The organism is Myxococcus sp. CA051A (genome assembly GCF_013336705.1).
GTDB lineage: Bacteria > Myxococcota > Myxococcia > Myxococcales > Myxococcaceae > Myxococcus > Myxococcus llanfairpwllgwyngyllgogerychwyrndrobwllllantysiliogogogochensis.
Genome location: NZ_JABUMS010000012.1, coordinates 57,672 through 113,383 on the forward strand (window position 1 = coordinate 57,672; position 55,712 = coordinate 113,383).

General features: G+C 69.8%; 51 protein-coding genes (2 of these 51 cut by a window edge). 22 read left to right on the forward strand and 29 right to left on the reverse strand.

Annotated elements, in window-relative coordinates:
- Both HUA74_RS30350 and HUA74_RS30355 read right to left on the reverse strand, forming a co-directional pair.
- A protein-coding gene (locus HUA74_RS30350) for an alpha-2-macroglobulin family protein (RefSeq protein WP_174457336.1) crosses the window boundary here: on the reverse strand, positions 1–295 show its 5' portion. It extends 2,135 nt beyond the left edge of the window; 295 of the gene's 2,430 nt are visible here — the first part of the coding sequence; its start codon is at positions 293–295; its stop codon lies beyond the left edge, outside the window.
- Positions 292–3,369, reverse strand: coding sequence for an MG2 domain-containing protein (locus tag HUA74_RS30355; RefSeq protein ID WP_174457337.1), 3,078 nt, complete (start codon positions 3,367–3,369; stop codon positions 292–294). The genes HUA74_RS30350 and HUA74_RS30355 overlap by 4 nt, the downstream gene beginning before the upstream one ends.
- 99 nt (positions 3,370–3,468) lie before the next feature.
- Between HUA74_RS30355 and HUA74_RS30360 the strand changes: the two genes are divergently transcribed.
- A complete protein-coding gene (locus tag HUA74_RS30360) occupies positions 3,469–4,668 on the forward strand; it encodes a hypothetical protein (protein WP_174457338.1) in 1,200 nt (399 codons plus the stop codon).
- Between the two features lie 10 nt (positions 4,669–4,678).
- Here HUA74_RS30360 and HUA74_RS30365 read toward each other — a convergent pair whose 3' ends face one another.
- Both HUA74_RS30365 and HUA74_RS30370 read right to left on the reverse strand, forming a co-directional pair.
- Complete coding sequence (locus HUA74_RS30365; RefSeq protein WP_141643623.1) at positions 4,679–4,957, reverse strand: hypothetical protein; 279 nt, start codon at positions 4,955–4,957, stop codon at positions 4,679–4,681.
- 100 nt (positions 4,958–5,057) lie between these two features.
- A complete protein-coding gene (locus HUA74_RS30370; RefSeq protein ID WP_141643624.1) occupies positions 5,058–5,252 on the reverse strand; it encodes a hypothetical protein in 195 nt (64 codons plus the stop codon).
- Between the two features lie 241 nt (positions 5,253–5,493).
- On the opposite strand from HUA74_RS30370, the gene HUA74_RS30375 reads away from it, so the two are divergent.
- Positions 5,494–5,703, forward strand: a complete 210-nt coding sequence (locus tag HUA74_RS30375) for a hypothetical protein (RefSeq protein ID WP_141643625.1) — start codon at positions 5,494–5,496, stop codon at positions 5,701–5,703.
- Positions 5,704–5,757: 54 nt separating this feature from the next.
- Here the strand turns inward: HUA74_RS30375 and HUA74_RS30380 are convergent, their stop codons facing one another.
- The 5 genes from HUA74_RS30380 to HUA74_RS30400 all read right to left on the reverse strand — a co-directional run bounded on the left by HUA74_RS30380 (position 5,758) and on the right by HUA74_RS30400 (position 9,922).
- Positions 5,758–6,150 (reverse strand): hypothetical protein, encoded by a 393-nt coding sequence (locus tag HUA74_RS30380; RefSeq protein WP_141643626.1) that lies wholly within the window; start codon positions 6,148–6,150, stop codon positions 5,758–5,760.
- A 181-nt stretch (positions 6,151–6,331) separates the two neighbouring features.
- A complete protein-coding gene (locus tag HUA74_RS30385; RefSeq protein ID WP_174457339.1) occupies positions 6,332–7,003 on the reverse strand; it encodes a hypothetical protein in 672 nt (223 codons plus the stop codon).
- Positions 7,004–7,103: 100 nt separating this feature from the next.
- A complete protein-coding gene (locus HUA74_RS30390) occupies positions 7,104–7,904 on the reverse strand; it encodes a nucleotidyltransferase family protein (protein WP_246137254.1) in 801 nt (266 codons plus the stop codon).
- Between the two features lie 144 nt (positions 7,905–8,048).
- Positions 8,049–8,954: an AEC family transporter gene (locus HUA74_RS30395; protein ID WP_141643630.1), complete on the reverse strand. Its 906-nt coding sequence runs from the start codon at positions 8,952–8,954 to the stop codon at positions 8,049–8,051.
- The gene (locus HUA74_RS30400) at positions 8,951–9,922 is read right to left on the reverse strand and encodes a LysR family transcriptional regulator (RefSeq protein ID WP_174457340.1); all 972 of its coding nucleotides are present in this window, start codon (positions 9,920–9,922) and stop codon (positions 8,951–8,953) included. The genes HUA74_RS30395 and HUA74_RS30400 overlap by 4 nt, the downstream gene beginning before the upstream one ends.
- 131 nt (positions 9,923–10,053) lie before the next feature.
- On the opposite strand from HUA74_RS30400, the gene HUA74_RS30405 reads away from it, so the two are divergent.
- A complete protein-coding gene (locus HUA74_RS30405) occupies positions 10,054–10,641 on the forward strand; it encodes a hypothetical protein (RefSeq protein ID WP_174457341.1) in 588 nt (195 codons plus the stop codon).
- A 330-nt stretch (positions 10,642–10,971) separates the two neighbouring features.
- Positions 10,972–12,231, forward strand: a complete 1,260-nt coding sequence (locus HUA74_RS30410; protein WP_174457342.1) for an MFS transporter — start codon at positions 10,972–10,974, stop codon at positions 12,229–12,231.
- Positions 12,232–12,309: 78 nt separating this feature from the next.
- On the opposite strand, the gene HUA74_RS30415 is transcribed toward HUA74_RS30410, so the two are convergent.
- The gene (locus HUA74_RS30415; protein ID WP_174457343.1) at positions 12,310–13,773 is read right to left on the reverse strand and encodes a M57 family metalloprotease; all 1,464 of its coding nucleotides are present in this window, start codon (positions 13,771–13,773) and stop codon (positions 12,310–12,312) included.
- Positions 13,774–14,057: 284 nt separating this feature from the next.
- Complete coding sequence (gene traC, locus HUA74_RS30420) at positions 14,058–15,878, reverse strand: outer membrane exchange accessory lipoprotein TraC (RefSeq protein ID WP_141643024.1); 1,821 nt, start codon at positions 15,876–15,878, stop codon at positions 14,058–14,060.
- A 288-nt stretch (positions 15,879–16,166) separates the two neighbouring features.
- Here traC and HUA74_RS30425 point away from each other — a divergent pair, with 288 nt between their 5' ends.
- The 3 genes from HUA74_RS30425 (at position 16,167) to HUA74_RS30435 (ending at position 17,836) form a co-directional block, all read left to right on the forward strand.
- Positions 16,167–16,403, forward strand: coding sequence for a hypothetical protein (locus tag HUA74_RS30425; RefSeq protein WP_141643023.1), 237 nt, complete (start codon positions 16,167–16,169; stop codon positions 16,401–16,403).
- Positions 16,404–16,562: 159 nt separating this feature from the next.
- A complete protein-coding gene (locus HUA74_RS30430; RefSeq protein WP_256433617.1) occupies positions 16,563–16,973 on the forward strand; it encodes a response regulator in 411 nt (136 codons plus the stop codon).
- Between the two features lie 74 nt (positions 16,974–17,047).
- Positions 17,048–17,836, forward strand: coding sequence for an FRG domain-containing protein (locus HUA74_RS30435; RefSeq protein ID WP_141643021.1), 789 nt, complete (start codon positions 17,048–17,050; stop codon positions 17,834–17,836).
- A gap of 12 nt (positions 17,837–17,848) precedes the next feature.
- On the opposite strand, the gene HUA74_RS30440 is transcribed toward HUA74_RS30435, so the two are convergent.
- The 3 genes from HUA74_RS30440 to HUA74_RS30450 form a co-directional block, all read right to left on the reverse strand.
- On the reverse strand, positions 17,849–18,055 hold the full coding sequence (locus tag HUA74_RS30440) for a hypothetical protein (protein ID WP_141643020.1): 207 nt from the start codon (positions 18,053–18,055) through the stop codon (positions 17,849–17,851).
- A gap of 159 nt (positions 18,056–18,214) precedes the next feature.
- Entirely contained in the window at positions 18,215–19,360 is a 1,146-nt protein-coding gene (locus HUA74_RS30445) for a HAMP domain-containing sensor histidine kinase (protein ID WP_174457345.1), read from the reverse strand.
- Positions 19,357–22,500 (reverse strand): PAS domain-containing protein, encoded by a 3,144-nt coding sequence (locus tag HUA74_RS30450; protein WP_174457346.1) that lies wholly within the window; start codon positions 22,498–22,500, stop codon positions 19,357–19,359. The genes HUA74_RS30445 and HUA74_RS30450 overlap by 4 nt, the downstream gene beginning before the upstream one ends.
- Before the next feature lie 333 nt (positions 22,501–22,833).
- On the opposite strand from HUA74_RS30450, the gene HUA74_RS30455 reads away from it, so the two are divergent.
- Genes HUA74_RS30455 through HUA74_RS30475 form a run of 5 tightly spaced genes read left to right on the forward strand, consistent with a single transcriptional unit; the run spans position 22,834 to position 27,591 of the window.
- Positions 22,834–23,673: a TadE/TadG family type IV pilus assembly protein gene (locus HUA74_RS30455; protein ID WP_174457347.1), complete on the forward strand. Its 840-nt coding sequence runs from the start codon at positions 22,834–22,836 to the stop codon at positions 23,671–23,673.
- 26 nt (positions 23,674–23,699) lie between these two features.
- Complete coding sequence (locus HUA74_RS30460) at positions 23,700–25,328, forward strand: TadE/TadG family type IV pilus assembly protein (protein WP_174457348.1); 1,629 nt, start codon at positions 23,700–23,702, stop codon at positions 25,326–25,328.
- A gap of 10 nt (positions 25,329–25,338) precedes the next feature.
- Complete coding sequence (locus HUA74_RS30465) at positions 25,339–26,499, forward strand: TadE/TadG family type IV pilus assembly protein (RefSeq protein WP_174457349.1); 1,161 nt, start codon at positions 25,339–25,341, stop codon at positions 26,497–26,499.
- Between the two features lie 40 nt (positions 26,500–26,539).
- Positions 26,540–27,388 carry a hypothetical protein gene (locus HUA74_RS30470; RefSeq protein WP_174457350.1) on the forward strand — a complete coding sequence of 283 codons (849 nt, stop codon included), beginning with the start codon at positions 26,540–26,542 and terminating at the stop codon, positions 27,386–27,388.
- Between the two features lie 2 nt (positions 27,389–27,390).
- Complete coding sequence (locus tag HUA74_RS30475; RefSeq protein WP_174457351.1) at positions 27,391–27,591, forward strand: hypothetical protein; 201 nt, start codon at positions 27,391–27,393, stop codon at positions 27,589–27,591.
- Between the two features lie 11 nt (positions 27,592–27,602).
- On the opposite strand, the gene HUA74_RS30480 is transcribed toward HUA74_RS30475, so the two are convergent.
- Positions 27,603–28,376 (reverse strand): hypothetical protein, encoded by a 774-nt coding sequence (locus tag HUA74_RS30480; protein WP_174457352.1) that lies wholly within the window; start codon positions 28,374–28,376, stop codon positions 27,603–27,605.
- A gap of 101 nt (positions 28,377–28,477) precedes the next feature.
- Here HUA74_RS30480 and HUA74_RS30485 point away from each other — a divergent pair, with 101 nt between their 5' ends.
- Positions 28,478–29,089: a hypothetical protein gene (locus HUA74_RS30485; protein WP_174457353.1), complete on the forward strand. Its 612-nt coding sequence runs from the start codon at positions 28,478–28,480 to the stop codon at positions 29,087–29,089.
- Between the two features lie 3 nt (positions 29,090–29,092).
- Here HUA74_RS30485 and HUA74_RS30490 read toward each other — a convergent pair whose 3' ends face one another.
- Together HUA74_RS30490 and HUA74_RS30495 are read right to left on the reverse strand one after the other, a co-directional pair.
- On the reverse strand, positions 29,093–29,710 hold the full coding sequence (locus tag HUA74_RS30490; protein ID WP_174457354.1) for a hypothetical protein: 618 nt from the start codon (positions 29,708–29,710) through the stop codon (positions 29,093–29,095).
- A 53-nt stretch (positions 29,711–29,763) separates the two neighbouring features.
- Positions 29,764–30,525, reverse strand: a complete 762-nt coding sequence (locus tag HUA74_RS30495) for an AraC family transcriptional regulator (protein ID WP_254625313.1) — start codon at positions 30,523–30,525, stop codon at positions 29,764–29,766.
- A gap of 178 nt (positions 30,526–30,703) precedes the next feature.
- On the opposite strand from HUA74_RS30495, the gene HUA74_RS30500 reads away from it, so the two are divergent.
- Positions 30,704–32,944 (forward strand): M9 family metallopeptidase, encoded by a 2,241-nt coding sequence (locus HUA74_RS30500; protein ID WP_174457356.1) that lies wholly within the window; start codon positions 30,704–30,706, stop codon positions 32,942–32,944.
- A 42-nt stretch (positions 32,945–32,986) separates the two neighbouring features.
- Here the strand turns inward: HUA74_RS30500 and HUA74_RS30505 are convergent, their stop codons facing one another.
- The 6 genes from HUA74_RS30505 to HUA74_RS30530 all read right to left on the reverse strand — a co-directional run bounded on the left by HUA74_RS30505 (position 32,987) and on the right by HUA74_RS30530 (position 39,289).
- Entirely contained in the window at positions 32,987–34,561 is a 1,575-nt protein-coding gene (locus HUA74_RS30505; RefSeq protein WP_174457357.1) for an aldehyde dehydrogenase (NADP(+)), read from the reverse strand.
- Positions 34,562–34,637: 76 nt separating this feature from the next.
- Complete coding sequence (locus HUA74_RS30510) at positions 34,638–35,528, reverse strand: dihydrodipicolinate synthase family protein (RefSeq protein WP_174457358.1); 891 nt, start codon at positions 35,526–35,528, stop codon at positions 34,638–34,640.
- Positions 35,525–36,802, reverse strand: a complete 1,278-nt coding sequence (locus HUA74_RS30515) for an FAD/NAD(P)-binding oxidoreductase (RefSeq protein WP_174457359.1) — start codon at positions 36,800–36,802, stop codon at positions 35,525–35,527. The genes HUA74_RS30510 and HUA74_RS30515 overlap by 4 nt, the downstream gene beginning before the upstream one ends.
- A 156-nt stretch (positions 36,803–36,958) precedes the next feature.
- Entirely contained in the window at positions 36,959–37,228 is a 270-nt protein-coding gene (locus HUA74_RS30520) for a (2Fe-2S)-binding protein (RefSeq protein WP_174457360.1), read from the reverse strand.
- On the reverse strand, positions 37,221–38,357 hold the full coding sequence (locus tag HUA74_RS30525) for an FAD-binding oxidoreductase (protein WP_174457361.1): 1,137 nt from the start codon (positions 38,355–38,357) through the stop codon (positions 37,221–37,223). Before HUA74_RS30525 ends, HUA74_RS30520 begins: the two co-directional genes overlap by 8 nt.
- Entirely contained in the window at positions 38,354–39,289 is a 936-nt protein-coding gene (locus HUA74_RS30530; RefSeq protein ID WP_174457362.1) for a proline racemase family protein, read from the reverse strand. The genes HUA74_RS30525 and HUA74_RS30530 overlap by 4 nt, the downstream gene beginning before the upstream one ends.
- 275 nt (positions 39,290–39,564) lie before the next feature.
- Between HUA74_RS30530 and HUA74_RS30535 the strand changes: the two genes are divergently transcribed.
- Positions 39,565–39,861 carry a hypothetical protein gene (locus tag HUA74_RS30535; RefSeq protein WP_174457363.1) on the forward strand — a complete coding sequence of 99 codons (297 nt, stop codon included), beginning with the start codon at positions 39,565–39,567 and terminating at the stop codon, positions 39,859–39,861.
- 55 nt (positions 39,862–39,916) lie between these two features.
- On the forward strand, positions 39,917–40,210 hold the full coding sequence (locus tag HUA74_RS30540) for a hypothetical protein (protein ID WP_174457364.1): 294 nt from the start codon (positions 39,917–39,919) through the stop codon (positions 40,208–40,210).
- Between the two features lie 201 nt (positions 40,211–40,411).
- Here the strand turns inward: HUA74_RS30540 and HUA74_RS30545 are convergent, their stop codons facing one another.
- Entirely contained in the window at positions 40,412–42,460 is a 2,049-nt protein-coding gene (locus tag HUA74_RS30545) for a methyl-accepting chemotaxis protein (RefSeq protein ID WP_174457365.1), read from the reverse strand.
- Between the two features lie 553 nt (positions 42,461–43,013).
- Here HUA74_RS30545 and HUA74_RS30550 point away from each other — a divergent pair.
- Complete coding sequence (locus HUA74_RS30550) at positions 43,014–43,571, forward strand: ECF-type sigma factor (protein ID WP_174457366.1); 558 nt, start codon at positions 43,014–43,016, stop codon at positions 43,569–43,571.
- 16 nt (positions 43,572–43,587) lie between these two features.
- Here HUA74_RS30550 and HUA74_RS30555 read toward each other — a convergent pair whose 3' ends face one another.
- A complete protein-coding gene (locus HUA74_RS30555; protein WP_371817327.1) occupies positions 43,588–44,685 on the reverse strand; it encodes a serine hydrolase domain-containing protein in 1,098 nt (365 codons plus the stop codon).
- Positions 44,686–44,758: 73 nt separating this feature from the next.
- Positions 44,759–45,010, reverse strand: a complete 252-nt coding sequence (locus HUA74_RS30560; protein ID WP_174457368.1) for a hypothetical protein — start codon at positions 45,008–45,010, stop codon at positions 44,759–44,761.
- 352 nt (positions 45,011–45,362) lie between these two features.
- Between HUA74_RS30560 and HUA74_RS30565 the strand changes: the two genes are divergently transcribed.
- The 5 genes from HUA74_RS30565 (at position 45,363) to HUA74_RS30585 (ending at position 50,873) form a co-directional block, all read left to right on the forward strand.
- Entirely contained in the window at positions 45,363–45,524 is a 162-nt protein-coding gene (locus tag HUA74_RS30565) for a hypothetical protein (protein ID WP_174457369.1), read from the forward strand.
- A 22-nt stretch (positions 45,525–45,546) separates the two neighbouring features.
- Positions 45,547–47,352, forward strand: coding sequence for an acyl-CoA dehydrogenase (locus tag HUA74_RS30570; protein ID WP_174457370.1), 1,806 nt, complete (start codon positions 45,547–45,549; stop codon positions 47,350–47,352).
- A 201-nt stretch (positions 47,353–47,553) separates the two neighbouring features.
- Positions 47,554–48,363 carry a hypothetical protein gene (locus tag HUA74_RS30575; RefSeq protein ID WP_174457371.1) on the forward strand — a complete coding sequence of 270 codons (810 nt, stop codon included), beginning with the start codon at positions 47,554–47,556 and terminating at the stop codon, positions 48,361–48,363.
- Between the two features lie 192 nt (positions 48,364–48,555).
- The gene (locus HUA74_RS30580) at positions 48,556–49,434 is read left to right on the forward strand and encodes a hypothetical protein (RefSeq protein ID WP_174457372.1); all 879 of its coding nucleotides are present in this window, start codon (positions 48,556–48,558) and stop codon (positions 49,432–49,434) included.
- Positions 49,435–49,724: 290 nt separating this feature from the next.
- Positions 49,725–50,873 carry a DUF1615 family protein gene (locus HUA74_RS30585; RefSeq protein ID WP_371745551.1) on the forward strand — a complete coding sequence of 383 codons (1,149 nt, stop codon included), beginning with the start codon at positions 49,725–49,727 and terminating at the stop codon, positions 50,871–50,873.
- 43 nt (positions 50,874–50,916) lie between these two features.
- Here the strand turns inward: HUA74_RS30585 and HUA74_RS30590 are convergent, their stop codons facing one another.
- The 3 genes from HUA74_RS30590 to HUA74_RS30600 form a co-directional block, all read right to left on the reverse strand.
- Positions 50,917–52,482 (reverse strand): hypothetical protein, encoded by a 1,566-nt coding sequence (locus HUA74_RS30590; RefSeq protein ID WP_174457374.1) that lies wholly within the window; start codon positions 52,480–52,482, stop codon positions 50,917–50,919.
- A 238-nt stretch (positions 52,483–52,720) separates the two neighbouring features.
- Positions 52,721–54,385: a fibronectin type III domain-containing protein gene (locus HUA74_RS30595; RefSeq protein WP_254625314.1), complete on the reverse strand. Its 1,665-nt coding sequence runs from the start codon at positions 54,383–54,385 to the stop codon at positions 52,721–52,723.
- Between the two features lie 171 nt (positions 54,386–54,556).
- Positions 54,557–55,712: the 3' portion of a pitrilysin family protein gene (locus tag HUA74_RS30600; protein ID WP_174457376.1), read on the reverse strand. It continues 314 nt past the right edge of the window; 1,156 of the gene's 1,470 nt are visible here — the last part of the coding sequence; its start codon lies beyond the right edge, outside the window; it ends in the stop codon at positions 54,557–54,559.

The window sequence follows — 55,712 nt, forward strand, 5'->3', positions numbered from 1 at the left end:
CTCCCCCCTTCCCCCGCGCGAGGCGCTTGTCGGAGCCGCCCTCTCTCTCCTCTTCCGGCGCCGCGCCCCCTCCCATGGGGGCCTGCATGGGCGCGGCGGCGACCTCGAGGGCGTCCGACTCCTTGAGGGCGAAGTCCGCCGACACTCCCATCGTCTGGGCATTGGGTTCCCAGTCGCCTCCCAGCGCGGACGCGGACGCTCCGAAAAGGCCCCGGAGGTTGTCCCCGAACAGGGTCAGCATGAGCCCGGCCGCCACGATGAGGCACACCGCCCCGACGATGATTTTGCGCATCATGGCGCCTCCCGGGCGACCCACGCGTTCCAGTTCTCCACGTCCTCTGGCAGTCGCGTCCCACGCGACACCACCGCACGCGGGTCCGTCAGCTCCAGCAACTCCCTGGGCAGCCGCGACAGCCGCAGCCGCTGGCCGAAGGCATCCTTCACCTTCTCGCCCCGCTGCTCGCAGGACGCCAGCGCCTGGGTCCACAACTTCGCGAGCCCCGCCGGGTTCAGCGTCTCACCTTCCGGCGCCTTCTCCTCCCACTCACGCACCTGCGCGTGCAGCTCCGCGAGCACCGCGTAGAAGGGCTCCGTCAGCTCGGACTCCGGGTCGAACTCACTCCGCGCCCGCGCGCTCACGCGCGTCTCCGCATCCTCGGGTGTCGGCACCGCGCTCACCCGCAGCAGCGCCGCGGCGGCCGCGTTGGAGCCCCGGATGCGCCCCTGCGCCAGCGCCACGCCATCCAGCACCCCGAAGGCGGGCTGCGACACCGTCGGCGCGGGCCTCACGCTCGCCATCGCATCCGTGCCCGGCAGCGGCACCAACTGGCTCAAGGTCTCATCCACGCCGATGAGCCCCACCGCCGCGGGCCCATCCTTCCCATCCACGCGCGTGCGCACCTGGAGCCGCGCCAGGTCACCAGGGGCATAGGCCGGCTTCTCCGACGACACCTCCACGGAGAGCTGCGCGCGCGGCGCCACGTACACCCGCGCCCGAGCCCCCGCCCACGACGTCTCCGCCCAGCCCTCGAAGTCCGCGGGCAGTTGGAAGCGCGCCGTGGTGGAGCCCTTCTCCAGCTTTGCCACCAGCTCCTGCTTGCCCACCGTGAGGTGCAGCTCCTTGGGCAGCGTCCCCTCGAACGCGGGGCCCCGCATCAGGTCGATGCGCACCTCTTCGCCCGCGCGCGCCAGCACCGGTGTCGCGCGCAGCCGGAAGGGCGGCAGCATCGCCGGGCGCGACATCCACTTCGTGTCCCCCACCGGCTTGCCGTCCACCTTCGCCACGACCTTCAGCTCGTAGCCCAGGAACGTGGTGGCCTGTGCCTGCCCCTCCGTCTCCGAGTCATCGTCACCGGAATGAACCGTGAACCCCACGACCCCCATCGACTCCTCTTCCTCGATGTCACCCGTGAGCCTCACGCGCGCGAGGCGCTCCTGGACACACGCCACCACCGAGGGACTCAGCGTGCTCTTCACCCATGGCAGCGCGGACCAGGACGTCGTCAACTCCCGCTTCGCGCCCAGCCGCCAGCTCAGCGCCACCGGCAGGCGATCTCCCGACTCCAGCTTCGACGGCAGGCACGCACGCGCGTCACTGACGAGGGGCGCCAGCGCGTCCGTCAGCGACGTGCCCGTACCAAAGGCCGGCTCCGCCACCAGCTCCATCCAAGGCAAGCCCGCATCCCGCACCTCGAACGTCAGAGCGAGGACGCGCTCTCGACCCGCGGGTAGCGTGCGCGCGCGAACCCCCTGGGCCAGACACGCCGTGAGCGCGTCCAACTCGCCCCCCACCTCCGTCACCGCGCCCCCCGCGCCCACGCGCACGCCCAGCTTCACCATCCGCTCTTCCTCATCCGGCGGGATGAAGCGCGCGCACGGGAAGAGCGACGTCAGCCAGCCCTCCACCACGAGCCGCTCCTTCAGCGACGCCTGGCTGTCCTCCTCCAACAGGTTCGTCAGCGTCACCAGCCGCACCGGAGGCGGCCGTGGCGGGCGGCGCACGGGCAACGGCGGCACCACCACGTTGACGGGCGGTCCCGGGTCCAGTTGGAAGGCCGCCACGCCGTCCTCGTCCGTCACGCCGCGCACGCCCTCGTCCCGAGCATCCCACGCGCGCGTCACCGTCAGCTCCGCCCCCGGCAGCACCCGGCCGTCCGGCGTGGTGGCGCGCAGGTAGACGCGGTTGCTGAAGCCATCCACCAGCCCGTCCTCCAGCTCCGTCACCGAGGAGATGGCGAGCGCATCCTCCGAGAGCAGGAGCGCCACCGCGCCTCCCACCCGGTCCCCCGCGGCGTCTCGCACGGACACACTCGCGAAAAGCGTCACCTGACCGCGCAGGTCCTCCGGCACGCGAGGCAACGTCACGCGGAAGCGCCCCGCCGCGTCCGAGCGCGCCCGAAGCGGCAGTCCTCCCGTGCTCCATTCCGGAGGCGGCGGCCACGCCCCGGAGACAGTCCACCGCAGCTCCACCTCCGCGTCCGTCACGGGAGCGCCCGACGCGTACACCACCTGGCCTTCCACCTCGGGCGTGTCACCCGCGCGCCAGGAGGGCCGGGGACTGGACACCTCCACGCGGAAGCGCGGCAGCGTGAAGGGCTTCACCTGGAACGTCGCGCTGGCCTGCGTATCCCCGCTGCTCCACACCAGCGTCCACACCCCCACGGGCGCGCCCCGGTCCAACGGGAAGCTGCCAGCCACGACGCCCCACGGCCCCGCGGGCGCTCGCTCCTCCAGCACCGTCTCTCCCGTCGCGTCCTTCAGGAACCACGTCCCGGGCCGCCCATCCAACGGAGACAAATCCCGGGTGCGCAGCACCACCGCGCGGAAGCTCACCTCGTTGCCCGGCTCGTAGAGCGGCCGGTCCGTCAGCACATGGGCCACCGCGGGCGCGTAGAGCGGCAGCGTCGCGTCCACCGTGTCCGTGCCCAGGGGCGTGGTGACGCGGGCGCGCAGCTTGTAGTCGCCGTCCGGCACCTCGGGCAGCTTCACCTCGGCCCCCAGCGTGTCGTCGGAGTCGCGCGTCCACGGGGACTTCTTCTCCGGCTCCAGGGGCGTCTGCTTCCCCTCGGCATCCACCAGGAACAGCTCCGCGGAGCCCCGCCGCACCCGCGCGGTCATCAGGCTGCCCCGAGCGTCCGGCGCGTGCGCGTCCGCCCAGATGATGACGCGTCCGGAGAGCCCTCGTGCCACCGAGCGGACATCCAGGCCCACCGTCTGGCGGAACTGTCCGTCCGGGCACTGGGGCACCTTCACCCCACGCAGCACCCAGGCGCTCAAACACACGTCCCACGCCGCGAAGGCCCAGACCCCCACCAGCAGCAGGGCCGCCAGCCCCCCCTTCTTCGCCCGACGGCGGAAACGCTCTGTCATGCATCCTCCCCTAGGCCGCACTCTATGCCGGGAGTCCCCCTGGCTGCCGAGCCCCCTTCTTCGCGCACCCGGCGCCGGTGCGGTAGCGTCCCGCGTCTCATGCTCCCGTCGCCCAAGCCCCGTGCCGCCCGAGCTCCCCCGGATGCCCTGCCCTCGCGACTGGAGACGCTGCTGGAGTCGCTCACGGACCGGCACCTGGCGGACCGGCTGGAGCGCGTCCATCGCGCGGCGGCGGTGGCCATCGACCAGTTGGGACACCTGAGCATCGCCCGTTACGAGCCCACCTCCCTGGAGTCGGACGGCGGCGCGGACCTGTCCCTCTGGGAGACCATGGCCCCCGCCATCGGCGACACCCTCGTGGGCGTCAACCAGCTCGTCAGCGCCATCCACCAGCAGTTCCCCCCGCCCTCGCGCTCCGCGAGCACCGGGGACACCGGCTGGGCCCCTCCCCCCGCCAGCTCCGATGAGCGGCTGGCGCAGGAGGTGGAGGCGGTGCTCCACGCCACCGCGGAGCGGCTGTCCAAGAGGGTGTCGGAGCTGGGCCAGCAGATGCGAAAGCCGGAGGTCGTCAGCGACCGCTGGACGCTGATGGCCAAGCTCCAGGCGTTCCGCGCCGACTTCCGCGTGCGCATCGGCGACCTCGTCTACCTGACGGCGGCGGCCTTCGAGGACGTGCGCCGCGAGGACGTGGTGCCCGGCTACGTGCACCAGGTGGGCGCGCGCTCGGCGCTGCGCGGGGCGGCGGCGGACCTGCGCCGCTCGCTGCAAGGACGGTTGGAGCGCGCGACGAAGGCGGAGGCCCCGTCACGACCCCCGCTGGCCCGACAGATGGCGGAGAGCGTGTCGGCCTTCATCACCCTGTCCGCCTCGGTGGCGCTGCGCACGCCGCAGAAGCACCACGTGCTCACCTTCCGCGCGCGCCTCCAGGACGCGGGAGGACAGCCCGAACTGGCGGCGGACGTGCTGCCCTCGCTCGTCGAGCCCTTCCTCGCCTTCCTGGAGGAGGCCATGGACGAGGTGACGCGCACGTGGCTCGTCGTGCATGACCGCGAGCTGTGGGCGGCGTGTGGCGCGAAGCTGGAGCAGGCGGAGATGCACCTGACGCTCGGCTCGCCAGGCGCGGCGCGCGTGCTGGCGGACGCGGTGGACACGGCGGCGGCGCTGTACGGCCGCTCGGCGCCGTTCGACGGCTTCCTGCGCAAGGCGCGACAGGAGGCCGCCGAGGGACTGGCCGAGACGGGCTCATACGGCCTGCTCGAGCGCTTCAGGGAGCGCCTCGCGGCCCTGCCCTTCAGCTAGGCGGCCGCGACTACTTCTTCGTGTCGGCGGGAAGCGCGGGAGCCTCCGCCTTCGACGGCAGCACGCGCAGCTCGTTGAAGCGCTCGGCCAGCGTGCCCGGCGTCATCTCTTCCTGCCACTGCTTGGGGTTGGTGTTCCAGCCGAAGTCGGCCGGCACCTTGCCGCCACCCTGGTTCTTGTAGCCAATCATGTCCGGGAACAGCGTGGACCAGCGGCCCGCGGGGTCCGGCTCCTTGGTGATGTACTGCCGGTTGGCGGGGATGAGGAAGGGCTTGCTCGCGTCGCTCATGACGCAAAGCCTCCCCGAAACCCGCCCGCAAGGGTAGTGGGAAGCCACGGTGACGGCGCCTGGAGGCCTGGTCCCCGGACATCCCCCCGGAATGAGGCCCTCAAGCGGCCTTCCGGGCCTTCCCCCGGCGCACGGGGGGCAGCACCCGGGGCCCCAGCGCGAAGACGGCCGCGAAGTAGCGCGCCTGGGCCTCGCTCCGGTACCGGTAGCGCCGCACCTCGCCCTCCGACGTGACGACCTCCACCCCCCAGCCCTTCCTGTCCTCGCTCACGTCCACGCGCTCCACGCCACCCATGCCGTCCCCTCTCCCGTTTCCTGGCGTCTTGGAGATCAATCACCGTGCCAGTCAGTCCACGCGGATGCCCGGGGTTGCGGTGTCCACGGGACGTCAGTCGGCCGCGAGGCGGTAAGGAATGCAGCCATGCCCGCCTGCCTGCCTGCTTGTGGGGTGGAAGGGTGCGATGCCCTCCAGGGCGCGTACCCAGGGCCTGGAGCGGTCTGCTTGTGCCGCGCGATTCCTGCGTTAACTCAGAGGCATGACTGAATTCGAGAGCAACATCGGCGAGCGGTTCGCCGAATTCGTCCTTCCCGACGGCTGCGTGCTCTGCGGTGGGGCGGTGAACGTGCGCGCCAGCCCCTCCGGGGCGCACAGCTACTGCGCCCACTGCCACTGGCTGTCCAAACCTCGCATGCGCGTGAAGGACAACGGCGTGGAGCTGTCCTTCGGCGCGGCGGCCACGGCTTGATGTCCCGCGCGTCGAGCATCCACGAGGCTCGACGCGCTCACCCCACGGGCAGGCTCAATTCGCGGAGCAGGCCCAGACCCCCTGGATGGTGCAGAAGCAGTTTCCGACGCGCCGGTTGATGCAGCACGAGCGCGTGCCGCTGCCCGCCGGGGAGCACGCCTTGCCCGCGAGGCTCAAGCAGGAGCTGTTGGGCTGCAGGCAGATGGAGGGCAGCGAAATGGGGCAGATTTTGTGCAGCCCATCGCACTCGACGGACTCGCCCGGGTAGGTGTTGCACGTGGTGCCCGTGCAGGACACCGTCGACCCATTCGAACAGGTCGTCGTACACGTTTCGAGCGCGCTCTCCTCCTGGGCGAGAGGCTCCAGCGCCTCGACGGCCTCGGTTCCACCACAGGCCAGCAGACCGGACACGACCAGCGCCGACAGCACCGTCAGGGACAGCTTCATGGGTGGGCTCTCTTTCAGCGAAGGATGGGCGATGGCCCATCACGCACGCGCGTGCGCGCTGGAGAGGGATTGAAGCATGACCCGCGGGTGCCCCGTCAGGCACGGGCCCATGATTCACCGTGGCATCTGCACTTCGATTTCACTATTTCGAGCAGAGCGGACACGGTGGGGTGCAGGGGCCTCACCTGCGCGGGCCTTCGTCGAGGCCGGGGCCTTCCAGGGTGCGCCCTGAGTCGGAGGCCTCACGAGGCGGTGCGGGCGGCAGGCCCTGCGCGGAGAGCAAGAGCGACAGCAGGGCGGCCTGCTCCTTCTCCCCGAGGACCTCTATCGTCTTCGGCAGGCTGAGGGAGACGGAGGTCGGCTCGCCGTCCACGTCGGGCTGACAGGTGCGCCAGCCGGTGTAGTGGCCCCCCGCCACCGTCAGGGTGTAGCTGCAGCCGCCCACGTCGCCGGAGATGCCCACGGGGGAGATGACGAGCGAGGTGGGCCAGTGGGCGAGTTCGCCATCCACGCGCAGGCCCTGCTCGGAGGCCATGCGGGACAGTTCGAGCCGGCTGTCCTCCACGCCCACGCGTCCGACGATGGGCCCCTGGGGCCAGCGCAGGTCCACGTCACCGCCGCGCAGGCGGCCCTTGAGCGAGGAGCCGGTGCGGCGCAGGTCGAAGCCTCCGCCGCGCACGACGTCGCGACTCAGGAACACCGTGAGGGACTCTTCGCCCACCTGGAAGCGGATGGGACCGCCGCGTTCGGAGACGGCGAGCTGCGCGCTCGCGGGCGCGGCGAGTCCGAGCGACAGCAGCACCGCGCTCAGCCTGCCGAGCGCTCCTCGGGGTCCGGATTCGGGGCGTGACACGGGGCACCTGCCTTTCCTCTGGGCACTGGAGGGAAGGTAGGGTCGCGAGCCCGGGGCGGGCATGGCCGTGCACCCCGTGGGCTCGCATGGAGGGACGGGCTCAGTGGGGCCCGTGAGCGCCTGGAGCGCCGCCTGCCGCGAGGGACGGGTCATCGCGCTTGCGCTCGCGTTTATCCCAGGAGTCGCCGTCCTCGTAGCCCCACTCGTCGACGTCGACGCGGTAGCTGGTGGGTGAGAGCAGTCGTCCCCGGCAGATGCGCTCCTGCCAGTTCCCGTGGTCCACGGAGCTGTCCGCGCGGGAGAGCAATTCGCGCATCAGCCAGTCAGGGACGATGGCGCGGTCGGATGGATAGGCGAAGCGGAAGAAGAGCAGATGGGAGAGGAGGACTTCCCAGTAGCGGTCGAAGCGGCGCAGCAGGCGTTCCCAGTCGAACGTCGCGCCGGTCTTCAGGAGCAGGTGGGTGAGTTCGTGGCCATCGAAGCGCTCTCGCTCGAGGACGAACGCCTTGCTCCAGAAGATTTCCTCGGCGGGAGGGACTCGGCACGGGCAGCCCAGCACCTGCGCGGGGACGGCGTGCTCGAACCAGGCTTCGTCGATGGCGGTGATGCCGTTGCCGGAGCCGTAGATGAGGTCGACGAGGAAGTCCGCCCAGAAGGCCTTGTGGAGCCAGCCGTGGACCTCGCTCTCGGTGCGCCACTCGTTGCGCGCGAGGAGTTCGAGGGCGCGGTCTCCATCCTTGCGGTGGAGGAAGAGGTCCAGGTCCTTGGTATCGCGATAGATGCCCGTGTAGTGAGCGAAGGCGTAGGCGCCGCCCACGAGGAAGGGGATGCCAGCGTCGGAAAGCAGTTGGATGGCGTAGGTGCGCGCGCCCAGCTCCGCCACGGAGCGCCGCACTTCCATCCGCCTCGGGTCTCCTCCGGGTGCCCCGGAGGCCTTCGGTGGTTGCTCGGCCATAATGGAAGATAGGGGAGCAGGGCCGGCACGTCAGCGAGTCGTCCGCGCACCCGCCCGAAGGGCAGGCGAGCGGGCGACGGCCCACTTGATTCACCGCACCAGCCACAACATCAGGGGCGCGGTGACGAAGGACAGCGGAATCCCCACGCCCACCATCAGCACGGCCAGCTCCGGGTCCAACCGATGCTCGGCCGCGAGAATCGCCGCGCTCACCATGGGCGCCATCGCCGCCTGGAGCACCGTCGCCTGCACCACCACCGGCGACAACCCCGGCAACGCCAACAACCCCAGCGTCACCACCCCCGGCACCAGCACCAGCTTGTAGAAGAGCCCCAGCGACAGCGCCGGCAACCGCGCCCTCATGCCCGACAGCCGCAACTGCAACCCCACCGAGAACAACGCCAGCGGCGTCAACAACGCCCCCAGCCGCTCCAGCACCGACTCCACCCAGACCGGATACCCCACCGGTCGCAACAGCAGCGACACCACCAACGCCACGAACGGCGGAAACGTCGCCACCTTCCTCGCCAGCGCGCTCAGCGGCAGCTCCACCTCCGCGCTCGCTCGCGCCGCCGCCAGCGTCGCCAACGTGGACAGCACCAGGAACGAGCCGAGCTGGTCCGCCACCACCGCCACCGCCAGCCCCTCCGAACCCAGCAACGCCTCCGCCATCGGCAAGCCGACGAACGCCGTGTTGCCCAACCCTCCCGTCAACACCAGCGCCGCCACCGACTCCTTCCCCAACCCCAGCCGAGGCCCCAGCCACCGGAAGAACGGCCCCGCCGCCAGGTAGTACAGCCACGGCACCACCGCGGCCACCAGCAGCGACGGCACGAACTCCAGCCGATGCATCACCCGCAACACCAGCGCCGGCAGCGCCACGTACAGCACGAACGTGTTGAACGGCCCCGCCGAGCCCTCGGGGAACTTCCCACTGCGCCGGGCCAGCACCCCCAGCACCAGACACGTCCCCAACAACCCGATGACCTGACTCATGACGCCCGCGCCTTCCCGCGTCGACGCTGTCCCGCGCGCGGCGACCGTGACTCCTGTTTCCCAACGCCCACCACCCCGCCTCCCGACAACAACGCGCGCTCGCGCTGGATGAGCTCCGCCAGGAAGTCCATCACCGCCCGCACCCTCGCGTTCTGCTGCAGGTCCGCGTGAACCACCAGCCAGATGTCACGCCGCAGCGCCACCACCGGAGGCAACAACCGCCGCAAACCCGGCGTGAGGTCTCCCTGGAGACACGGCATCAACCCCAACCCCAATCCCCCACCCGTCGCCGCCATTACCGACAGTAACGAGTTGCACCGCACCCCCACCCTCGCGGACGACCCCACCGACTCCAACCACCGCGCCTCTGGCCACTTCGCCGCCGCCCCCGTGTACCCAATCACGTCATGCCCCGCGAACCCCGTGGCCGGGTCCGCCAACCCCCGGCGCGCGACGTACGCCTCCGACGCATAGAGCGAAATCGCGATGTCCCCCACCTTGCGCGCCACCAGAGATGCCTCGCTCGGCCGCGTCAGCCTCACCGCCACGTCCGCCTCGCGCCGGGTCAAATCCAGCGCGCCGTAGTCCGTGAGGAACCGCACCTCGATGCCCGGATGCCGCTCCCGGAACGGCGCGAAGCGCGGCAACAACGTGTTCACCGCGAACGCCTCCGTCGTCGTCACCCGCACCACGCCCTCCAGCCGCGCGTCCTCCCCTCCCGCTCGACGCTCCACCGCGAGCATCGCCCCTTCCATCTCCTCCGCGGGCCCCTGGATGCCTCGCGCCGCCGCCGTCGGGACGAGCCGCCCCGGAGTCCGCTCGAACAGCCGCGCCCCCAGCGTCTCCTCCAACACGGCCAGCCTGCGCCCCACCGTCGTCGCATCCACCTTCAGCGCCCGCGCCGCGCCCGCGAGCGTCCCCTCTCGCGACACCGCCAGGAAGTACCGCAGGTCGTTCCAGTCCAGCATGGTGCCCTGCAATCTCGCAGCCCCTCCCTGCAACCTCCAGCGTTTCCGCAGGCCGCCTCCTGGCGCATTCATGGCGTCACCGGAAACAGGCCGCGACTCGCGGTCTCCCGAGCCACCCACGGAGTCTCGCCATGCGCATCCTCGCCATTGCCCTCGTCACCCTCTGCGCCGCCGCGTGCGGAGGAGCGAAGTCCCACGTCCGCCCCCAGGACCTCGCCGGCACCTGGGACAGCGCCACATGTGAAGCCGTCCCCAACGGCGACGGTTCGAACAACTACCTCCAGCGCCACTTCCAGCTCACCGAGTCCGACTGGACGCTCCGCCTGGACTTCTTCCGCGACGCGGGTTGCCAGACGAAGTTGTTCACCGCGCGCGTCGTCGGCCCCTACAGCCTGGGACAGGATTCGGAGAAGGTGTCGGGCGCGACCGAGGGCACCTTCACCTTCGGCGAGCGCTACCTCACCGCGCACCTGCAGCCGCTGGCGGACGTCTTCACCCAGTCGGGCTGCGGCACGGGCGCGTGGACGGTGGGCGTGGAGCAGCCCGTCCCTGGCGCGTGCTTGTCATTCAAGCCGCTGACCGAGTGCGGCAGGGACCACGACGTGGTGAAGGTGGAAGGCACCCAGCTCTTCTTTGGCCAGCGCCCCGCCGACAATGACCTGTGCGCCCCGGAGAAGCGTCCGCAAGCCCTGGCCACCCACCCCGTCGTCAAGCACTGAAGCGCGTCAGCCCTGGCATGGGATGCGCCGTCGCGGCCGTACGGCGATGACGGCGCCCCTGAGGTGACGGTGCGCGTGGGTCCGCCCCCCACGCGGCGTCGGACTCCCCAGGCCCCGGACGCGTTTTCAGGCGCGGCCCGGGGTCTTCGTCCGTCCCGCGCAAATGCTCGGAACCCAAAGCAAGACATCGACTCTCCTGACTCTGGCGCCCTATGCAGGGATGGCTTGGAGCGCGAGACACGCTGACGCATGCTCGCGCGCGGCCATGGCTTCTCGATTCGTCCTCCGGTGCCCCTCGCATCTCCTCGCGGCAGCAAAGGGAGGGCGCTCATGACGGGCGCGCTGCGCCGGGCGCTGCGCGAGATGGCCGGCGGACTGCCTCGCACGTACTGGGTGCTGTGGGTGGGCACGCTGGTCAACCGGCTGGGCAGCTTCGTCGTCCCCTTCCTCGCGCTGTACCTCACGCGCGAGCGGGGCTTCAGCGTGGAGCGCGCGGGGCTCACCGTGTCGCTCTACGGCGTGGGCGCGGTCATCGCGAGTCCCCTGGGCGGCATGCTCGCGGACCGCGTGGGCCGCCGCATCACCCTGGCCGGCGGACTGTGGCTGGGCTCGGTGGGCATGCTCTTGCTCGGCTTCGCGCGCGAGCCCGCCGCCATCGCCGCGGCGGCCTTCTGCCTGGGCATCTGCGGAGAGGTCTACCGTCCCGCCGTGTCCGCCGCCGTCGCGGACGTCGTCTCCCCCGAGGACCGTCAGCGCGCGTTCGGCCTGCTCTACTGGGTCGTCAACGTGGGCTTCGCCATCGCCCTGCCCATGGCCGGACTGATGGTCCGCTACGGCTACCTGACGCTCTTCATCGTCGACGCCATCACCACCTTCACCTATGGCTGCTGCATCTGGCTGCTCCTGCCGGAGACGCGCCCCGCGAAGCCTCCGGCCACGTCGGACACCCAGGCACCGGGCGCCATGGGCTCCCTGCTGGCCCCCTTCCTGGACCCGAGCTTCGTCGCCTTCGCCGTCCCCTACTTCGGCGTGGCGCTCATCTTCTACCAGAGCCAGGTGTCGCTCCCGATGGACCTGAGCTCGCGCGGGCTGACGGAGGCGCAGTTCGGCGCGGTGCTGTCCGTCAACGGCCTGCTCATCGTCGCGCTCCAGCCCTTCACGAACCCGGTGCTGCGCCGCCTGCGCCGCGCCCAGGCGCTGGCCCTGGCCGCGGTCCTCACCGGCATCGGCTTTGGCCTGCACGCGCTGACGGGCAGCGTCGCGCTCGCGGCCCTGGCCGTGGCCATCTGGACGCTGGGAGAGATGGCCCAGGCCCCCGTCGCGCCCTCCGTCGTCGCGGACCTGGCCCCGTCCGGACTGCGCGGCAGCTACCAGGGCGCGTACCACATGCTCTGGGGCCTGGCGTCCAGCGCCGCGCCCGCGCTCGGGGGCTGGGTGCTCGGCCGCGCCGGCACGTCCGCGCTGTGGCTCGGCTGTCTCGCGCTGGGGCTCGTCTGCGCTGTCTGGCAGCTGGCCATCGCGGGCCCCCGGCGCCGACGCCTGGACTCGCAGCGCGCGGTGCGCACGGACCTGAGTCCCCTCATCGACTGAAAGCGCCACGCCACGAAAACAACGGGCGGCCTCCCGCGAGGGAGACCGCCCGTGTTCCACACCGGAAGCCGGAAGCGACTACGGCTTGGTGTAGTTGATGGCCAGGTTGTACGTGGCCGCCGTGTAGCCGCGAACCATGACGTACGCCGTCGTCTGACCCGCGGGCACCGTCAGCTCGCACGTCTCCGTGGCGCCCGTCTGGAACGGACGGCAGTTGTACGTGGCGGTGGTGGGCGCCGCGCCAAAGCGGACGTAGAGGTCCGGGTCGCCCGTGCCCGTCATCGCCACGCGGAAGGTGGAGCCGGCCAGCACGCTGTACGCGGGGAAGTTCACGTTGGTGTTCGCCGCGACGCTGCCCGTCTTGCTGTCCGTGGCCGGCGTGCCGCCCGCCGCGGGCTTGGTGTAGTTGATGGTCAGGTTGAACGTGCCCGTCGCATAGCCACGCACCATGATGTACGCCGTCGTCACGCCCGCGGGCACCGTCACGTTGCAGGACTCCGACGCGCCGCTCAGGTAGGGACGGCAGTCATACGTCGTCGTGGTGGGGACCGCGCCAAAGCGCACGTACAGGTCCGGGTCGCCCGTGCCCGTCATCGCCACGCTGAAGCTGGTGCCGGCCACCACGTTGAAGGGGCCGTAGCTGGTGTTGCTGCCCGTCGCCACGGAGCCCGAGCGGGTCTCCGTCGTCGGCGTGCCCGTGCCCGGACCCGGCGGCTCGGGGTCCGTGCCACCCGGCGCGCCGTAGAGCGCCACGGCGCCCTGGATGTCCTTGGCCGTCAGGACCAGGTCACCCGTCTGCGAGCCGTTGCACTGGGGATAGTGCATGACGGACGCGGAGTCGTACGTCGTCAGCGCGCGCCAGTTGTTGTCCTCGAAGCACGTGCCCGACTCGGGGCGGGTGTGCTCGTGGCGGAAGCCCAGCGTGTGGCCCAGCTCGTGGCGGATGATGCCCGTCAGCGTCCAGGGCGACGTGTTGCCAAAGCCCGTGTTGTCGATGAGCACGTTGCGGTTGGCGCGGGTGTCGTTCGGGAAGAACGCGCGCGCCAGGTACTGGCCACCCGAGTTCACCGGACGCACGTCGAACACCACGTTCGCGTTGCTCGCGGTGCAGCTGGCGTCCTGCGCGCTGACGTAGACGAAGTCGACGTTGGCCGCCGCTTCCCACGCCGCCGCCGCGTTCGCCATCGCCTGCACGGCCGCGTTGTAGTTGGAGCCGAACGTCGTGCTCACGCAGTAGGTGATGTTCTTCTTCTGCGTCGCGTTCCACGCGGCATCCGCGCCGCCGGCCGTATGGACGATGAGCTGCCCGTTACGAACGTTGTTCTCGTAGAACTCGCGCAGCAGCTTCTCGTTGGCGAACGTCGTGTCGCCATCCGCGATGAAGATGCCGGTGTCCGGCTCCTGGTAGACGACCGAGAGGAACTGCTCCCACGACATCCCCTGGCCAACGGCCTCGGGGGCGGGGGTGGACCCTTCGCCGCCACCACAACCGGCCAGCAGCGCCAGGCCCGCGAGGGCACCGATCAACTTGGACTGGGACATGAACATCCTTCTTGCAGAGGGGGTACTGCCAGAGCTCCCACAGCTCGGGGACCGGCGACGAAGCAGCCGCCATGCCAAGCCCGCAACTAGTGGATTTCCCTCACGCTTTTCACGGAAACGCTGGAGATACCCGGAGCACGCTGACTCCACGTTTCACGCCCCGGCTGTAAAACCCCGTAACATTCCGAAACAAAACTCCTTTGATTTCAAATGTTTGGAACGCCGCGGCGGAGGTGTCCAGGAAGAGGACACCCCCGTTGTAAAGTGTCGCGGGTCAGGCCGGACTACAGGCCCAGGAGCGTCTCGGGGCGGTTGAGGCCGCGGGCGCGGGCCAGGGGCTGGAGGACATCCGGCGGGGGCGCGTCCGCGGTGAGCAGCAGGGCTCGCACGGCGGTCTCCACCACATCCTCGGCGCCGGGGCGCACCATGCCGCGGCGGGCATCTTCCACGCGCTTGCCACGGTACGCGTCGAAGCGCTCCTTCACGCGGCGAGCCAGGTCGGAGACGGCCTTGTCCCCCACCTCCACGCGCAGCTCCAGCTCGTTGCGCAGTTGCACCGGGTCCGCCAGCACGCCGTACCTGTCGTAGCCCTTGTGCGCCATATCCTCGTGCGTCACCGCGAAGTCGTCGGTGTGGGGCGCGGGGACCTGGGCCTTGAGCAAATCGCGCATCACCGCGGTGACGGAGGCCGTCACGGTGAGGCGGTGCAGCTGCACGTCGTAGACGAAGTCGGAGAACATGGGCTCCTCCACGGTGACGGGCTCGCGGAACGTCGTATCGCGGTGGCGCTGCACCTCGATGCGCTGCGACTCCGACTTGTCCAGGGCGGCCTCCAGCTTCGTCTCCTTGTCCTTCACCGCCACCACCATCAGCGTCAGCAGCTGCTCCTCCTTCGCGCACAGGCCGCTGGCGCAGCGCGCGGGGCTGCACTCGCCGGGCAGCGTGCCGGGCTTCTCCGCCTCGCGCGCGGCCTCGCCACACTCCTGCAGCGCCTCCAGGCACTCGCGGCGCTCGCGCTCACGGCAGCGCTCGGCGCCCGCGCGCAGCAGGTTCATCTCCGTCTGCATGCGCAGGTACTCGCGCAGGGCGGCGGCCTGCTTGCGGTCCACCTCCTCCTGGGCGCGCTCGGACTGGAGCAGCTTCGTCTCGAAGCCGGCGCGGCGGGGGTTGGGCACGGACGTCTTGCCGGCGAGGTAGCGGTGCGAGCGCTGCGAGTCCTCCACCGCCTTGAGGGGCAGCACCCGCTCCAGGGACAGGTCCAGCTTCACGCCCTCGCGGCCCTCGGGGGCCTCCGTCACCACGCGCAGGGGGAGCTGGGTGGGGAGCATGGCCGCGAGCCTGCCGGCCGCCAGCCGCTGCGCCACGTCCGGCGCTCCGGCGTTGTCCTCCACCGGCGTCGCGACGACGAGGAAGGCGACCTCGTCGCGCAGCTTCTGCCGCACCGCCTCCGCCCGCTCCCGCGCGGCCGTCGCGCCCACGCGCTCCTGGTCCGCGCGCACGTAGGCCACCAGCGCGTTGCCCAGCTTGCCGGCCTTCTCCAGGCCGTCTCCGGTGTTGAACCAGCGCTTCGCCCACGCCACCTGCACCAGGTCCACGCCCTTCTTCGCGCCCGCGTGGTCCGGCGCCACCGACAGCACCGCGTCCAGCTCCGCGCGCGCCTCCTGGAGCTTGTCCGCCTTCAGCGCCTCCAGGCCCGCCGCGACGCGCTCATCCAGCGTCACCCCCAGAAGCTCTCGCGCGGCCGTGTTCTCCGCGTCCAATTCCAGCGCGCGCACCAGCCGCTTCATGGCGCCATCCAGGTCCCCCGCGTCGTGTACGCCCCGGGCCTCCTCCAGCACCACCTGGCTCCACGCGCGGCGCACCTCGCGCAGCTTCACCGTGATTTCGGACGCCTCCGGGTCCGCGGCGAGCGCGCGCAGGTAGGCCGCCTCCGCCTCCGCCCACTTCTGCTGCTGGCTGGCCGAGTCGCCCTCCTTCACGGCGCGGGAGAAGGCCGAACAGGCCGTCAGGACGAGCAGCGAGGCCAGGGCCAGGGCGCCGAGCACGCCACGAGATGCGCCAGGAGCCGAACGAAGGGGACGAAGGGGGGCGGACACGCCTCGCATCTTCCGGGAAAGCCGGCACCGGGTGAAGTGTTCGCATGTCGACGCCCCTTGCCTGGCCCCCTCGGCGGGCTTGTCGGGCGTGATCCACCACCCGTCGCGCCTCGGAGGCGCCCCGAGCCCGGTCCCCCGCCCCACGGCCGGACGGCCGGCGTGGATGGCAACCCCTGCTGCTGGCCTTTATGAGGTTCGCCGTGAATCGCGCGGGCCTGGGAGTCCGCCCCGGGAATGACGCGTCGCAACAGCCGGTAGACGATTCAACGCACCCACGAGGGGGGCAAGAGAGACAACATGTCCTGTCCACAACCGCGTCCCACAGAGTTCCGCCTGCCCATGCGCGCGGAGTCCTTTTCCGTCGAGGACCACCGCAACGTGCACTGCCGCTTCTATGGCGGCTGCATCGACATGGCGGTGCGTGAGGACTGGGACAGCTTCACCTGCGCCAAGTGCCCCATGTTCCAGCAGGACGCCGCGCCGGGCGCGGACCAGTACGCCTTCAACCAGCCAGCGGACACGGGCAGGCCCTAGCCCGGTTCGAAGAGCAGCCGACGTGCCGGCCCTCCACCTTCGCGTGGAGGCCGGGACGAGGCGCACCGCCTCCGGGGTTCTTGCCCAACGGTGGCGGTGGGAAGCCCGGACCCGCGCGCCGCTTGAGCCCTTCTCCTCCGGTCTTCGCGAGCCTTGCGCATGCCTTATCGCCCCGTGGTCGTCCTGGCCGAGGATGATGGCCTCCTCAGAGACGCAATGGCCGAGACCATGGAGCTGGAGGGCTACCGGGTCCTCGCTTGTGAGAACGGCTTCACCGCGTTGAAGGCCTTCTTCTCCGAGCCTCGCGTGGACGTGCTGGTGCTGGACTGGCTGCTGCCCGACATCGAGGGCCAGGACCTCATCCGGATGCTGCACGCGCAGCGCTCGCTGGTGGAGCTGCCCATCGTCCTGACGACGGGGCTCGACCTGGAGCTGCCCAGCTTCGAGGGAGCGGTGTGCCTGCTGCGCAAGCCCTTCGCCCCAGGTGAGCTGTCGCGAATCCTGCACCGCCTCACCCAGCCGGGCCCGCCTCCGGCCACCGTGGCGCCCCGCGACCAACGCGTGGCCTGACGCCCGCTTCCGTCCCCGCCCGGCACGCCCCATCTTCGCGGACAGCGGGCCCGAGGGCACTGCCCGCCCTCGTCATGAAAGAGCATCGCGTCACCACGTGGCTGGAGCTCCAGGACTCCCTGTTCTCCGACTCCTGGAACGAGGCGCTCGGCCGTCACCGCTCCAACTTCGTCTTCCGGGGCATGCCCCATGTCGAGCACGACCTGTCCACCGCGCTCAACCGCCAGGGCATGTTCATCCGCCAGGAGCGCGACCTCCTGCGCGCCTTTCGCAAGTACGCGCGGGGCACGCCTCGCGAGCCCCTGGACTCCGTCTGGGATTGGCTGGCCCTGGCCCAGCACCACGGCCTGCCCACGCGGATGCTCGACTGGACGTTCAGCCCCTACGTCGCGCTGCACTTCCTCACCGAGGACAGCGAATTGGCCGGCGCGGACGGCGTGGTGTGGTGCGTGGACTACCGGGAGACGAACCGCCTGCTCCCCCGCCCCCTCAAGGCACAGCTGCGCAAGGAGGGAGCGGACGTGTTCACCGGGGACATGCTGGCGGCGGCGGCCGGCTCCATGGCGGAGCTGGACCGGCTGACCCAGCACCCCTTCGTGCTCTTCTTCGAGCCGCCGTCGCTGGACGCGCGCATCGTCAACCAGTTCGCCCTCTTCTCGGTGATGAACGGGCCGGACCTGCGCCTGGACACCTTCCTGGAGAAGCAGAAGCAGGGCGTGCGCAAGCTCATCATCCCCGCGGCCCTGAAGTGGGAGGTGCGCGACAAGCTGGACCAGGCCAACGTCACCGAGCGCGTGCTCTTCCCCGGCCTGGACGGGCTGAGCCGCTGGCTGCGTCGCTACTACAGCCCGCGGCCCCGCTGAAGCCCGCGTGTCTCAGGCGTGCGCGTGGATGTGGGGCCCCCGCGCGATGTCGGGGTCCTTCAACGTGACGTCACCGAGCAGGCCGTTGGCGCGCTCACGCTCCGTCACCGCGCGAATGTCCTTCTCCCACTTGTTGCCCGCGGCGCCGAGCAGGATGACGGCGAAGAGGGCCACGAGGAAGAAGAGGGTACCAAAGAGGGCTGCACCGAGCATCACCATCGCCGGACCTCCAGGAGTGGGGCCGCCTGGAGACGACGGCCGGGTTGAATGCACCCGGCAAAGGTGGGTCCTCCCTCCGCGCGCCGCGACACGCGCTCGCTTCCTCCCTCGCGGCTCGCCTGCTCCCGCCGCGGGCAGGCAGGCGCCGTGCATCGTCGCTCAACCGCCCAGACCCGAGGCGACGTACTGGCGCGGCAGGCTGAGCCAGAAGCACGTGCCCTCCTCGGAGGAGGAGGAGACGCCCAGCAGGCCCCCGTGGGCGCGCACGATTTCGTGGGTGATGTAGAGCCCCAGGCCCAGGCCGTTGCGCTGGGCGCTGCGCATGTCCTGGGCGCGCACGAAGGGGTCGAAGATGGAGGACAGCCGCTCGGTGGGAATGGGCAGGCCCCAGTTGTGGACCTCCACCCTCACGCCGCTCTCCGCGTCGGCCACCATCACCCGCACGGAGGTGTCCTCGGGCGAGTACTGCACGGCGTTGCCCACCAGGTTCGACGCCGCCTGGGCGATGCGGTCCGCGTCCCAGTCCCCCCAGCCGTTGCCTGTCAGGCTCAACTCGAACTGACGCCGGGGGTGCGCCACCTCCAGCTCCTCCACCACCTGGCGCAGCACCTCGTGCAGGTTCATCCGCGCGCGCTCGAGCACGTAGCCCGAGCCCAGCCGCGTGCGGGTGAAGTCCAGCAGGTCGTTGATCATCCGCGCCATGCGGTCCGCGGAGATGGAGATGCGGTTGATGGCCTTGCGCTGGGGCTCGCTCAGGCCGCCGTGGCGCAAGAGCAACGACGCGTTGCCGGAGATGGCCTGGAGCGGGTTGCGCAGGTCATGGCCGAGGATGCCGAGGAACTGCTCGCGGAACACCGCCGTGCGCCGCGCGGCCTCCTCGCGCTTGAGGCCCTCCTCCACCCGCTTGCGCTCAATCGCATACCGCAGCGCGCGCACCAGCAGCGGGCCCGACACCTGCCCCTTCACCAGATAGTCCTGCGCGCCCTCGTGGACCGCGCGCACCGCCAGCCGCTCGTCGTCGGTGCCGGTGAGCACGACGAGGGGGATGGACGGCGCGGCCTGGAGCAGGGGCGGGATGTTGCCCAGCCCGTGTCCGTCCGGCAGCGACAGGTCCAACAGCACCGCGTCCACCTGGGGGTCGGTGCTCACCACGCGCACCGCGTCCGCCAGTCGCTCGACGTGGAGCACCTCGAACCGCGTGGTGCCCACCTCGCGCAGCTCCTCCTGGAGCAGCCGCGCGTCACCCGGGTTGTCCTCCACCAGCAAGAGGCGCAGGGGGCGCTCGTTCGAGCCAATCTCACTCATGACGACGCCTCGGACACCGTGGCTCCGGCCGCCGGCCAGGGCAGGGTGAACCAGAACGTGCTCCCCTCCCCCGGCCGCGACTCGACGCCGATGCGTCCGCCGAGCCGCTCGACGATTTTCTTGCAGATGGCCAGCCCGATGCCCGTCCCCGCGAAGGCCTCCTTGCCGTGCAGTCGCTGGAAGATGACGAAGATGCGCTCGAAGTCCTGCGCGTCGATGCCAATGCCCCAATCCCGCACGGAGAAGCGGACCTCCGCGCCTCGCGCCTCCGCCGTCACCTCCACGCGCGGGGGCGCATCACCATGGAACTTGAGCGCGTTGCCGATGAGGTTCTGGAACAGCTGCGCCAGCTGCGTCTCGTCCGCGAGCACCGTGGGCAGCGGCCCCGCGCGGAAGTCCGCGCCGGACTCCTGCAGGGCCACCCGGAGGTTCGCCTTCGCGCGGGCCAGGGCCTGGTTCGCGTCCACGGGCCTGGGCTCCCGCCCCTGCGTCCCCACCCGTGAGTAGGCCAGCAGGTCCTGGATGAGCTGCTGCATGCGGGTGACGCCGTCCACCGCGTAGTGGATGAAGGTGTCCGCGTCCGCGTCCAGCTTGCCCTGGTAGCGACGGGCGAGCAGCTGCGTGTAGCTGGCCACCATGCGCAAGGGCTCCTGCAGGTCATGCGAGGCCACGTAGGCGAACTGCTGGAGCTCCTCGTTGGAGTGGGCCAGCTCCCGCGCGCGCAGCCGGAGCGCCTCCTCCGCCCTGCGGCGCTCCAGGCCCTGGGCGAGCGCGTCCGCCACCGTGGCCAGCGCCGCCATCGCGTCCTGGCCCAGCACGTCGCGACTGTAGAGGCCCATGACACCCACCAGTTGACCGCGCACCAGCAAGGGAATGCCGGCGAACGAGCGCACACCCTGCTCCCGCACCCAGGCCCGGTCCAGGACGCGGGCATCCAGCTCCACCTGATCCACCCAGACCTGCTCCCGCTTGCGGGCCACCTCCGCCACCAGGCTCGGGCCATGCAGGGACACGCGGGCCCAGCGGTCCGGAGGCGGGGCGGATGGCCCCGCGTTGCCCACCAGTTCCAGCATCGCCGCGTCCCGCGAGTACATCCACAGCCGCGCCACCTGCGCACCCAGGTGACGGGCCAGCGCCTCCGCGCAGCTCTGGAGGATTTCGCCGACGGTGCCCTCGCGCGAAAGCGCGCCGCTGACCTCTGCGCGCAGGGCCTCCAGCCGTCGCGCCCCCTGCTCGCGGTCCAACCGGCGCAGCCCCTCCTCGACGCGGCGCTGGGCCGTCATGTCCGTGTTGGTGCCCACCCACTCGCGCACCGTGCCGCTGACGTTGAGCACGGGCACGGCGCGGGCCAGCGTGGGCGAGTACGAGCCGTCCGGACGGCACAGGCGGTACTCCACCTCGTAGGGGCGCACGTCCGTCACCGCCGCCTGCCACGCGCGGGCGGCCGGCTCGCGGTCCTCCGGGTGGATGGCGTCCAGCCACCCCTGTCCCCGCCACTGCTCATACGTCTGCCCGGTGTAGGCGCGCCAGGAGGGGCTGTCCTCCTCGATGAGGCCATCCGGGCGCGTCACCCACACCGCCTGGGCGGTGGCGGTGACGAGCGAGCGGAAGCGCTCCTCGGCCCGTCGCGCGTCGCGAAACAGGCGCGCGTTGTCCAGGGCCACCGCGGCCTGCGAGGCCACGCCCTCCACCAGTCGCGCGTGCTCCTCCCGGAAGCGCCCGGGCTCCTCGTGTCCGAAGAACAGGCCGCCGAGCACCTCGCCGGAGCGGCCCTTCACGGGCACCGCGAGGTAGCTGCGCACCGGCAGGTGGCCGGGCGGCATCCCGTGGAAGGGCGCGCTCTTGCCGTAGTCGGGCTGGAGCGTCACGTCGTCGTAGAGGCGCGTCCCCTCGCCCCGGAACGTCGGGCCGAAGATGGCGGTGTTGCGCGGCATGGGCATGTGGGCGAAAGCCTGCCTGGGCGCGCCGGACAGCGTGTAGAGCAGGTACGACTCACCTCGCTCGTCCACCCGGTTCTCGAAGAAGGCGCCGAAGCCCGCACCGGTGAGGGCCACCGTCTCGTCGGTGATGCGCTGGACGAGCACCGCCGCGTCCAGCTCCGAGGACAGCGAGACGCCGATGCGCAGCAGCGTCTCCGCGGTGCGGCGCTCCTCCTGACTGCGGCGCAGCGACTCCTGCGTCTCGCGGTGCAGGCGCGCGGTGTCCACGGACAGCGCGGCGCGCGACGCGAGCTGCTCGCCCAGCGTCAGGTCCTGCGGGCCCAGGCGCCGGCCGGACTCCGCCGTCACCAGCGTGAGCGCGCCGAGGATGCGTCCGCGCGCCTTCAGCGGGACAATCACCGCCGAGCGCAGCCCGAGCTGCCGCAGGAAGTCCAGGTGCTCGGCGCTCCGGGAGCCGGAGACCAGCGTCTCTTCGGAGATGACCTCCTGCAACACGGGCGCGCCGGTGCGGATGACGGCCAGCACGCCGTGGGGGTCATCCGGGCGCGGCGGGTAGCGCTCTCGGACCTGCTCGGCCAGCCGCACCCGGCTGGGGTCCACGTGGGCCACCGCCACCTGGCGTGAGCGGCCGTCCTCCTCCACCAACTCCACGGCGCACCAGTCCGCAAGTCTCGGGACGACGAGCCGCGCCAGTGACGACAGCGTGCCCTCCAAATCCAACGCGGAGGAGGACAAGAGCGCGCCGGCCTCGGCGAGGAAGCGCATGGACTCCGAGGCCCGCTTCGGCTCCTCGATGTCCGTCGTGGTTCCGAACCACTGGAGGATGTGGCCTTCGGCGTCCCGCAGCGGATTGGCGCGACCGAGCATCCACCGCCACGTCCCGTCATGGCGCCGGCAGCGGAACTCCACCTCGTAGGGCTCGCCCGTGCGGAGGGAGTGTGCCCAGCGCCTGTCCGCCTCCGCCATGTCGTCCGGATGGAAGATGCGCCGCCAGCCGTCGCCGAGCGACTGCTCGGGGGACAGGCCGGTGAACTCGTACCAGCGCCGGTTGAAATAGACGTGCTGCCCATCCGGCCGCGTCATCCAGACAAGCTGGGGAAGACTCTCCAGGACCTGCCAGGACAACGCTCCCTGGGACAGCTCCGACGACACGGCGAACTCCTCGGCCACCTTCTCCGGGCGGGGATGGGACGGAAACATGGAACGCACCTCACCTTAACAGCCCGCACCCGCGCCACCCTTTCGGGCCCCCCGCGCTTTCCACCACCCGACAATCGGTCCCCAGGGACCCGGTGCCTCCGGTGTCTCCGGTGTCTCCGGTGTCTCGCCGGACCGGGGATGCCCCGCACACCCACCGGGAAACCCTGACGTCATAGCCACGGTGTTGCAAAAGCCACGAACTGGCGGATTTCCAGAATCCTTGCGACTTCAAATGGAGCCACACGTTTCCTTCGTAGCGCGTTCTTCCATAGAGTCTGGGTTCAGCGGGTGGGGAGGGCCGGGGGTGCAGTGAAGTCGTGCCCGAGGAGGGCCATGCGCTCGATAGACAGACCTGGAGTCGCCTCCGGACAGTCCGGACAAGCCGCCGTCGAGACGGCCCTCATCGCGCCCATGATGGTGTTCATGGTGCTGGGCATCATCCAGCTCGGCATGGTGCACAACGCCAGACTGATGACCGAGTACGGCGCCTACCGCGCGGTGCGGGCTGGCATCGTGAATCACGGCGACTGCAAGCTGATGGAGAAGGCGGCGCTCGCGTCGCTGTTGCCCACGCTGCCGCCACTCGATGGCAAGGAGGGCCGCGTCGACACGGTGAAGTACGCGGTGGGTGTCCACAAAGCCTACTCACGGAAGCTGCTCGCGACGAGCGTGATGAAGATGTTCTACACGGACGTGGGGTTGCCCCTGTTCCGCGTCGACGTCGTCAACCCGAAGAAGGGGGAGCTGGACGAACTCTTCGGCACCTACGGCTCGCACCTGGATGCGCGAGAAATCGACTACGACGACGTCCGGGATGACCGCGTCATCGAGGCGAACCTCCTCTCGGTGCGGCTCACCTACTTCTACGAACTGCGCATCCCCTTCGCCAACTGGCAGCTCCACAGCTTCTATCTGGGGCGCGACTATCTGGATCAGCTCAAGGGCTTCCAGTTCGAAAGCCAGCGCGTCGGTGGCAGGAACGCGACCCAGTACCTCCAGGACCGAGGCCGCAACCTGAGCCCGGACCACGGGAAGATCGTGTCGCTGGCACGGCTGGGCGGCAACAAGAGCAAGTACGTGATGCCGCTGGTCGCCACCTGGTCCATGCGCATGCAATCCAACTATCTCAACAATGACCAGCACGGACCTGGTCGGTGCGCCGTCGACGGCTGACCCGTCACCGCTCCCGGGGGATGACCATGTTCTCGCTACTTCGAAGGCTGCGCAGGGACGAACGGGGTCAGGCCCTGGTCATCGGCACCGTCGCCATGCTCGTGCTCGCCGTCACCGTCATGGCCTCCGTCAGCATTGGCCACGGTGTCTATGAAAAGATAAAGCTCCAGGACGCCGCCGACGCGCAGGCGTACTCCCTCGCGGTGAAGGAAGCCCGGGCCTACAACTTCCTGGCCTACACCAACCGCGCGATGATTGTTCATTACTCGGCCATGCTCACCTTCATGTCGTACGTGAGCCATGCCCTGTACCTGGACATGACCATCGGGAAGATCGCCAAGTACGCCAAGTACATCCCGGTCGTCAGCGCCATCTTCACCGCCGTCGAGCAGGTCATCAAAGCCTGGAAGAAAGCCGTGGAGTGGGTCGCCAGACTCCTCATCCCCATCCTATCGGCGCTCAACGTGGGCCTATGGCTCGCCCAGGAAGCCATGATGCTGGGGACCATGAAGGACCTGCTGCTCAACTCGAGCGAGGGCGTCATCCGAGGCACGGACCCCAAGGCCAGGCCAGGCTCGGTCATGTCCGCCGGCCCGGGGCTCGGGGCCATCATGGGCAAGTACAACGTCAACTTCTCCAACCTGAAGAACTTCCTGCACGTCATCGACGACGGCCCCGCGAGCAAGGACAAGACGTTCGACCTCACCGACCCCACGGGCCTGGGCAAGCGCTCCAAGCTCCTGAGCAAGGACGACAACAAGCTGTCCAAGCCCGACATGGCCAAGTACCGGCTGCTGATGGGCAACCTCGTCAATGGCGCACGGCGAGAATGGACGGCCGTGGGCAAGGAGATTCCTCTCATTGGCCGCAAGTGGTCCTTGAACCTCTGCGTCCTGCTCGTGGAGCTGCGCGTCGCCAAGGTCGCGGACAGCCAGGTCAAGAGCTTCGACGAGGGGTTCGAGGACAACCGCAGGGACCAGCTCTTCGCCTCCGACGACATCAAGATTCAGTGGAGAAGCCCCTGCCCCTATCTCTTCGGCGGCAGGGAGGATGGCTGGAACAACATCCTGTCCATCAACTTCCGGGTCGCCGCGGACAACCAGGGCGGCTTCCACCAGACCTACGGTCGACGCAAGACGGATGACCATCACAACTGGTGGGGCCTCACGCCCTTCCTCACGTCGGACACCAGCTTCGTCGACCCGTGGCACAACCACTTCAGCTATCCGTGCAACCTCACCATCCTGTCCAAGAACATGATTCCCACGAGCGCGGGGGATGAAATCCCGCCGTTCCACCTCGAGGGCATGCGCCAGAAGGGCTTCATGGCGGGCTCCAGCTCCGGGAAGCACGACGACAAGAAAGAGAAGGTCACCGGAGGCTTTCTCGACATCACCTGGAGGCTCGCGGGCGGGGTCCAGGACAAGAAGGCCCAGAAGTTCCGCGAGGAGACGGGGGGAATGATGGCCATGGCCGTGGGCCGCGCCATCTACCACCGCCCGGGTGACTGGAAGGAGGAGCCCAACTTCTTCAACCCCCTGTGGACCGCCCGCCTGGCGCCCGCGAAGACCCACTGGGAGGAGAGCGCCCTGGGCGACCTGATTGATGGGTGGCACACCGCCGAGTCGGAATTCGCCGACGCCCTCAACTACTGACGGGATGGCCATGACGACTCCAATCGCCACGAAGCGAAGAAGCTGGCAACCAGGCAGGCGCGCACGCCGGGGGGCGGCGACGACGGAGTTCGCCCTCCTGGCCCCCGTCATGGTCGTGCTCATCCTGGGGACGAGCTACTTCTGGGAGGTGCAGCACGTGCGCCTCAAGGCCGCGGAGCTCGCGCGCTACGTCGCCTTCGAGCGGACCGTGCGCCCGGACCTGGGCCGCATCACCGCCGAAGCGCAGGAGCGCTACCAGGACCTCGACGGCTCCACCAAGACGGGAGAGCTGCCCACCGGACTGGGCCATCAGAACCGGCTCACGCTCAACGTGCGCGTCGAGAACGCGAACGCGGCGCTCCAGGAGGAATCCCTCTCCGAACGCGGGAGCAAGGGAGGAGCAACCCAGTTCATGGGCAAGGTGCTGGGAGTCCTGGGCTCGACAGCGGGCTATGTCGCGAAGGCCATGGGCCTGGACCCCGACGAGGGCGCCGTTCGCGCCCAGGTGGAGGTCCACATCGAGAACGGCATCATCCCCCCGCAAATCGCCTTCCTCACGAGCCGCATCGACGACGACCGACTGGACCTGAACTTCAAGGAGACGTTCTTCCTGGTCCACGACACGTGGCGCGCCTGGGGCCATGGCGACGACCCCGCCAACTCGTATCCTCGCGTCCAGCAGCTCACCCATGACCGGGTGAAGCAGATCGCCTACGCGGGCCTCGCGTCCGAAGGCGGTGCGCTCGATACCATTGGCGCGGTGCTCTCCGTGCTGGGTTTGGATTTCCCCCTGAAGTCAGACTACATCCGCGACTCGGTCCTCATCCGTCACGTGAAGGAAGGGGGCCGCTACAATGCCGTCAGGAAGCCCCGAGGTGGCGACACGCGCACCGTCCCCGGCGACAAGCTCCTGGCGGCCTACTGGAAGAACGACACCCGGGCGTGCTTCGACAACTGCGAGCCCGACGAAATCAAGGAGAAGCGCGGGAGGGCCCGCACGGAGTATGGCCACTTCAACTGGCCCATGCGGGCCTACAACTGCCGAGGCAAATACTTCCAGGGCACGGTGGACTCCAAGGAGCCGGAGTCCGAGTACGCGCGCTCGAAGCGCAAGGGCGAGGACTACTTCACCTACGGAGACCTCGCGTGCTCCGAGAAGAAAGAGGAGTAGCGCGAGTGCGCACGTGGGTCTCCATTTCCGAGGGCACACGATGAAGCGCCTGGCGGACCGCACGGGCGCCCTGACGCGCGTCATCGGGCTGGGCGGCGTGTTGCTGGTGGTGGCCACGGCGGCCACCCTCCGTGAGCCTCCTCCCGAGCCACCTCCGCGCCCCAAGCCTCCGACGACGACGGGAGCCCTGGTCTCCGCGCCGCCCAACGCGCAGCCCATGACGAAGCGCTTCCAGGGACTCCTCCCCGCCTATCCGCGCGCGAAGGCCATTCCCATGGGACGGCTGGAGGCCAACGGCAACCCGATGGAGATGGCGTACTTCGAGACGACCGACTCCGCCGGAGAGGTGATGGAGTTCTATGCCCGCGAGTTCCGCCGGCAGGGCCACCGCACCGCGACCGAGCCGGATGGGGCCGGGGGTGGCGCCATCAGCTACTACGACGCGAAGCGCGGAGCACTCGTCTCCGTCACCACCGTGGGCATCGGCGGCAAGCCTCCCCGCACCCAGGTCTTCCCCTCCATCATCGATGCTCCCGAAGGCATGCACCTGAAGGCCGTGGTGCCCGCCTCGCTGCCGCGCCCCCCTGGCGCCACGACGATGCTGCGCCTCGAGGACCGCAACAAGGGTCCCACCGAGGGCAACACCACCATCACCGAGGTGGCGCAAGGCACGCCCGTCGGCCTCGCGAGCTTCTACCGGCAACAGTTCGAACAGAGCGGCTACGTCCAGAAGGACGCACGCTCCGAAGCCGAGGGCGTGCAGTTGCTCGACTTCCAGAAGCCCGGGGAGCGCATCTCCCTGTCCCTGTCCCCCATGGGTGGCCCGGAGTCGGGGGAGACACTCGTGACCGTGGTCCTCGAACGGACCGACTCAGCTCAGGAGCCCTGAACATGAACGGATGGCTGACCTCCTCTTACCGCTGGCTGCGCCGCCCTCGCTCACGCGGACAGGCGCTGACGGAGTTCTCCCTGCTGCTGGCGGCGCTCATCGTGGGGACCCTGGGTCTGTCCGCCTTCGCGCCGGACATCTTCGCCGTGTACACAATCTACGTGCGCGGCTTCTACGTCGTGCTCGGCTATCCCCTGGGCTGAGTGGCACGCCCTCACTGCCCGGGCACGCGGGGAATGGCGATGGGGACCGAGTCCAGCGCGGGCTTCGCGCCCGTCCCCGTCGCCCGGACCACCCAGGTCGTCTCCGCATCGCGGATGGACTCCACGCCGAGCAGCGGAACCCGCTCGGTGCTCACCACACCCACGAGGCCTCCATCCTCCCGACGGAAGGTCTGCTCGCGCGCCTTGCCCGCGAAGGGCCCCTCGCGCAGCACGGTGTCCCGCTCCCCCTCCAGCACGCCCCTGAGCTCTGGCTGGTCGACATGGAGGTCCACCGGAATGGAGAGGGGCGCATGGGGCGGTACGGAGATGGCGAGCCGGTCGACGAAGGGACGCGCTCCTCCCCGGACCCAGAGGACCACGAGCGTGCGCGGCGAGGTCTCATGGTCCAGCTCCAGCTGATACAGCGGCGTGCCATCCTCCCGGACCGTCTCCCCCACCAGGGAGATACGGACCCGCGACTGGGTCTCCTTGCTTCGCAGCGCATAGTCGACCCACGTCCCGAGCACGGGGCGAAGCTGGCCATACAGCAAGGGCGCGGGAACCAGCGCCCGGGCCTCCTTGAGGCGGGACGAGTCCACCATGATGGGCGCGGCCGGGGCGGTGGTTCCCGCGTCCTCGACCTCCGCCACCGGAAGTGGGGCGGGCGGCGGCGTCAGGGGAACCAGGGCCAATCCCTGCCCGGCGTCCTCCGCTCCCCGCCGGGAGTCGGAGCAGGCACCGAACAGCAGGAAGGAAACACTCAAGGCCGTCGGAATGCGGGACATGGGGCAATCCTATATGGTTCCCCCTCGCGCCCCAATCCAATGCATGTCTTTGATTTGGAGACCTCCTCCACTGCGAGGGGTTGCGAATGGGAAGGATGTGGATGATGGGTGCCGCGGCGCTGCTCTCCCTGCTGGCCGTGCTGGTCCAGGCCCAGGTGGCGACTCCCCAGGGCTTTCCCGAGCTCCCCATCGTTCCGCGCGAGGGAGGCTGGGCGCGCTACGAAGCCCTCGCCACGGACGGCCCTTCGCGCTTCGTGGTCAAGGTCGGCGCGCCGGGGCGCTATCAGGAGAAGCGCGGACGATGGCTCGAGATGGAGATAGAGGTCCCCTCCTCGGGCCGCATCACCATCCAATTCCTCGTCGAGGGCGACCGCTTCGGCTCCAACAACGTCCTGCTGATGAGAGCCACCATTCCCGGAGAGAAGTCCCGCGAGACAGCCGAGCCCTTCAAGAAGGACGCGGCCAAATCCAGACGCGAAGGGAAGTTCCTCCAGAAGACGACGGAGACCGTCGCCGGAAAGACATTGGAGGTGCTGGAGTACACCTTCTCCGGAGGAATCACCGCCGAGTGGTCCGCCGCCGTCCCCGGCCTGGGCCTGGTGCGCATGGGCGGAGAGAACCCGTTCCACCTCGTCGACTTCGGCGTGGGCGGAGACCCGTGGAAGGAGCGGACCACGCCCGCCATGTTCCCCGCGCCACCGTCCAAGAAGTGAGCCTCAGCGCCCGGGCGCGCGCGGAGACAGCCCCACCTTCAGCAGCCGTCCTCGCACGTCATCCACCGCGTCGTGCGCGAGCCGCGCCTCCAGGCGCAGCGACGCTCCGCGTCCCGCCTGGAGCAACACCCGGGGCGGCTCGCCGTCGCCCTTCTGGAAGGAGAACCACTCCAGCTCCGAGAAGCGCGTGCGCCGCCCCAAGGGGTCGATGAAGCCGTCACCCGCGAGGAACAACCCCGGCACCAGGTGCAGGCCGATGGCGCCCAGCCACACCGCCAACCCCAGACAGAAGCTCCCCAGCGCCGGCCGCGCCTCCGAATACACCAGGTGCACGCCGAGCAGCGCCAGCAGCCCCATCCCCGCGAGAATCTGGAGATAGGTCCCCATCCGAGCCCGCGAGCCCAGCGCGACGAGCGCCCGCGCCCGCAGCAGCGACACCAGCGCCACGAGCGACAGCAACACCTGTCCTCCCGAGGCCACGGCCACCGCCAGGGCCATCATCCCCCGACGCCCGCCGAGCGCCTGCGACTCCTGGACGAGCCACGCCGCGCAGCCGCCGAAGAACGCCAGCGCCACGACATGGAATGCGACGGTGGACACGGGGAACGCGGTCGCTTTCATCGGTGCCCGCCAGCGCACCACATCCGCGAGGGTTTGGGGAAGGCCCCCTCCCTTCAGCGGGCCCGCTTGCCCCGGGGCGCTCCCGACACGGACGTGGCGACGACGAGCTGCCGGTACTGTCGCGGGCTCAACCCCGTCACCTGTTTGAACTGGCGCGACAGCGCGCTCTGGTCACAGAAGCCCACCGCCAGGGCGATGGCGGCGATGGGCTGCGCATCCTCCACCAGTCGCTCCGCCGCCGCGTCGATGCGAGTCTTCATGATGAACTGCCCCGCCGACAGCTGGAAGATGCGCCGCATCCGCCGCTCGAACTGCGCCGCGGACATCCCCGCCCGCCGCGCCAGCGAGTCGATGCGCAGCCGCTCCCCATAGTTCGCCTGGATGTAGTCGATGGTCCCCGCGAAGCGCTCGTCCACCAGCCCCGCGCGCCCCGGCTCGTGCACGTCCTTGGACAGACACGCCAGCCCCATCACCTCGCCCGTGGCGTCGAACAGCGGCACCTTGCTCGTCAGACACCAGCCCGGCTCGCGGCTGTTGAACAACGTCAGGTCCAGGTTGTCCACGAGCGCGCGCCCCGTCCGGAACACCTTCTCGTCCTGTCGCACGTACCGGTCCGCCATGTGCTGCGGGAACAGCTCGTGCGCCGTGCGCCCCACCGCCGCCGCCTTGCTCTTCAGGCCACAGCGCTCCGCGCACGCCTCGCTGATGCACACGTAGCGCCCCCGGATGTCCTTCACCGAGAAGACGATGTCCGGCACCCGGTCGAACAGCTCCTCCGCGAACAGCGGATTCGCCACCCGCCCCATGAAGCCCATCCGCCAGTGTTCCAAGGTTTCACGCGTTTTGGTGGTTTCCATTCGTCCCCACAAGGGAAAGACACAAGAACGTCACACGTGCTCAGGAATACCTTGAACACCGCGTGAAACCCACGTCGGTGTCACTCGGAAGGGACGACACCGTGCGGCAAGCCCCCCACTCGAGGAGCACGAAGCCATGCGCAGTCCAATCACGGATTGGTGTCGCTGTCACATCGTCCTCGCCATCTGTTGTCTCACCCTGTTCGCACCCGGAGCGGACGCCCGCCCAGGAGGTCCTCCCCCGGCCGAGCCTGCTCAGCGCGTCCATGGACTGGAGCATGCGCACCAACGCATCCAGCCCGACGAACGGCAGCCGGATGTCTCCCCGGAACAGCTGCGTCAGGCGCTCACCCCGCCCGCGCCGAAGCGCTCCCTGCTGGCGTGTGACGCGGCGGCCTTCGGGTCCGCTTCCGGCACGGCGCTCGTCACGCTGGTGAAGGGCTCCCCGACGGACTGCATCAACACGCTGTTCAGCGTCTCGGGCACGCTCGCCCGGCAGGTGTTCATCGAGAGCAAGATGGTCACCATCGCCAACGCGCTCACCCCCAGCGCGCAGGCCTATGTGGGGAACAACAGCGGCCAGACGCTCCAGCTCATCATGTTCCTGCGCGCGGGGTACTACGTGCAGTACTACGCCCCAGACGTCGTGGGCAGCTACGGCACGGCGCTGGCCAACGCCATCCGCCCGGCCCTGGCCGCCTTCGTGGCCAACAGCCACTTCCGGGACGTCAACGACGACCACGGCGCGGTGCTCAGTGAGTTCGTCACGCTCATCGACAGCTCGAGCGAGAACGCGCGGCACCTGGGCACCTTCAAGGGCCTTCTGGACCGCTTCAACAACACCGCCCTGGCCTCCTGGTACATGCGCAGCGCCACCAACAACGTCTTCGTCGGCCTGTTCCGCGGCCACTACAACGACGACTTCGTGGCGGCCGTGCAGCAGGACACGTCCATCATCGACTCGCTGGACTCCTTCGGCCTGCGCACCGAGCACCTGCTGGGCACCGACAACCAGTACCTCACCGTCAACGCGGCCCGCGAGCTGTCCCGCTTCCTCCAGTACCCGGGGACGGTGCAGACGAAGACGCGCCCCAAGGTGAAGGCGCTCATCACCAACCACTCGATGACGGGCCCCACCGCGGGCGTCTGGGTGGGCGCGGCGGAGATGGCCGACTACTACGACGGCACCAACTGCGCGTACTACGGCATCTGCGACTTCCGCAGGACGCTGGAGCAGGCGGTGCTGCGCGTGACGCACAACTGCGGTGCCACGCTGCGCATGCGCGCCCAGGAGATGACGGCCACGCAGCTCACGCAGAGCTGCGGCCTGCTCGCCACGCAGGAGACCTACTTCCACGACAAGCTGAAGACGGGCCGCCTGCCCGTCGCCAGTGACAACAATACGTCGCTGGAGATGGTCATCTTCGACAGCAGCCTGGACTACCAGACGTATGCCGGCGCGCTGTTCGGCATCGACACCAACAACGGTGGCATGTACCTGGAGGGAGACCCGGCGGCGTCCGGCAATCAGGCCCGCTTCATCGCCTACGAGGCGGAGTGGGTTCGGCCCGCGTTCGAAATCTGGAACCTGCGCCACGAGTACGTCCACTACCTGGACGGCCGCTTCGACATGAAGGGCGACTTCGGCGACAGCATCAGCCAGCCCACCATCTGGTGGATTGAAGGCCTGGGTGAGTACGTCTCCAAGAAGGACGACAACGCGGACGCGGTGGAGATTGGCACCAGCAAGAGCTTCCAGCTCAGCCAGATTCTGCGCAACGACTACAACAGTGGCACCGAGCGCGTGTACTACTGGGGCTACCTCGCGGTGCGCTTCATGTTCGAGCGCCACTCGGGGCAGGTGGACACCTTCGTCGGCCAGTTCCGCGCGGGGAACTACACCGGGTATCGCACGTCGCTGGATGGCCTGGGCTCGGCGTACGACGCGGAGTTCCATCAGTGGATTGACTGCGTCTCCACCGCGACCGACCCGAGCACCTGCGCGAATCCGGACCCGGGCCCCGGTCCTGGCACCGGCACGGCGTGCACGGGCGCGGACACGCGGATGCTGGACAACGGCTGCTACCGGGGCCCGCTGGCCGGCAACAACATCCAGTACTTCTACCTCTGGGTGCCCGCTGGCGCGCGCAACCTGCGCTTCCAGATGAGCGGCGGCACGGGCAACGCGGACCTCTACATCCGCGCCAACCAGTGGCCGTCGACGACGGCGTATGACTACCGCCCGTATCTGGCCGGCAACAACGAGGTGGTGGACATCCCCTCGCCGCAGACCGGCGTCTACTACTACGCCATGGTGAGAGCCCGCGCGGCGTTCGCGGGTGTGAAGCTGGAGGCCCGCTTCGACGCGACGCCGTGAAGCCCGGGAGTGACTCCCGGGTGAAGACGGGGCACCCGGGAGTCACTCCCGCCGCAGTACACCCTCCACCGTTCGCCACAGGCCCAGGGGGTTCGCCTCGCGCAGCTCCGGAGGGAGCAGCGCGTCCGGCACATCCTGGAAGCACACCGGCCGCACGAAGCGGCGGATGGCGCCCGTGCCCACGGCGGTGAAGCGACCATCCGAGCTGGCCGGAAAGGGACCGCCATGCACCATGGCCGGGCAGACCTCCACGCCCGTGGGGACACCGTTCATCAGCACTCGCCCCACGCGGTCCGACAACGTGGGGAGCAGTTCGGAGGCCAACGCCGTGTCTCCCGCATCCATCATCACCGTCGCGGTGAGCTGGCCTTCCAGTCGCGAGGCCACGCGCACCAGCTCCGCCGCGTCACGCGCCACGGTCAGCACCGCGCAGCTTCCGAACACCTCTTCGGTGAGCGCGCTCTCGGCGAGCACCACGCGGGCCTCCGCCTCGAACAGCGCGGCGGCGCCCAGCGCGGCCTTCGACTCACCCCGCGCACAGGTCCGCGTGTCCGTGCGAGCGGCGAGACGGCTCACGCCCTCTCGAAAGCGCTCGGCGATGGCGGGCGACAACATGGGCGCGGCCGCCGCGGCCCCCAGCTTCTCCGCGAGCCGTGCGCGGAAGGCCTCGTACCCCGGGCCCTCCACCGCCACGAGCAATCCGGGCGAGGTGCAGAACTGGCCCGCGCCCTGGAGGATGGACGTGGCCAGCGCGTCCGCCATCGCCTGGGGACGAGCGGCCAGCGCCTCCGGCAGGAGGAAGATGGGGTTGATGGAGCCCATCTCCGCGAAGACGGGAATGGGAACGGGCCGAGCGGCGGCCAGCGCCATCAGCGCGCGACCTCCGCCACGAGAGCCCGTGAAGCCGACGGCGCGGATGGCGGGGTGACGCACGAGCGAGGCGCCCACCTCCGTGCCCGCATCGAACAGGAGCGAGAACACGCCTTCATGCAGCCCACACGCCGCCACGGCCGCGCGGATGGCCAGGCCCGCGCGCTCCGACGTCGCGGGGTGCGCGGGATGGGCCTTGGCGACGACGGGACAGCCGGCGGCCAGCGCGGACGCGGTGTCACCTCCGGCGACGGAGAACGCGAGCGGGAAGTTGCTCGCGCCGAACACGGCCACGGGCCCCACGGGGCGCAGCAGGGAGCGCAGGTCCGCACGCGGCAGGGGACGGCGCTCGGGCAGGGCCCGGTCGATGCGTGCATCCACCCAACTGCCTTCCTCCAGCAACCGAGCGAACTGACGGAACTGTCCGGCCGCGCGGCCCAGCTCCCCCTGGATGCGCGCGGGGGGAAGGCCGGTCTCCTTCGGCGTCACGGCGAGGAAGTCCGCCTCCGCCGCGAGGAGCGCCTCGGCGATGTGCTCCAGGAACACGGCGCGCTGACGCGAGGACAGCGCCGCGAGCGTGGGGGCGGCCTGCTCCGCGAGCACGCAGGCCCGCTCCACCTCCTGGGGCCGCGCGCCGTGGAAGCGAGGCTCGAGCGCCACGCCCTCCGCGGGATTCCAGCCGGTGAACGTCGGCCCACCGGGCTCGCCGCGTTCGGCGCCAATCAAGGACAGTCCCATCCAGCTCATGCAGCGACCTCACTCCGGGAGGGGCCCATCGCCCCTCCAGCTTCGATACAGGACACTTCGCACCGCGCAACGGCCACTACAGCGCGGGCCGGTTCGCCAGGGCCTCGCGCAACACGCGCAGGCACTCCTCGCGCTCGGCACCCGCCAGCTCCAGCCGAGGCCCACGCACCCGCTCGTGGCCCCAGCCCACTTCCTGCTGTACCAGCTTGATGAGCTGGACGAACTTGGTGACGGTGTCCAGGCGCAGGAGCGGCAGGAACCAGCGGTACAACTCGAACGCGGCCTGCTTCTTTCCGGCGAGGGACAGCTCGAGCAATCGCACGGACTCGGCGGGGAATGCATTGACCAATCCCGCCACCCAGAAGCGCGCGCCCGCGTCCACGCCCTCGACGAGGCAGTCGTCCACGCCCACGCCCAGGGCCAGCCGGTCTCCCAGGAGGGCGCGAATGGCGGTGACGCGACGGGCATCGGTGGAGGACTCCTTCACGGCGACCGCATTGTCATGCTCGGCGGCCAGCTCCGCGAGGTGGGCGGGGGTGAAGTCCGTCTTGTAGGCGACGGGGTTGTTGTAGAGCAGGCACGGCAGCTTCGTGGCGCGCAGGACAGCGGACATGTGGGCCTTCATCTCGCGCCAGTCGCTGGAATAGACATACGGGGGCAACACCATCAGCCCGGCGCAGCCCGCCTCCTCCGCGGCGCGAGCCAGCCGCACGGCCTCCGCGGTGGACAGCGCGGCGATGCCTGGGATGACGGGCGCCTTCACCGCGTCCACGCACGTGCGCATCACCGCGGCCTTCTCTTCCAGGCTCAGCGTCGCGCCCTCGCCCAGTGAGCCGCAGGGGATGATGCCGGTGCAGCCCTGCGACACCAGCCAGCGCACGTGTGAGCGCACCGTGCCGTGGTCGACGGACAGGTCCGTGTTGAAGGGGGTGGTGATGGCGGGGAGGACACCAGTCCAGAGGCTCATGACTCTCTCGTGTGGGTAGAGGAAACTTCCGAGGGAAGGCGCAGGCTGCCGATGCGCGCCGGGAGGCACGGTGGGCGCACGTCCTCGCCCGACCAGCCGAAGAGGGTTTGCGCCGCCGTTCCGCAGGTGCGGCCCTGACAGGCGCCCATACCCAGCCGGGCGTACAGCCGGGCCTCGCGCAGGTTCTGACAGCCCTCCAGCGCGGACATGGGCACGTCCTCGCAGCGGCACAGCAGCGTGTCGGGCGTGGCCAGTCGTCGCAGCTCCGCGCGGGGCGCGTCATGCAGCGCGAGCCGGGCGGCGAACGCGCGGACGCGATGCCAGGTGCGCTCCAGCTCGATGGGAATGGGTTGCTCGGCGGCGACGAGTCCGGCCAGCTCTCCGGTGACGAGCGCCTGGTCCACGCCGCCGATGCCGAGCAGTTCGCCCACGGCGTGGACCTTGGGGACGCGTGTCTCCATGCGCTCGTTCACGACCACCGCTCCCGCCGAGGTCTCACAGCCCAGGAGCCGGGCCACTTCCAGATTGGGCACGAGCCCATAGGCCGCGCCCAGGTAGTCACACTGGAGTTGCTCCTCGCGACCGCGCACGGACAGGCGGACCGACTCCAACCGGTCCTCGCCTTCAGCGGCGATGACCCAGGCGTCCGTGGACGTGGGCACGCTGATGAGCGTCGCTGACATCAGGGCGCCTTGGAGCAGCTTGGCCGGGTGTCGCCAGAGCTGGAGGGCGAAGCTCCAGTGGCTCGCGGCGGAGGCCTGCTCGGCGATGTAGAGGACCTCGCCACCGTGGGCGTGAATCGTCGCGGCGGCGGCGAGCAACAGCGGGCCCGTGCCGGCGAGCACCACGCGTTTGCCGCGCATGGGGAGGCCATCCTTCACGAGCACCTGGAGGCCGCTGACGCCCAGCACGCCCGGCAGTGTCCAACCGGGGAACGGGAGGAAGCGCTCGCGAGCGCCGGTGGCGAGCACCGCACGGCCGTAGCGCACCGCGAACGAGGAGGAACCCTCTTCGACCAGGAGCACGCCCGGCTCGGGGGCGGCGACGACGCGGGCGCCTGGACGAAAACGAGCGCCCGACGCGGAGAAGCGGGAGAGCCACCGACGCGCGAGACGATTCGTGCCCTTTCGGGCCTCGCCTCGCCAGACCTGACCACCGGGCTCTGGCTGGGCGTCGAGGACAAGGACATCCAGCCCAGCTTCGGCCGCACGGCAAGCGGCGGCGAGTCCGCCCGGTCCTGCGCCGACGACCACGAGGTCACAGGCCTCACGCATGAGTGCGCACCTCATCCGCGCGGCAAGCCGCGGCGAACCTTCCGAGACCGGCACCAGCCAAGAGGTCACAGGCCTCACGCATGAGTGCGCACCTCGTCCGAGCGGCAAGCCGCGGCGAACCTTCCGAAACCGGCACCAGCCAAGAGGTCACAGGCCTCACGCATCGGTCACCACCTCCTGGTCATCACGGCACGGCGTCAGGCACATGAGGACCTCGGGCACACCATCGATGGTGGCTCGGCACTCGAAGCAGACGCCCATTCCACAGAGGGGCCCACGAGGGCGCCCGCTCAAGTCCGCGCGACTGACGAAGCTGTCCGTCATCGCCAGCGCAGCCGCGACAGACGTCCCCACCGGCACCGTGACAGCGCGCCCGTTGATGCGCAGGGTGACGAGCGTGACGGCCTTCGACGCTGTCTCACGCATGAGCAGTCTCCCGAGAAGACACCGTCAGGAAGCGCGCGGGTGAATACGGACGCGCATCAATGGCGCTGGTGCGCCCGAGCAGTTGGTCCGCCACCAGTCGCGCGCTGCCCGTGGCCGTGGTGATACCGAGCCCCTCATGGCCACACGCCAGCCAGAGCCACGGCTTCTCCGGATGCGGCCCCAGCAACGGCAGCCCATCGGGGGTCGCCGGACGCAGCCCCGTCCAGACGCGCAGCGCCTGCAAGCCATCGAGCCCCGGCAGGAACATGGCCGCGCGCTTCAGCATGCGCTCCAGGAGCGCCGCGTCCACCTCGCGCGTCGCATCGCCCGGCTGTCGCGACGAGCCCAGCAAGAGCTGCCCCGTGACACGTGGCTGGGCATTGAACGCCACGGAAGCGCCGTCCGTGCCGTGCGCGCTCTTGAGGTAACCCAGCTCCACCAACTGGTGATGCACCACGGGAGCCCCGCGCCGGGTGATGAGCAGGTGTCCCTTGCGCGGAGAGATGGGCAGCCCAGGGCAGAGCGCGGGACTGGCCACTCCCGCCGCGAGCACGATGTGCCGTGCCGTCAGCACGTCACCGTTGGAGAGCACGACACTTCCCGGGCGCAGCTCCCGAACCGGACACCCCGTCATCAGCCGCGCGCCACGGGCCTGGGCACGCAGCGCGAAGGTCCGCGCGGCGAGCGGCGGATACAGCACGGCATCATCCACGACACGCAGCGCCCCCACGAGTCCCGGAGCAAGCGCGGGCTCGGCCTCATAGAGCGCCGCGCTGTCGAGCACTTCGACACGGACACCCGCGGCGCGGTAGTTCGCCACCTTCGCGGAGACCGCGGCCATCTCCTCATCATCGGCGGCGAGCCAGAGGGTGCCACACGCGTCGTACTCCACCGTGCGAGGCAGTCCATCGGCGAGTTCTCGCCACAGCGACACGGACCACGACGTCAGCGCGAGCTCCGCCGCGTTGTCATCCATCGCCACCAGGTGGCCCATGCCACACGCCGTCGTCCCCGCGCCGATGGACCGCGCCTCCACGAGCGCCACCGACACACCGTCGGCGCTGAGCACATCCGCGAGCGCCGCGCCGACGATGCCACCGCCGACGATGACGCAGTCGAAGGCGCTCATCCAATGCCCCAGGCAAACGGGTCCGTCGGGTCCACCAGCAACGTGGCCTCCGCGTTGACGGACGCGGTGCCGGTGATGGTGGGCAGGATGCGCGCACCGTCACGGACGTAACGCGCCTCGAAGCGACTGCCGATGATGCTCTCCTGCACCCACGTCGCGCCTTCCGCGAGCACACCCTCGGCGGCCAGGCACGCGACCTTCGCGCTCGTCCCGGTGCCGCACGGAGACCGGTCATAGGCCAGCCCCGGACAGAGCACGAAGTTGCGAGCATCCACCCCCGGCGTCGGAGACGGGGCATACAGCTCGACGTGGTCGATTTCCGCGCCGCCCTCCCCGGTGATGCCCTGGTCCGCGAGCGCCTGCTTGATGGCGGAGGTGTACGCCAGGAGCGCGGGCGTCCGTGACAGCTCCAGCGGCAGGTGCGTGGCGCGGGAGAGGAAGAACCAGTTGCCACCCCAGGCGATGTCGCCGCGCACCTCGCCATGCCCCGGCACGGACACGGCTACGTCGTGCGCCCACCGGTAGCTCGGCACATTGGCGATGCTGACGCGCCCGTCCGGATGCAGCGTGGCCTTCACCACGCCGACAGGGGTCTCCAGCGAGTGGACACCAGGACCGATGCGCCCCAGATACTCCAGCGTCTTCACCACGCCGATGGTCCCGTGGCCACACATCCCGAGATAGCCAACGTTGTTGAAGAAGATGATGCCCGCGACGCTCGCCGCGCTGACGGGCGGACACAGCAGCGCGCCCACCATGACGTCGGACCCACGAGGCTCGCAGACAATGGCCTTGCGAAAGGCGTCGAACTTCTCGCGGAAGCGCTCGCGCAGGCTCGCCAGATCGCCCGCTCCCAGCTCCGGGCCTCCGTCCGTCACCACGCGCGTGGGCTCACCCCCGGTATGACTGTCGATGACACGAATGCGCCGCATGCGAACCACTCCCTCTACCCGGGCCTCCCATGAGCCACCCTAGGAGTCCCGAGGCGCTGTTTCTTGGGAGATTCGACCACACTCGCGAGGCAATCACGCAAATGCCCCAGCGAGCAGGCCTCCTCGGGGACACGCGCCGGGACGCGCGCGCCGGCGACAGGGGTGGCTCCAGCGGGTGGTGACGCGACCGGCCAGGACCGCCGGCCCCTCGATTCTCCTTGGCGCCAGCCGCCACTGGAAGTGAAGTCGCACTCCCTCATCCCCGGGAGCGTTCAATGAATCGTCAGACGTGGAGCGGTGCCTTCGTGGTGGCCTTGCTGCTGACTGGCTGTGGAGGAGGCGCTGAGTCGCAAGGCCCCGAGGCCGAGGCCGCGGTCCGCCAGTCGCTCTCCGGCCCCTGGGAGTGCGACCCCGCTGAATGGTGCCATGTCAGTGAGCACACCCTGGAGTGTCCCCCGGGCTCCGCCTACGGGACGGCCTACGCCTGGCCCACGCAGGCGGGCGGCTACTGCACCCAGCGCTTCGCGTGCGACTCCGTCATCCCCCTCTGCCCCGCCCCCATCGACCCCTGACTTCGATTACTATCGCCACGCAGTGGCATCAGACCTTCCACCCACGGAGTTCGACATGAAGTCGCGTCACCTCATCGGAGCCATGCTGGCGTTCGGAGTCCTCTCGGGGTGCGGCGTCACGGGCGAGGAAGACTCGGAGCAGGCCCCCAACGTCAGCCAGGTGGGTGCGCTCGACGCGTGCAACGGCACGCTGCTGTGGGAGTACAACTTCTACAGCGACGCCTCCCATTTCGAGCAGGTGGGCGGAATCATCTGCAAGTGCCGAGGCACCGTCGTCACGTGGGGTGACACCTCGACGCCGTATGTCGGGTACTGGAGCGGCGTCTGTCCGGGCCAGCCCACTCGCTGAACTGAGCTGGGACATGGCCTGTCCTCGCTCGGCCCACCGGGCGTGGGCATGGAGAAGGAGCACCCGTTCACCACGCGGCCTGGCATCACCCTGGCCGCGTGTGTGAACACCCACTCCACGCTGGCCCTCGTCGCCGCGCCGGGAACGCGCTTCGACCATGGCGGCACGCACCTGCACGTGGCCACGCGTCGTCACGGGCACTCAGGCGCCCAGCGTGCCCGACTGGAGCGCCTTGCCGGCCGCGCCGGACATGCTCTCCGCCAGCGTCTGCACCGAGCGCGACACCCGCTGCGTCTCCTCCACGACCCGCAGCGTCTGCTGCATCTGTCCGGACAGGTCCTGGATGGCCATGGCTATCTGGGACGTGCCCGCGTCCTGCTGGGACACGGCCATGGAAATCTGCCGCACGCTGCTGCTGGTGTCGCCGATGATGCCCGCCAGCTTCTGCAGCTGCGAGCCGGAGACGCGCACCGCGTCCAGGCTCACCTTCACCCGCTGCTCGCCCTGCTCGCTCATCTTCGCGGCCTCGCGCATGCTGGTGTTCACCCCTTCCAGCACCTCGCGGATGCGCTGCGTGGCGAGGATGGACTGGTCCGCGAGGCTGCGCACCTCGCGCGACACCACGGCGAACCCCCGGCCGTGCTCACCGCTGCGCGCGGCTTCAATCGCCGCGTTGACGGCCAGCATGTTGGACTGGTCCGCGAGCCCCTTCACCGTGTCGACGATGCCGGAAATCTCCCGCGTGCGCGCATCCAGCGCGAGGATGCGCCGGGCCATCTCCGACACCTCCACCCGGATGGCCTCCAGGTTGCTCAACGTCCGGTCGATGGCCGCGCCGCCGTCGCGACCCGCCTCTTCCGCGACGACGATGGAGCTGGCCAGCAGGCGCGTCTTGTCCGCCGTCACCAGCGAGCCCTGACGGATTTCCTGCACCGTCTGCTCCAACTCCTTGAGCGCCGTCGCCTGACGGCCAATGCCCACCGTCTGCTCCTCGCTCGACGTGCGCAGCTGCTGCACCACCGTCGCCAGCTCCCCGGCGCCGCGGCCCATGCCCGTGGCCAGCTCCCGCACGTCCTTGCTCCGCGCCTCCAACTGGCGCGTGTGTGACGCCAATGAGCGCACCACCATCGTCGAGCGCCGCGCGACGATGCCCACCAGGGACACCGTGAGCGCCATGAAGCCCCAGTGGTGGTAGGTGCCCGTCACCTCCGTGAACCCGAGCAAAGGCAGCGTGCTGAGCAGCAGCACGAAGGTGAGCACGCCCAGGCCCACGACGAAGATGCGCGCGTCGATGCTCCCCCGCCACGCGGCGCGGGCCGCGACGATGACGCACAGGAACAGGCACGGCAGCGAGTAGAACGTGAAGAGGTGCAGTTGCCGATACACGGTCCCCAGGTCCACGAACAACATCAGGCTCTGGAGGGCGGCGGGCACGGAGAGCACCGTCGCGCCCCAGCGGAACCAGCGCAGTTGGCCCTCCAGGATGCTGTCGGAGATGAACCACCCCAGTCCCGGCAGGAGGAGGTAGGCGCCCAGCAGCGTGAGCTGGCTGCTCAAGAGCTTCGCGTCCCAGAGGGACACCAGCAGCCCGCTGGAGCCCAGCAACATCAGCCCCGAACCTCCGGCGAAGACCGTGAGCGCCACCAACATCCGTCTCTGGCGCCGCAGCAGGGCCGCCCCCGCGGAGACCGCCGCGACGACGAGCAGCAGTGTGCCCATGACGAAGGGCGCCAGCCCGTCACGCGTCACCCGCGCGGCCAGCTCGTGCCGCGAGCCCACCCGCGCCTCCCGGCTCGCGCCGATGGTCTGCCCGGTGCTCTGGATGCGCAGCAGCACCCGCGTGCCTGGCACCGAGGGAGGCAGCGTCACCAGATTCCACGCCATGTTCTCCATCGACTCATGGCCCGACGGATTCAGCGTCCCACTCGCGTAGACGCGGCGGCCCCCGGCGTACACTTCGAACGCATTCGCCACCGTGCCCAGGAAGAGCGCGGGCTCCGGCCACGTCCCGTGCGGCACGGGGAGGCTCAGCCACAGGAAGGTGTTCGACTCCTTCCCTGGAGGCTCACGCAACGCGACCATGGGCCGCCAGTCCTCCGCGTCCGCCTCATGCGCCCACGTGGGCACGCCATCCGGCCCCACCGGCGAGTCACCCCAGCGATACCGCCACCCGCTCTCCAGCTCCACGCTCCGCGCGCCCGGGCCTTCCGCCCGCGCCGAGGGCGCGAGCACGAGCAGCATGAGCACCATCCACCCCAGCCTCGCCAACCCCGAGACGGCCCTCCCCGCGAAACCACCCTGCACAGGGGGACACGTTGAAAAACCCGAGACACGACAAGCTGTCGACACGTGACACGAACCGCGGAGCAAAAGCATGGATGAACACGATGCTCGGGCTTCTTGGACACGAATGTAAACGGGTCCTCCTCGCCCCGCCCGTCTGCTCCTCGCGCGATACCTTGTGACATGTCGACAGGCTCGACATCTGGAGCAGAACTCCACTGTGTTCATGGAACAGCGACCTGTCATCAAACGACGAGCTGCGTTGAGCCCGGTGACAAGCCCGCCCGCGTCCGTGTCGATGTATCAACTCGGGATGTATCGAAGCGCGGACGGCCGCCGAGCGCTCGCGACCTCCCGGCGCCGTGCTCCGGGCGTCCACCCCGATCTCCGGGCCTTGCCTGATGGTTTCCGCGTGAGGGGTACTTTCCGGCCACTCAAGGATTTCCCGCGAATCCGTCGTTAAGGAGGGACGCGGAGAGAGCTTCCGTGGGGCGGCGCGGTTGGAGCCGCGGGGGACACCATGAGCACGACGGAGCTGGCGATCTTGTTGGAGGGAGCACGAGAGGGAGACCTGGGCGCGAGGGACGCGCTGACGGCGGCCACCTATCGGGAGCTGCGGCGGATGGCCCGCGCCGTCCAACCCGAGATGGCTCCCCACAATCCCCTACAGCCCACCGTGCTGATTCAGGATGCCTGGACGCGCTTGTTCGGGACGGATGCGCTCCAACCCGAGGACCGTCGCCACTTCTTCGGGGTCGCCGTCCAGGCGCTGCGGCGGGTGCTGGTGGACCGGGCCCGCGCCTCACTCCATCAGCGGCGCGACGCGCGGCGGGAGTGGCTGAGCATCCGCCACCTGGACCTGGAAGCCCCGGGCCCTGACCTGGAGGTCCTCCAGTTGGAGGGGGCCTTGTCGGAGCTGGAGACCTTCCAGCCCCGGCTCGCCCGGCTGGTGGAGCTGCGCTACTTCGCGGGCCTGAGCCTCCCCGAGACGGCGACGGCGCTGGGTGTGTCGCAGGCCACGATGAAACGAGACTGGGCCTACGCGCGCGTCTGGTTGACGGAGCGACTGAGCCACTGAGGCTTGTCGCGCTGTTTCAGTGCGCGTTGGCCATGCTCTCGAAAGGCCAGGGGCGCGGCGTCGCGGCCGTGCCCAGCCACAGGTCGGCGACCTGCTGCGCGAGCGTCCACGGCGCACCGCCCGCGCGGTTCGTCAGGACGATGACGGTGAGACGCTGGTCCGGATACTTCACGATGGCGTTGGTGAAGCCACACGTCTCACCGTGATGTGACAGGCGCGTGCGGCCCTGGTCCTCGTCGACGAACCAGCCAAAGCCATAACGCCCGGAGGCGCCATCCGGGAGCTTCACCGGCGTCCACGCGAGCGACTGCGTCTTCGCGTCCACCAGCGCGTGTGAATCCAACGCGACATCCCACGCGGCCAGGTCCACCCCGGACGCATAGACACCGCCATCCCCCAGCACGGCGCTGGTGTTGCTCTGGTCCCTGGGGACGAAGCCCTCCTCGCGGCTCGCATGGCCGTAGGCGCGCTGGGACACCGTGGAGACACCCTCCTGGTGGGCGACGGCGGAGGCCATGCCGCTGGGGGTGAAGATTCGTGCGCGCAGGAAGCCGGCGAAGGACGTGCCGCTCACCTGCTCCACGATGAGGGCGAGCACCGCGTAGGCGGAGTTGCTGTAGCGCACCGCGCTCCCCGGCGGGAAGTACGTGCGGTCCGCGCGCGAAAGCAGTTGGAGCACGTCGCGGTCCTTCACCTGTTCGGTCTGCGTGGCCGGGACGAACGCCTCGTAGTCCCAGATGCCGGAGGTGTGCTGGAGCAGGTGGTGGATGCGGACCTCGCCCAGGTACGAGGGGAACCCGGGGAGCACGTCCACCACGCGGTCCTCCAGCCGGAGCTTGCCCTCGTCCACCAGCAGCAGGATGGCCATCGCGGTGAACTGCTTGGTGAGCGAGGCCAACCGGTAATGACTCTCTGGCGTGGCCTTCGTCCGGGTGCCCACGTCCGCCAGGCCATAGGCGCGGCTGAGCACGACCTTCCCTTCCCGCAGCACGACGAGGCTGGCCCCGGGCCGCTCCGGGCCGCTGTAGTCCGCGAAGAGCGCGTCCACCTCGGGAACGTGCCGGACGTTCGGCGCGGTGCCGGCACAGCCAGTGAGGACGCAGAGAACGGACACGAGGACGGCTCCGAGCGCGGGGCGGTTCATGCGCCCGATGATGCGCGAGAACGCGCGGGCCTCGCGCGGACTTTCAACCGCGTCGCGTGGGGGGAGCTCTCTGGAGCGAGGCTCCCGCCAGTCCCGCCAGCAACAGAATGGGGGCCAACAGCACCGCGCCGAACCACGCCAGCGCGTAGAGCAGGCCCAGGACGAACCCCAGCGCGCCGCCCTCCCTCGTGCCGGACAGCGCGCCCACGTACTGGCGTCCTCCCAGCAGGTGCAGCAGCAGGAAGACGGCGACCAGCGTCAGCGCCGTGGCCAGGAGCATGAGCGTGCGTCGCATGGACGGGAGTATCCGGTGCCCGACACCGCGCCGCGCGGGCAGCCACGACGGACGGTCGAGTCCTCGGGGTGAGTGGTCGGCGAGTCATGGCAGACGAGCAGACAATCGCTCGGCCTCTCCGTTGCCCTCCCTACTGACGGCGAAGGGGCGAGCGCTCCCCACACTGGCATGGACCCAGGTGCAGACCCAACTTCAGCCGCCAGACGTGCAAGTGGAAACGCATGCCTCCGAGGAGCAGGAGCCTGTCATGTGGAGCACATCAGCGTCGGGCTGGGATGAAGGACCTCGGAGGCGCCGAATCCTGGGGCGGATGCGTCGGCCCTCGGGCAGCAGGGGACTGGGTGTGGAGCCGATGACCTTCGCCGTTCTGGAAGCCCTGGGTGAGCGACACCAGTCACCGCGCGGACCGGGAAAGCGCTGGCGACGTTCCGCACTGCGAACGCGCGGCGGCGGGGCGGGCGAAGCGCGCGACGAGGAGGCGCTCGACTTCGAAGTGGCCATCGCCTCCTGGTAACGCTCCTGCTAACAACCGGGGCATGACCGCGCCCCGCCCCAATCCGTTGTTGTCGGACCGCGACGTGGACTTCCAGCTCGACGAGGTGGTGCGTGTCGCCGCCCTGTGCGAACTGCCCGCCTTCGCGGAGCACTCACGAGAGACCTTCGGCCTGCTCCTGGACAGCGCGCGTCGCTTCGCGCGCGAGGTGCTCTACCCCACGTATCGGACGCTGGACGCGGAGCCGCCCACGTTCGAGAACGGCCGAGTCCGCGTCCATCCGCTGATGCGCGAGCTGTATCCGCGCCTGGTGGAGCTGGGGATGCTCACCGCCACAAGGCCTCCGGAAGTCGGCGGACAGCAGCTCCCGCTCACCGTCCACGCGCTGGCCAGCGCCTATCTGATGGCGGCCAACCTGAGCGCGTATGCCTATCTGGGACTGACGCACGGCGCCGCGCACCTCTTGGAGGCCTTCGGCACCGCGGAGGTGAAGGCGGCCTTCATGGAGCCGCTGTACCGGGGCGAGTGGACGGGCACCATGGCCCTCACCGAGCCGCAGGCGGGCAGCAGCCTGGCGGACGTGAGGACGCGCGCGACCCTGGCGGCGGATGGGACGTGGCGCATCCAGGGCTCCAAGATTTTCATCAGCGGTGGGGACCAGGACTTCAGCGAGAACATCGTGCACCTCACGCTGGCGCGCACGGAGGGTGTGGAGAGCGGCACGCGAGGCATCTCCCTGTTCGCGGTGCCGGCGCGGCGGCGAGAGGGTGACGCGCTGGTGGACAACGACGTCCGCGTGGCTGGCGTCATCCACAAGATTGGCTGGAAGGGCATCCCCAGCCTCGTGCTCAACTACGGCGAGTCGGGCGACTGCCGGGGGTGGATGGTGGGGCAGCCCGGGCGCGGGCTGGCGTGCATGTTCCAGATGATGAACGAGGCGCGCATCATGGTCGGCCTCAACGGCGTGGCCACCGCGTCCGTCGCGTACCACGAGGCCGTGGCCTATGCGCGCGAGCGGCCCCAGGGCCGCCCCGTGGGAGCCAAGGACGCCACGCGCCCGCAGCACCCCATCATCGAGCACGCGGACGTGCGGCGCATGTTGTTGCGTCAGAAGGCGATAGTCGAAGGCGGCCTGTCGCTGCTGGTGACGGCGGCGTATCAGGCGGACCTCGCGACGCATGCCCAGGACGAGGACACGCGGCGTGGCGCGGGGCTGCTGGTGGATTTGCTGACGCCCGTGGCGAAGAGCTTCCCCGCGGAGCGCGGCTTCGAGGCCAACGCGCTCGCGGTGCAGGTGCACGGCGGCTACGGCTACTCCAGTGAGTACCTGCCGGAGGCGTGGCTGAGGGACCAGAAGCTCAACAGCATCCATGAGGGCACCACGGGCATCCAGGGGCTCGACCTGCTGGGTCGCAAGGTGGTGGCGGGTGGTGGCGCGGCGCTGGCGACGTTCGCGGACGCGGTGGGCCGCACCGTGGCGCGGGCCCGGAAGGCCGGCGTGGAGGCCACGTGGGGTGAAGCGCTGGAGCGCACCACGGGCGAGGTGGCGGAGCTGGTCGCGGAGTTGGGTGCTCGAGGGGCGGCGGGAGAGGTGGAGCTGATGCTGCGCCACAGCGCGGACTTCCTGGACCTGTTCAGCGTGCTGGCGGTGGCGTGGCGCTGGCTGGAGCAGGCCGCCGCCGCGAAGGAGGGACTCGCGCGGGGCCAGGGCGACGCGGACTTCTACGAGGGCAAGCTCGCGACGGCGCAGTACTGGTTCGCCGTGGAACTGCCCCGGATTCCCCTGCTGATTCACCTGTGCCGCACCGGCGAGGACTCCTACGCCCGGATGCGCCCCGAGTGGTTCTGAGCCCACCGCCCACCGCCGGGTGAAGGGGTGAAGCCACGCCGAGTCCCGGGAGTCTTTCTCCCGGGGGGCGACCCTCGAAGGAGTGGAGCGAGCCTCCAAGGCAGGCCGAGGCGCCCGCTCGCCTGCCCTCCTGGGGCCGGTTGCCCGCCTGCTCGCTACGATTCCGCTGCATAAATCGTTGGTGTTCGTAAGATGTGACTCGTGACGGTTTCCTTCCACCTGTGTCAGCCCGGTGGAGGCGCCTCGTGCGGCGCCTGCTGTGGCCTCTACAACTTCAAGGACCACTCGCGCGTCGCGCTGACGGAGCAGCTCGCCATGCAGACGGAGCGGCTGCGTCGAGCGCCGATGGAGCCGGAGTCGTGGCATGCGGCGGCGCGGGAGCTGGTGGAGGCACGGCGCGCCGCGCCGATGTTCGCCGCCGTCCGGGTGTGTCCGCTGCTGGGCTTCCTGGACAAGGAGCGCAAGCAGGTGGGGTGCCTGGGGCATCCGAAGGTGACGGGGGGCCCGGACCTGCGCGACTGCGGCGTCTACCGCTCATCGGTGTGCGAGACCTTCACCTGCCCCTCCTTCGGCTGGCTCACGGACGCGCAGGCGCGACTGGTGCTTGCCGCGTGCGCGGACTGGTACCTGTACGGCCTGGTCATCACCGACGTGGAGTTCGTGCGCGGCTGCCTGCGGCTGCTGGAGTGGGAGCTCGCGGGACCGGCGCGCCCGGAGCGGATGGTGGAGAAGCCGGACGTGCTCGCGGCGACACGGCGGCTGTTCGCGCTGAAGGAGACCGCGCCCCGAAGAGACCCGAACGCGGCGGTCTTCGGCCGCTTCACGCGCGACACGGAGGGCGAGCCGGTGCCGCGAATGCTCGATTACATGAAGCTGGGCGTGCGGGCGTCACCCGAGGACGACGTGGTGCTGTGCCTGGGATACACGCCCGCCAACGCCACGGAGTTGATGGCGGCGCGGGAACTGGTGCGCACGCACGTGAAGGCCGTGGCTCGCACGATGACGGCGTGAACGACGCGGACGTCGCGCCCCAGCCGCCCCACCTCGCGAGCAGGCGACCGAGCGTTGAAGGTCCCTCGGCTGCCCGAGGCACTTCGCGGTGAGCCCTCACGAGCGCTCAGGCCCACGCCCTGGTCGATAGGAGCACGCCTCTTGCACAGGTCTCCTGGCACGTAACGCGGAATGGGAACGCGAGGTGACTGGATGGGCAGGCGATGGGCGTGGGTGGGAATGTTGGGGCTCTGCGCGTGGGTGTCTGGGTGTGCCGAGCGGCAAGGACAGGACCCCGCGACGAGCGCGCGGTCCGCGAGTGGACAGTCGGAGCAGGCGGTGCCACCTCCGAGCATGGCGGGAGGAGTCGCGGGCCAGACTGGCGCCACGCAGGACTCCGCTGAAGCTCCAGGCAACGCGGCGAGGAACACCGGCACCGTACCGGGAACTGGCAACGCGGCGACCGGGAACACGGGCAACGCGGCGGCGCGGAACACCAGCAACGCCACGAGGAGCACGGGCAACACGTCGGCCAGCAATGCGACGGGCACCGGCAACGCCGCGAGAAACACGGGCAGCACGTCGACCGGCAATGCACCGGGCACCGGCAACGCCGCGAGGAGCACTGGCAACACGTCGGCCAGCAGTGCAACGGGCACCGGCAACACCGCGGTCGGCAACACAACGGGCACCGGCACCACCACCGGCGCGACAGCCCAGGCCCCCGGAGCCGGCAGGGTGATGATCGGCACGGAAGCGGTCCAGGCGAGCGACGATGAAGACTGGTTCAAGGGCGCCGCGCGCGCAGCGCAGGCCGCGCTCCCCGAGAACACCTCGAACCGCGCGCTCGAGGACGTCGTCATCGCCTCCAGCGCGGTGAGCGGCCGAGTCACCCGCGTGAGCCGCGACACCATCACCGTGCGCGACAGCGACGGCAGCGACTACGTGCTGACGCTCGATGAGCGCAGCCAGGGCGTGCGCCAGGGACGGCGCGTCTCCCTGCGCCAGCTCCAGGCAGGCACCCCCGTGCGAGCGCGCTTCGTCCTCATGGGTGGGCGCTCCGTGGCGCGCGACGTGCGCATCCGCCGCTGAGCCGAAGTCCGCCTGAAACCCACTCCCTCCGCCACCTCGGGGCAAGGTAGGATGACGCCCCGAGTCACGGACTGAATGGCCCCGCTGCCCCGCCGTCGAGGAACACGGCGGCGGGACGATGTCGCCGCGCCGGCTGTTCCACCGTCGAACCTCGGTGGAACCTCGTGTCGTGCCCGGAGGCAAAGCGGATGGATGACCCAGGCCCAGGTGGAACCGGAACGCGGCGGCGCGGACGTGCACGCGTCGCCTGGGCCCTGGTCTGCGCACTCGCCGCGTGTACACCGCGAGGCGTGGGCACGCCCGAGCCCACCGTGCCACCACCGCCGCGTCTCTCGGTCCAGCAGGTCACCCAGCTCCTCCCGCCCCACGTGAAGGAGCGCGAAGGTTGGGCACGAGACGTCCTCGCCGCGCTGGAAGCGGAGGACGTGCCGCCGTCGCCCTCGGCCGTTTGCTCCGTGCTCGCCGTCATCGAACAGGAATCCGGCTTCCAGTCGGACCCCGCGGTCCCGAACCTCCCGCGCATGGTCCGCACACGACTGGAGGAGCACGCGGACACGCTGGGCCCGCTGGGCCACAAGGCATTGGCCTCGGTGCTCGCGGGCAAGGCTGCCGGCCAGAAGCGCACCTTCGACGAGCGCCTGCGCACCGTGCGCACGGAACGAGACCTCGACCGACTCTTCCGGGACATGCTCGCGTACTACGAAGCCGAGTACCCCACGACGTTCGCGACGATGAACCTGGCCAGCGCCCTGTTCTCCTCGCGGCGCCTGGAGGACCTCAACCCCGTCACCACCGCGGGCTCCATGCAGGTGAGCGTCCGGTACGCGGTGGAGAAGGAAGGCGAGGACGCCGACCCGGTGAAGGTGCGCGAGTCGCTGTACACGCGCACGGGTGGAGTGCGCTTCGGCACGGCGCGGCTGCTCGGCTACGAGGCCGCGTATCCCCAGCCCCTCTTCCGCTTCGCCGACTACAACGCTGGCGTCTACGCCTCGCGCAACGCCGCGCTCCAGGCCCAGGTGGGCCAGCTCACCCGGGTGTCGCTGGTGCTGGACGGAGACCTGCAACTCTATGACAAGAACGGCGACCCCCGCTCGGAGGACAGCAAGTCCCTGGCGGCGCTGCTCGCCTTCCGTCGAGACCACGCCCCGGAGCTGAGCGAGCGGCAGGTCCGCCGCGACGTGAAGAAGGAGAAGGAAGAGGACTTCGAGTCCACGGAGACCTTCCGCGCGGTGAAGCGCGTGTACGCGAACCAGACAGGGGAATCCCCCGCGTACGCCCAGCTCCCCCAGGTGACGCTCCAGAGCCCCAAGCTGAAGGGAGAGCGCACCACGGCGTGGTTCGCGCGCTCGGTGGATGCGCGCTTCCAGAAGTGCCAGGGCCGCTACAGCGCGCTGACGAAGCCGCCCGCCCCGCCCCGGAACGTCACCCGCCCCAAGTGACATTCCCGGCGTCACGACGAACGCCGGGGCCATCAGCGCCGCCTCAGGGCACGGTGAAGAAGGAACTGAAGGCGCCGGCGGAGTGGTAGGGCACCGTGTCCCGCGTGCTGAACGGAGCATGCTCCACGTCCCACAGGGGCGCGTAGACGGCGGTCACCGTCACGTAGCATTCGGCGCCCGGCTCCAACTTTCCGGGGGGCAGTCGCACGTCCCTGACCGAGCCGGGGACATAGATGGACCCCAGGTCCAGCATGGCCCCGAACTCGGGGAGGTACTGCCTGACCTTGACCTCATAGGCCGTGGGCTTGCCGACGGCGGGAGGGACCCAGGAAATCATGGGGTTGAGCGAGCTCACCCGCTGAGGGTCGCTGGCCGGCTTCCGGTCGATGCGAAAGGAGCGAGGCGGCGACACCTTCGGAATCACCGGGCCGGCGGTGAGGTCCTCGATCGCCTCGGTCGCGGTATAGGAACTCGCCAGATTGATGAAACGCGCCGGGTTGCTCGGCAGTTGTGTCGGAGAGAAATAAAGGGTGGACACACTGCCGACCACGCCCCAGTTCGAAGGGTACGGGTTGCCAAACCGCAGGCGAGTCGGGAAGTCAGACGCCGTCCCTTGGGGCATGTTCATCCAGAGCAACTCCCCCGCGTAGCCAACCCACCCATCCGCCGGTCCATGGGGAGCGGGCCGGACCGCGAACGAGGACCCCCTGGGGACGGCGCGCGGGTGGACCTCCGGAGCCATGCGAGCGAACTCGGACAGGCGCCAATCGAAAGAGACCTCCCTTTCATCCACGGGCTGGAGCTCCGTGGAGATGGGCAGGGGCAAGGGTTCCTCCCAGCTCGGCACCAGGTCGAAGGGCGCCAGTCGCACGGAGCGCGTCAAGGAGGAGTAGCCCACCAACGTCCCATCGGACGTCCTGCCCGCGATGAACTCACTGAACTGATTGACGTACAGCCGGTCCCCCCGGTCCGCCTGGAACACGGGGATGTTGGTCCAGAGATAGGAGAGCAGCCCCGCTTCATTGGTGACGAGGGAGGTCGCCCCCTCGGGGACAGCCTCGAAGAGGGCCAGTTCCCCCAACATGTCCACCTCCGAGGAGACCACCTGAAAGCTGGAGCCCTGCTGGTAGTCGCCCGTCCACGGCACCCAGGGCGACAGGTTTCGCAGGTCGAGCTGGAGGGGAAACCAGTCGACGTCCGTATAGACGGCATCCGGACGCCCCAGACGGTTGATGCCGATATCCACGTGACGCGCGGACGTGAGGATGTCGGTCATGTTGATGCGGTCCGCGCGCAGGTAGTACTCCCCTCGCGGCACGCCCGTGAATCGCCACCCTCCCGGCACCGCGGAGCCGGTGTTTCGCGAGAAGCGGACCCCGTCATGGGTGTAGATTTCAGGAGGACTCGCCGACAGGTCCTCGACGCGTTCGGCGATGCCCACCGAGGTGTAGAAGCGCGTGGTGCTCGTCACCAGCACCGTGTCATCGGCGAGCAGCGTCTGGCCTGTCGCCTGGGGCTCCCGCTCGGAGGAGGACGCACCACTTCCACACCCCGCCAGCCACACGACACACGTCGCGCCCAGCAGGGAAGAACTCCGCGGCATCATCATGAAGAAACACCTGTCTCAGGAGGAATCGTGCTCCCCGCCCGATACCATGGAGACTCCCCAGGGACGCCTGACCCGCCTTCACCGCGCAAGTACTTGAGACGTCCCTGAGACATCTCGAGGCGCCGTGCGTTTCGCGCGCGCGGGGCGCTCGCCACCGGCAACACCAGACACACGAAGGCCCCGGCGTCATGAAGAACGCCGGGGCCCGGGTGCCATTCCATCAACCGTCACGCACGCTTCACGGCGTGGTGAAGTAGGAGCTCACGGTGCTGGCGGAGCGGTAGGGCAGCCGCTCCAGGGTCCTGAAGGGGTACGACTCGATGTCGAGCTGGGGGCTGTCGATGGCGGCCACCGTGGCGTGGTACGTAGTGCCGGGCTCCAGGACTTCCGGAGGCAGCCGGAGCTGGGTGGCCGAGCCGGGCAGGTAGAACGCCCTCCACGTCGATGAGAAGCCGGACTCCAGGTCGAGCCGCGAGATGGACACCCGGTAGGCCGCGGGCGTGCCGATCGCCGGCGGAACCCAGGCAAGCACGGGGCTGGCGGTGCCCACCTTGCGCGGAGCGCTCGCGGGCACGCCGTCGATGGTGAAGGACCGGGGCGGCGACACCCGCGGCACCACGGGCCCCGCGATGAGGTGGTCAAACTCATCCCAGGCCGTGTAGCTCCCGGAGATGCTGCCCAGCCTGCCCGAGCCATCCGGCAGCGCCTCCTGATTCCGGAACGAGTAGGACACCACGCCAACCAGGCCCCAGTTCGACGGATAGGGATTGCCGAACTTCAGGCGGGCCGTGAAGTCATACGCGGCCCCCCGGGGCAGGTCCACCGTGAGCAGCTCACCGGTATAACCAATCCACCCGTCCGCCAGCCCGTGCGGGCCAGGCACGATATCGAACCGGGGCAGTCCGGGCAGCGCGTTGGGATGGACCTCCGAAGTGAGCCGGGCGAACTCCGGCAGGCGCCACTCGAGGGGGAACTCCCGCATCCGCACCGGCTGGAGCAGACCCGTGACGGGAATCGGGGTGATGCCGTCGGGCCTGTGGTCGAAAGCACCCGCCTGCACCGCGCGCTCCACGGCGGAGTACCCCAGCGGACGTCCATCCGGGAGCGAGCCCGCGCTGAACTCACTGAGCTGATTGATGTACAGCCGGTCCCCTCGGTCCGCTTCGAAGACGGAGAAGTGGCCCAGGTTCGAGCCCAGCTCGGCCTGGGAGGTGACGATGGAGGTGGCTCCGTCGGCAACCCCCTCGTAGAAGAAGGGAGACGCATACAGGTCCACCTGCCCGGAGGTGAGCTGCAGGCTGGAGCCATGCTGGAAGCTGCCCGTGTAGGGCTTCCACGGCGCCAGGCCCAGCAGGTTGGCCTGGAGGGGCGAGATGGAGACATCCGCGTACTCGGCATCCGGCCGGCCCAGGCGGTTGCGGCCGATGTCCACGTAGCGCGAGGACGTCACCAGGTAGGTCCCCCCCGTGCGCAGGTAGAACGGCCCCGGCGGAACCCCCGTGAAGAGCCACCCTCCGTTCGCCGCCGAGCCCAGGAACAGCGTGAAGGTGGACCCGTTGAACACGAGCACCTCGGGAGGATTCGCTGACAGGTCCTCCTCGCGCTCGGCGACGCCCACCGACGTGTAGAAGCGGGTGGTGTCCTTCACCAGCACCGCGCGCTGATTCGAAGGCCCTCCATCCACGCCGGCGTCGGGCGAGCCACCATCCCCGGGCACTCCCGCATCCGGCCCACAACCCTCGGCGACGGGCTCCCCCATCCACGTCCCGTCACCCGAGGCATTGGAATCCGTGTCCACGGAGGACAAGCCCTCTCCGAGTCCCCCTGGCACGGACGAATCACTTCCACACCCCGCCAGCGCCGCGACACACGTCGCGCCCAGCAGGAAAGAAAAACGCAGCATCTTCACGTGAAGCCCCCAATTCAAGTAAGGCCAGTCAACCCTAGCCGATGGCATCAGGGAGGCCCAACAGGGGCATTCGTGCTCACGGCGCAAGGCATTGCGCGCCATGTGTGACACCCGGGCCCGACGGGTGCTCAAGTGTGTCGGGCCCGGATGACGTGGGAGCCGGCCTCAGCGCTTGGCGGGCGCGGGCGGCGGGGAGAAGCGCTTGTCTGAAATCTTCATCTCCGTGACGGGGCCGTACTTGCGAGCCATCTCCCGGATGGCGGAGGCCTTGCCGATGAGGACGAAGGTGAGGTTCTCCGGGGCGGGCAGCGCGCGCTGGATGACGGTGCCCACGCCCTCGCGGGTGGTGGCGGCCACGGCGGTGGCGAAGCCATCCACGTCGCTGGCATCCAGGCCGTAGAAGGCCAGCTCCGAAAGCTTGTCGGCCACCTGGCCGCCCGTCTCGAGCCGGGGCGGGAACTGGCCCAGCACGTAGGACTTGGCGGACGCCAGCATGGCGTCATCCATGCCGGACTTGCGGTAGCGGGTGAAGACATCCAGGGCCATGTCGATGGCCTTGTCTGTCTTGTCCGTCTGGGTGAAGGAGCTGATGACGAACGGGCCGGGGTGGGCGCTCGGGGAGAAGCCGGCGCGGGCGCCATAGGTCAGGCCGGACTTCACGCGCAGCTCGGTGTTGAGCAGCGAGGTGAAGCGTCCGCCGAGCACCGTGCCCGCCAGGTTCGCGGTGACGCGGTCCGGGTCGTTCCGGGCGATGCCGGTGTTGCCGATGGAGAAGTACGTCTGGGTGGCGTCGGGCTTGTCCACCAGCAGGACGCGGCGGCCCTTGGAGACGGTGGTGGTGGCGACCTCCGGGGCGGGGCTGGCGGCGCGGGCCCAGCCGCCGAGCGCGGCCTCCAGCTTCGCGGCGAGCGCCTTGCTGTCGAAGTCACCGACGACGGAGAGGATGAGCCTGTCGCCGCCGAGCTGGCTCTTGGCGTAGGCGAGCACGTCGTCGCGGGAGAGGCCCGGCAGGGACGCCTCGGTGCCGTCCACGGGGGTGCCGTAGGGGTGGCCGGTGAACTGGAAGGCCTCGAAGTAGGTGTTGATGAGGCCGCGCGGGTCACCATCCTTGGCGGCGGTGATTTCGGAGGCCATGCGCGCGCGCGTCTTCTCCAGTTCGTCCTGGGCGAAGCGCGGGCGGGTGAGCAGGTCCGCGAGCAGCTCCACCATCAGCGCGCTGTCGCGGGACATGAACTGGCCGCTGACGACCAGGTTCTCCAGCTCCGCGCGCGTCTCCAGCACACCGCCGACGCCGTCCACGGCCTCGGCGAACTGGCGCGCG

Excerpts from the sequence above, each read along its gene's own strand:
- HUA74_RS30455 (WP_174457347.1), top strand. The coding sequence starts at position 22,834 with ATGCGCTCGATAGACAGACCTGGAGTCGCCTCCGGACAGTCCGGACAA.
- HUA74_RS30395 (WP_141643630.1), bottom strand. The coding sequence starts at position 8,954 with ATGAGTCAGGTCATCGGGTTGTTGGGGACGTGTCTGGTGCTGGGGGTG.
- HUA74_RS30535 (WP_174457363.1), top strand. The coding sequence starts at position 39,565 with ATGAATCGTCAGACGTGGAGCGGTGCCTTCGTGGTGGCCTTGCTGCTG.
- HUA74_RS30480 (WP_174457352.1), bottom strand. The coding sequence starts at position 28,376 with ATGTCCCGCATTCCGACGGCCTTGAGTGTTTCCTTCCTGCTGTTCGGT.
- HUA74_RS30520 (WP_174457360.1), bottom strand. The coding sequence starts at position 37,228 with ATGCGTGAGACAGCGTCGAAGGCCGTCACGCTCGTCACCCTGCGCATC.
- HUA74_RS30365 (WP_141643623.1), bottom strand. The coding sequence starts at position 4,957 with ATGAGCGACGCGAGCAAGCCCTTCCTCATCCCCGCCAACCGGCAGTAC.
- HUA74_RS30430 (WP_256433617.1), top strand. The coding sequence starts at position 16,563 with ATGCCTTATCGCCCCGTGGTCGTCCTGGCCGAGGATGATGGCCTCCTC.
- HUA74_RS30570 (WP_174457370.1), top strand. The coding sequence starts at position 45,547 with ATGACCGCGCCCCGCCCCAATCCGTTGTTGTCGGACCGCGACGTGGAC.
- HUA74_RS30425 (WP_141643023.1), top strand. The coding sequence starts at position 16,167 with ATGTCCTGTCCACAACCGCGTCCCACAGAGTTCCGCCTGCCCATGCGC.
- HUA74_RS30525 (WP_174457361.1), bottom strand. The coding sequence starts at position 38,357 with ATGAGCGCCTTCGACTGCGTCATCGTCGGCGGTGGCATCGTCGGCGCG.
- HUA74_RS30505 (WP_174457357.1), bottom strand. The coding sequence starts at position 34,561 with ATGAGCTGGATGGGACTGTCCTTGATTGGCGCCGAACGCGGCGAGCCC.
- HUA74_RS30470 (WP_174457350.1), top strand. The coding sequence starts at position 26,540 with ATGAAGCGCCTGGCGGACCGCACGGGCGCCCTGACGCGCGTCATCGGG.
- HUA74_RS30410 (WP_174457342.1), top strand. The coding sequence starts at position 10,972 with ATGACGGGCGCGCTGCGCCGGGCGCTGCGCGAGATGGCCGGCGGACTG.
- HUA74_RS30580 (WP_174457372.1), top strand. The coding sequence starts at position 48,556 with ATGGGCAGGCGATGGGCGTGGGTGGGAATGTTGGGGCTCTGCGCGTGG.
- HUA74_RS30370 (WP_141643624.1), bottom strand. The coding sequence starts at position 5,252 with ATGGGTGGCGTGGAGCGCGTGGACGTGAGCGAGGACAGGAAGGGCTGG.
- HUA74_RS30485 (WP_174457353.1), top strand. The coding sequence starts at position 28,478 with ATGATGGGTGCCGCGGCGCTGCTCTCCCTGCTGGCCGTGCTGGTCCAG.
- HUA74_RS30460 (WP_174457348.1), top strand. The coding sequence starts at position 23,700 with ATGTTCTCGCTACTTCGAAGGCTGCGCAGGGACGAACGGGGTCAGGCC.
- HUA74_RS30560 (WP_174457368.1), bottom strand. The coding sequence starts at position 45,010 with ATGCGACGCACGCTCATGCTCCTGGCCACGGCGCTGACGCTGGTCGCC.
- HUA74_RS30500 (WP_174457356.1), top strand. The coding sequence starts at position 30,704 with ATGCGCAGTCCAATCACGGATTGGTGTCGCTGTCACATCGTCCTCGCC.
- HUA74_RS30435 (WP_141643021.1), top strand. The coding sequence starts at position 17,048 with ATGAAAGAGCATCGCGTCACCACGTGGCTGGAGCTCCAGGACTCCCTG.
- HUA74_RS30355 (WP_174457337.1), bottom strand. The coding sequence starts at position 3,369 with ATGACAGAGCGTTTCCGCCGTCGGGCGAAGAAGGGGGGGCTGGCGGCC.
- HUA74_RS30545 (WP_174457365.1), bottom strand. The coding sequence starts at position 42,460 with ATGGTGCTCATGCTGCTCGTGCTCGCGCCCTCGGCGCGGGCGGAAGGC.
- HUA74_RS30475 (WP_174457351.1), top strand. The coding sequence starts at position 27,391 with ATGAACGGATGGCTGACCTCCTCTTACCGCTGGCTGCGCCGCCCTCGC.
- traC (WP_141643024.1), bottom strand. The coding sequence starts at position 15,878 with ATGCGAGGCGTGTCCGCCCCCCTTCGTCCCCTTCGTTCGGCTCCTGGC.
- HUA74_RS30510 (WP_174457358.1), bottom strand. The coding sequence starts at position 35,528 with ATGAGCCTCTGGACTGGTGTCCTCCCCGCCATCACCACCCCCTTCAAC.
- HUA74_RS30590 (WP_174457374.1), bottom strand. The coding sequence starts at position 52,482 with ATGATGATGCCGCGGAGTTCTTCCCTGCTGGGCGCGACGTGTGTCGTG.
- HUA74_RS30360 (WP_174457338.1), top strand. The coding sequence starts at position 3,469 with ATGCTCCCGTCGCCCAAGCCCCGTGCCGCCCGAGCTCCCCCGGATGCC.
- HUA74_RS30450 (WP_174457346.1), bottom strand. The coding sequence starts at position 22,500 with ATGTTTCCGTCCCATCCCCGCCCGGAGAAGGTGGCCGAGGAGTTCGCC.
- HUA74_RS30380 (WP_141643626.1), bottom strand. The coding sequence starts at position 6,150 with ATGAAGCTGTCCCTGACGGTGCTGTCGGCGCTGGTCGTGTCCGGTCTG.
- HUA74_RS30540 (WP_174457364.1), top strand. The coding sequence starts at position 39,917 with ATGAAGTCGCGTCACCTCATCGGAGCCATGCTGGCGTTCGGAGTCCTC.
- HUA74_RS30415 (WP_174457343.1), bottom strand. The coding sequence starts at position 13,773 with ATGTCCCAGTCCAAGTTGATCGGTGCCCTCGCGGGCCTGGCGCTGCTG.
- HUA74_RS30530 (WP_174457362.1), bottom strand. The coding sequence starts at position 39,289 with ATGCGGCGCATTCGTGTCATCGACAGTCATACCGGGGGTGAGCCCACG.
- HUA74_RS30490 (WP_174457354.1), bottom strand. The coding sequence starts at position 29,710 with ATGAAAGCGACCGCGTTCCCCGTGTCCACCGTCGCATTCCATGTCGTG.
- HUA74_RS30445 (WP_174457345.1), bottom strand. The coding sequence starts at position 19,360 with ATGAGTGAGATTGGCTCGAACGAGCGCCCCCTGCGCCTCTTGCTGGTG.
- HUA74_RS30405 (WP_174457341.1), top strand. The coding sequence starts at position 10,054 with ATGCGCATCCTCGCCATTGCCCTCGTCACCCTCTGCGCCGCCGCGTGC.
- HUA74_RS30550 (WP_174457366.1), top strand. The coding sequence starts at position 43,014 with ATGAGCACGACGGAGCTGGCGATCTTGTTGGAGGGAGCACGAGAGGGA.
- HUA74_RS30565 (WP_174457369.1), top strand. The coding sequence starts at position 45,363 with ATGACCTTCGCCGTTCTGGAAGCCCTGGGTGAGCGACACCAGTCACCG.
- HUA74_RS30400 (WP_174457340.1), bottom strand. The coding sequence starts at position 9,922 with ATGCTGGACTGGAACGACCTGCGGTACTTCCTGGCGGTGTCGCGAGAG.
- HUA74_RS30440 (WP_141643020.1), bottom strand. The coding sequence starts at position 18,055 with ATGGTGATGCTCGGTGCAGCCCTCTTTGGTACCCTCTTCTTCCTCGTG.
- HUA74_RS30375 (WP_141643625.1), top strand. The coding sequence starts at position 5,494 with ATGACTGAATTCGAGAGCAACATCGGCGAGCGGTTCGCCGAATTCGTC.
- HUA74_RS30465 (WP_174457349.1), top strand. The coding sequence starts at position 25,339 with ATGACGACTCCAATCGCCACGAAGCGAAGAAGCTGGCAACCAGGCAGG.
- HUA74_RS30495 (WP_254625313.1), bottom strand. The coding sequence starts at position 30,525 with ATGGGCTTCATGGGGCGGGTGGCGAATCCGCTGTTCGCGGAGGAGCTG.
- HUA74_RS30515 (WP_174457359.1), bottom strand. The coding sequence starts at position 36,802 with ATGCGTGAGGCCTGTGACCTCGTGGTCGTCGGCGCAGGACCGGGCGGA.
- HUA74_RS30390 (WP_246137254.1), bottom strand. The coding sequence starts at position 7,904 with ATGGAAGTGCGGCGCTCCGTGGCGGAGCTGGGCGCGCGCACCTACGCC.
- HUA74_RS30595 (WP_254625314.1), bottom strand. The coding sequence starts at position 54,385 with ATGCTGCGTTTTTCTTTCCTGCTGGGCGCGACGTGTGTCGCGGCGCTG.